The organism is Bradyrhizobium huanghuaihaiense (genome assembly GCF_007830635.1).
Classification (GTDB): Bacteria; Pseudomonadota; Alphaproteobacteria; order Rhizobiales; family Xanthobacteraceae; genus Bradyrhizobium; species Bradyrhizobium huanghuaihaiense.
This window is the reverse complement of record NZ_VLLA01000001.1, coordinates 775,803-831,710: the sequence shown is the minus strand read 5'-3', so window position 1 is coordinate 831,710 and position 55,908 is coordinate 775,803. Positions and strand designations below refer to the sequence as shown.

Here is a 55,908-nt window from a genome sequence, read left to right as displayed (position 1 = left end):
GGCGCCTTCAGTCCTTCCGGAGCCCGCAACGCGGGACATGAGGCGATCGCTGAAGCGTCGGAAGCCCAGGAGGCAAGGATCGCCCGCTTCTCGGCCAGCGTCAGATCCGGATGCGATACCACGTCCTTGGGATGCTCGAAGACGGTGCCGGGGTGCAGCAGCGCCTGGAAGTCGAAAACGTTGTCGTGGGTGGCGGTCGTCGGCCGCATGTGTTCCTCCGTTCTAAGACGAGGGTGAGCGGCAGCCCGACCCAACGCGGCCGGGCCGCCGCACGGTATTCGCTCAAGCCGCCTTGGCTTCGATCTGATGAACGTTGCTGCCGTTGATGGCGATCCGCCGCGGCTTCATGGCCTCGGGGATTTCCCGGACCAGTTCGATCTTAAGCAGACCGTTATCGAACGACGCGTTCTTGACCTGGACGTAATCAGCCAAGTTGAACTGGCGTTTGAAGTGGCGAGTCGAAATACCTCTGTACAGGAATTGACGTTCGGCTTTTTCGGGCTTGTTGCCTTCGATCGTCACGACGTTCTGCTCGGCGGTGATCGAGATTTCGTCGGGCGAGAAGCCGGCCACCGCGAGCGATATCTGATAGCTGTCCTCGCCGAGCCGTTCGATGTTGTAGGGCGGGTAATTGTCCTCGGTCGCCCGCTGTGCGGATTCCGCGAGGTCGAACAGGCGGTCAAAACCGATGGTCGAACGCCAGAGGGGAGAGAAGTCGTAAGTGCGCATGGCCAGATCCTCCAAAGAGCAAAATGGTTACAAGCGGCACCGGACACGACCGGTGCCCGTCTCCGGGCCCTAAGGCGCCCGGGCCACCCTGCGGTGGCGACTAGAAAATTATGAAAACCGAATTTGGTTTCAAGGGTCGGTAAAAATTTTGGCGTTAGGAGAAAAGCCGATTCGGAGGGGCACCCTTTTCGCCAGCACTAACAAAATGGGGGCCGAAACCCCCGGCAGCTTACCGCCGGCGCCCACCGCGATGGTGCCAGCCCCAATGTCGATGACCGAAGCGTGGCACGGGGTAGAAGCCGTAGGAGCGATAGTAGTTCGGCCGCCACCAGCAGCCGCCCCACGGGTTGCAGACCCAGCGGACTTGCTCGACGTTCGAAATCTGGTTGGCATGCGGCAAGCCGTTCGGCATGGCTGATGCCAACTGCGGCGCCAATCCAACAGCGGCGAGCGAGAACAAGCCAACAAGAGCAGATTTTGGTTTCATGTGTCCCTCCTTTTGGGACCCGAGAAACCGAAAAGACGGCGGAAGTTGCGGAATATCAAACATTTAATTTTGATGAACAATCGTTAAAGCTGCCCCTCGCAGCTCCTGCGCTTAGGCCATCGCAACTGCGTTCGAGCCATAACGACGTTACCCGGCTGGACCCAAAGGAATGCAACCGCATTGACGACGGCGGGGTGGCGACAGCAACAATCGGGAACGAATTATTTCGTACGACGTTCGATGAGGCGGAGCCATTGCCCGCCGTTCACAACGGCGCCTGTCGCGGATAGCCAAAGGTCTTTCGACCCGCTGTTATTCTCCACTAGCGCTCGCGCGGATAGCCAAAGGCGATGGCTCCATCCTGCGCGCGTCGAATTTCGAATGTGATGGACGACTTTTACGATCTTGTGCTGGCCATGTTTGGCGTGGCGGTCGCCGCCGTCATGCTGGTAGCGGGCGAGCTCTACCTCGTAACGCGCCCGGATCCCCCGGCAATAAACCCAGAGGCTCCCGCCGTCGTCACCTCGTCGGTTGAACAGCAACCGCGGTAACGCGGCCATTGGAAGTTTCCGATGAACGTTCCTTCAAGTCTCCTGTCGAGATCGTCACGATCAGATAATCGCCAGCCCGAGGCGCCTCGGCGGTCGTGCTGGAGCCCCGAGTTGGATCGAAGAAGCGACCTGATGATCGGCTGTCCCTAATCATCACCGGTGGGTGCCACCGACATCTCGTCCGGCTTTTGAGGCAAATCGGATCGGATGTCATGGGAAGAATATCCGATGCGCTCCTCGCAGGGCTGGCTATACAGTCCATCTCGGCGGCCTTCAGAGCGGATTTCCGCACGACTTTGGGCCTGCTTGAGCGCCTGCTCAGCAACCGGTGCAAATGTCGGGAATGATGGTCTCAACGGTCTTGCCGCGCGCCTTGTTGCGAACGTCTTGAGGCCAAAGCAATCGGTCGGGAGTTGTTACGGACGCCCTGGGCGGATCTTTAGACCGGCCTGTGGGTCGAGCGTCCCCGTCCTGCTTTGCCTGCGCCACGGTAGCCGCCATGGCGAAGATGAGGATTGCTACTAGTTGTCGCATTTTGCAGCTCCGGGCGTTTGTCCTTTCTGCGGGAAGCCGGTAGGGCCGACGTCTTTTCCGCGCGATCGTGATGTTCGAACCGACACCATAACGCTTGTCAAAACTTCTTATCGAGAGCCCAACGCCCCTCGGGGCCTTGGGCTCCAGCATTGGACGTTACCTACCAGTCGGCCACTACATAAGGCGGCGGCATTGGCGGTGCCACCAGGGGCGTCGACACATAGCCTGGGCGACTCACCACGATGGTGCGTTCACGCACGATGGGTGGCGCGACGACGGCGGGTCGTACGACGTATCTGGGCGCCATCACGACCTCGTAGGGCTCGACGATCGGAAAAGGCTCCGCATAAGTTTCGAAATACACGCTCTGCGCGGATGCGCTGTTCATGCCAATGCCCAGCGAGCCGACGAGGGCCAGGCCGAGCCGCGAGAGCATGGACGATTTGGAGTTCATCTCACACCTCCCTGGGTATGTTGGGATGTCCCATAAACCACAAACGGCTTGGCCTAGTTCCTTGGTTCGGATTTTTTTGAGCGATGTTGGCAATGCTCTTCAACTGGAGCGGCCGATGTCTTCGACCTTGACCCGAACGGTGATCGGCCGCTCGTTGCGTTTCACCGAGAGTTCTATCTCCCTTCCAACGCCGACAGCCTCAAGCTGGTCAGTCAGATCGGACAGTCGCCTGGCAGGTTGTCCGTTCGCGCTCACGATGATGTCTCCGAGTGCGCCGGTCTGATCTATGCCGCGCAGCCCGGCTTGGGCGGCTGGCGAACCCGGCACAGCGCGTACCACGACGACCCCTTCGATTCCAAGGCGGGTTGCGACAGCTTCGTTCGCAGCGACAATACCGATCCCCGGGGTCGGAACTCGGCCGTTCTTGATAAGCTCCGGAACGACGCGGTTCACGGTGTCCACCGGGACCGCAAATCCTATGCCGGCGTTGGATCCCGACGGGGATATGATCGCAGTCGTAACACCGATCAGCCGCCCTGCGGAATCCAGCAGCGGTCCTCCGGAATTGCCGGGGTTCACGGCGGCGTCGGTCTGGATGACGTTGCCGATTTCGCGCCCGGCGTTCGTCGGCAGACGCCGCTTCAAGGCGCTGATCACGCCCGTCGTCAGCGACTGGTCAAGGCCGAAGGGGTTGCCGATGGCGAACGCGGCTTGGCCGACCTTCAGGTCGGCCGAACTTCCTACCGCGACGGGGCCGGGCAGATTGCGGGTGTTTCGCAGCCTGACGACGGCGAGATCGTAGTTCGGCGCCGTCCCGACGATCGAGGCGCCGACTACTTCGCCGGTGGCGAAGCGGATCGCAACCTCCCGGGTCCCACTTACCACATGGTTGTTGGTGACCACATGCCCCGCGCCGTCCCAGACAAAACCGGTGCCGCTCTGTTCGCGGCCGCTTTCGCCTTCGACGTCTATCGACCCGAAACTGGCTGCGACACCCACGACCTGAACCACGGAAGGGGACACCCTTTCGAAAAGGCCGATTGTCGCGCGTTCGGCTTCCGCCAAGTCGCTCCGTGCGGCAATCGGCCTTGGAGCGGTAGCGGCAAACAACAGGGTGTCGAGGTAGGGCCGCCCGAGCAGGGCGGCAAGCAGCACGATCAGGATGAGGATAACCGCCCGGTAAAAATGCTGGCGCATAAAGCTACTCCAAGTCCGCAGTGATTGTCGCTAGTTCCGGCATCAAGACCGGCCAACCGGGTTCGTTCCGACGCGCCGATCGGCAAGTGGAAGCCTCTTGAAACAAAATCACGGCTAACTAGTTTTTTTTGCGGCCACCCCAAGTGGCGTCGGAAGCCAAAGCAGGGTCCGGCAAAGGCCATCGGGACATCCCGGTGATGCTCCTATCCATGTTGCTCAAAGGAGGATGTGGTTATGAGAACTTATGATCTGCCAACACTGAGGCGATCGACCGTCGGGTTCGACCGCCTATTGAATCTGGTAAATGACGCGACAGTCGACGACGACAACTACCCGCCGTTCGATGTCGAGCGCACCGGCGAACACCAGTACCGAATCTCGCTGGCACTGGCCGGCTTCGCGCCGCAAGACATCGACATCACCGCGGAGCAATCCGTACTTGTGGTCGAAGGCCGTATGGCCGGGAAAGAAGACGGCGACTACCTGCACCAGGGAATCAGCGTGCTGCCGTTTCGCCGCGTGCTCAACCTGTCGGAACACATGCAGGTGAAGGACGCGACGTTCGACAATGGCCTGCTCACAATCGTGTTGATGCGGGAGGTACCGGAGGCGATGAAGCCGCGGCGGATTACGATCGTCGGCTCCGGCAACGAGAGCCAAAAAACCGAAAATACGCAGGCGGCCTGACTGGCTGGCTGCCCAGCCAACCGCAGCGCGGCTCGGTCCGCGCGGCGGACTGCTGGTCGATTGACGACCAAACCCAAGAAAGGAGGATACAATGGCACTACGCGAACTCATTTCATGGAACAACGGCTCCCGCAATGTACCTGCGCGACGCACCGAGGGTGACAGCCCGTTTCTCTCGCTGCATCGCGAGATGAATCGGCTATTCGACGACGTATTCCGCGGCCTCGATATCGGCCGGTTCGCCCCGCCGGCAACGATGGGGTGGCCCAGCGTCGAGCTCAACGAGACCGACAAGGAAGTGAAGGTTATTGCCGAACTCCCCGGCATCGAGCAGAAAGACGTCGAGGTCGAACTTGCCGACGGCGTGCTGATGATCAGCGGCGAGAAGAAGAGCGAAACGGAAGACAAGGAGCGTCGCTTCAGCGAGCGCCACTACGGACGTTTCGAGCGACGCATTCCCGTCGCCGACGTCGACCAGGATAACGTCGCCGCGTCGTTCAAGGACGGAGTCCTCACCGTCACGCTGCCGAAGTTACCTACGGCGGAGCGAAAGGTGAAAAGGATCGCAATCAACGGAAAGTAAGACGAAGCGGACGGGAGCCTCGCTCCCGCCCGCCTGGTTCGAAGGAGGCGTTCATGAACATCGCGCCTTTATCGGCTCATTCGGACTTTACGGCGCGACGGCCCGTTCCAGAGGCGTCGGTGACGAAGTCGGTATTTCCGGCGGATGCGCAGGCCGTGATCTACAAGCCTGCCCCCTCGCCGATGACTTCGGGACGTGCGCGCGCCCAGCGCTGGACGCTGCGTTTCGAGCGCCGCTCGGCCCCGTACATCGAACCCCTGATGGGTTGGACCGGCGACGACGATACCCTCTCGCAGGTCGAACTTTCGTTCCCGTCCGCCGAAGCCGCGATCGCATATGCGCGTCGCCAAGGTCTGCAATACACGGTACAAGGCTTGACGCAGGGGTCGAAGCCGCGCCTGGTTTCGGACAATCCCGAGGTTGAGGGCCGAGACGCCAGCCGGCAGCGTCGCCGGCGGCTTGAATGGATCGAGCGGACCCTTGGACCGGAGGTGATCCGTCACGGGTTCGGGCCTGGGGCTGAGCCTGCCGAGAGCTACGCAGACCCGAAACACGTGCTGCTGGACAGCAATCTGTCGCCGACCCGAAAGCGTGACATCCTGCGGCGCCGGGCTCTTGATGCCTATCAGATCGAGACGGAGCACTCGAAGGGCAACTTGCTGGCGGGTCCCTCCCGTCTCCAGGAGGTGATCGACGCACTGCTCGATCTCGAGGAGCCGCAGATTACGCCAGCATCCTTCCAGCACGTCGACAGGAAGGCAAGCTGACTTCGGATCGCAGTGCGTCGGCCCGCCCAGGGCAAGGCGCCTCGCCTATCTGTGCGAAACAGAGGTAGCGCGATATCATGGTACGTTGAAGGATAGTCAGAGCTTGATGTTCATTCGCGGTGCGGGGTGCGCCATGGCAAAGGAAACCAAATTCTTGCGAAAGAAGGCCGACAAGGCCGAGCGAAGGGCGAGAGTGACCGCTGATGCAAAAATCTCGGAGAGCCTCTTGAACTTGGCAAAGGCCTATCGCACTCAAGAGGAAAAGAAGCGGCGCTGACCCCTAGCTTTCCGTAACGCCTTTGAACTTCACCTCCGCAGGATAGACAACGATGTCGCGGTTTCTGATTACTCTCGGCGTTGTAAGTTTGGCGGCCGGCCTGCTGTGGCCCTATCTAGGCCGAATTGGTTTGGGTCGCTTGCCCGGCGACTTCGTGATCGAACGGGAAAATATGACGTTCTATTTCCCGTTGATGACGTGTTTGCTTTTGAGCGCAGTGCTCAGCCTGGTCTTTTGGGTCCTGAACCGCTGAAGAGCGCGCCGCGTCTTAGTCATGCCTTCACCTGAAATTGGCAAGCGAATGCTTCGCCGGCGCCACTCTCCAAAGAACTCGATGCAACTTGCGGGCTTGGAATCTCCGCCGGTTTCGACCCGTCGGACGAAATCAGAATGAACAAGAGGCCGGCGACCAACATGAGCCTCGCACACAGCACCGCGACCAGCCATCACCAGGTCGCGAAAGTCGTCCATGTTCGTCGTTCCTGGCGAGGTTTCCACATTGGGCAGACGCCTCAATCCACAGTCAGCCTCGGAGCGAGGGCGATGAGTGGAAGCTCTTCCCGGTTAACTGGTCGAGCCAAATCCGTCCTTTAAGACCGCCCTTGGCACTCGGACGGCCGGAGTGAGAAAAATTTTTCAAAGACCTCTTGAATGGCGGTTTTTCGGATCCTAGGTCGTTTTCGCCCGGGGGCCGTTTGCCGGACCCGGCTTTTGGACATCGCTGAACTGACATGGAGGATGTGCATGCATTTCCGCCCACTGCACGACCGCGTGCTGGTGCGCCGCATCGATGCCGAGGAGAAGACCGCCGGCGGCATTATCATTCCGGACACCGCAAAGGAGAAGCCGCAGGAAGGCGAGATCGTCGCCGCGGGTGCCGGCGGCCGAAGCGAGCAAGGCCAGTTGATCCCGATCGACGTCAAGCCGGGAGACCGGGTTTTGTTCGGCAAATGGTCGGGCACCGAAGTGAAGATCGACGGTCAGGACTACTTGATCATGAAGGAGAGCGATCTTCTGGGCGTGGTCGACAAGACCGGCTCAGTCAAGAAAGCCGCCTGACCACAACTTGCGAAGCCGACAGTCATTGAGGAGAGAGGAGCAACGGACATGGCTGCCAAGGAGGTGAAATTCTCCACCGACGCCCGCGACCGGGTGCTGCGGGGAGTGGATACGCTGGCGAATGCGGTCAAGGTCACGCTCGGCCCCAAGGGGCGGAACGTCGTGATCGAGAAATCCTTCGGTGCGCCGCGCATCACCAAGGATGGCGTCACCGTCGCCAAGGAGATCGAACTGGAGGACAAGTTCGAGAACATGGGCGCGCAGATGGTGCGCGAAGTCGCCTCCAAGACGAGCGACCTCGCGGGCGACGGGACCACCACCGCGACCGTATTGGCCCAGGCCATTGTCAAGGAAGGCGCGAAATCCGTCGCCGCCGGCATGAACCCGATGGATCTCAAGCGCGGCATCGATCTTGCCGTCGAAGCCATCGTCAATGATTTGAAGGCGCACGCCAAGAAGGTCACCACCAACGAGGAGATCGCCCAGGTCGCAACCATCTCGGCCAATGGCGATATCGAGATCGGCCGCTTTCTTGCCGACGCCATGCAGAAGGTCGGTAACGACGGGGTCATCACCGTGGAGGAAGCCAAGAGCCTCGATACCGAGCTCGAGGTGGTCGAAGGCATGCAGTTCGATCGCGGCTACGTGTCGCCCTATTTCGTCACCAATGCCGAGAAGATGCGGGTCGAGTTCGAAGACCCCTACATCCTGATCCATGAGAAGAAACTGTCGACCCTGCAGGCCATGCTGCCGCTGCTAGAAGCCGTCGTGCAGTCCGGCAAGCCGCTGCTCGTCGTTGCCGAGGATGTTGAAGGCGAAGCGCTCGCGACCCTCGTCGTCAACCGGCTGCGCGGCGGGTTGAAGGTCGCGGCCGTGAAGGCGCCGGGCTTCGGCGATCGCCGCAAGGCCATGCTGGAGGACATCGCGGTCCTGACCGGTGGCCAGGCGATCTCGGAGGATCTCGGCATCAAGCTCGAGAACGTCACGCTCAAGATGCTCGGCCGTGCCAAGAAGGTCGTCATCGACAAGGAGAACACGACCATCGTCAACGGTGCGGGGTCCAAGAAGGACATCGAGGCCCGCGTCGCCCAGATCAAGATGCAGATCGAAGAAACCACCTCCGACTACGACCGCGAGAAGCTGCAGGAGCGGCTTGCGAAGCTGGCCGGCGGCGTCGCCGTGATCCGCGTCGGCGGCGCGACCGAAGTCGAGGTCAAGGAGCGCAAGGATCGCGTCGACGACGCGATGCACGCGACCAGGGCGGCGGTCGAGGAAGGTATCTTGCCCGGCGGCGGCGTTGCACTGCTGCGCGCCTTGAAGGCGCTCGATGGCATCAAGACCGCGGATGCCGACCAGAAGGCTGGCGTCGACATCGTGCGCCGCGCCATCCAGGTACCGGCACGGCAGATCGTGCAGAACGCCGGCGAAGACGGCTCGCTGGTGGTCGGTAAGCTGCTTGAGAACTCCAGCTACAACTGGGGCTTCAACGCCGCCACCGGCGAATACCAGGACCTGGCGAAGGCAGGGGTGATCGATCCGGCCAAGGTCGTTCGCACCGCGTTGCAGGATGCGGCTTCCGTGGCGGCGCTGCTGATCACCACCGAAGCGCTGGTCGCCGAGAAGTCGAAGAAGTCCGAGCCGGCGCCCGTCGCTCCGCCGATGGACTTCTGATCGAGTCCGAGCCCGGCCGCCACCGGCCGGGCTCTCTAACCACTAACCAAAGAGAAAGGAACGCAAAGCAAGGAGACGCAGATGAGCACACGCATGCAATCTCGATCGCGCAAGAGCGGGGCGACTGTAATGCATTGGCTCATGTTCGCCCTCAGCCTTCTCACGATCGCATGGATCAGTTTTTCGACGATGGGAGGATGAGATGATCAGGACTCGCACACTCGACTCCGCCCGTGCGGAGACATTTGGCCGCCGAACCCGAAAAATCGTGGCAGGCGCCTTTGCTTTGGCGACAATGCTTCTGCCGTTCGGCGCCTGGGGCATGGACGGTTCGCCGAGGCTGGCCATGGACGGTTCGCCGAAGCTGGCCATGGACACCGCCGGCCATCTGCTGCCGCTTCCGCCCATTCCCTACCTGGATTCGATGCGCTGGATGAACTGGAAGCCGAGCACTCCGATTTTCAAAGTCGACACCCTTCTGTTGCCCGACAGCGCTCGGCCCGGGCTCTTCCGCATGCCAACGGAGTACGACCGGGGCCTCCCGAGGGTGAGTTAAAACGAAGACGCCGATAGCTCGGTCCGCAGCGGCGGCCTGGCCGCAGCGCGAACTCCGCGCCGTTCCGGCGCATTGCGGCGTCGTCGGCAGAGAGGCCCACCAGCGTGGGTGGAGAGCCAAAGTCTGGGAAACGGGGGACGCCAAGGGCTCTTCCCATCGTAGCGGCCTCCCTGCCGACTGCGGGCTAATCGTCCGGACGACCCGGATCCGGCGTCCGCCCCGCGCCGCAGCGGGCTGCAGCGGTGGAAGGCACCGGCCATACATTCGAAATCCCTGCCTTCTGATAGCGGTCCGGAGCAGGCTCCGCGGTCAGGCCGCTGCCTTCGGTCAAAACGTCGCTGCGCTTCCAACAACGCAACCGCTCGCGCAGAGCGACGTTACTCGTAGAGCGAAGCTCCGCCGAGGTTCGAGCGGATCGAATCTTAAAAAGGGAAGCGCCACATGACCCGCCATCTGAGAACGCACCTGTTCGGTACCCTAGTTGCGAGCGCTCTTGCCGCGAGTGCGCTCGCTTCGGCGAAGACACCGGCTTTTGCCCAGCCGGCCGCGGTTCCAATCGACTTTACCGCGGTTGTACGCGAGAAGATGCCCGCCGTCGTCGCGATCCTCACGAAGCAGATGATAGAAGACGAGGCGCGCGGGCTGCCGGACGACCTACCCTTCGGTGACCTGTTTCGGCGTCGCTTCGGCGAACCTCGTACGCAGGCGCGGACGGCGCTCGGCTCGGGCTTCATCGTCAGTCCCGAGGGCCACATCGTGACGAACAACCACGTGGTGGACAAAGCCAGCGAGATCCATGTCCGTTTCACAGACAAGACGGACGTGCCGGCGAAGCTAATCGGTCGAGACCCGTCCACCGACATCGCGGTACTCAAGATCGAACCACGTCCCGGTATGGCTGTCGCAACCTGGGGGGATTCCGACAAGATGGAGCCCGGGGCCTGGACGATCGCGATCGGAAGCCCCTTCGGCCTCGGCGGCACGGTCACTGTCGGGGTGCTATCGGCGCGGGCGCGCGACATCCAAGCCGGCTCATATGACGATTTTCTGCAGACGGATGCCTCGATCAACCAAGGTAATTCGGGAGGCCCGCTGTTCAACGCCGCGGGCGAGGTGATTGGCGTCAACACGGCGATCTTTTCGCCGGTCGGCGTTAACGTCGGCATCGGATTTGCGGTTCCGTCGCGGACCGCGCAGGCGGTCGCGGATCAGCTCATCCGGACGGGTAATGTCGAGCGGGGCTACGTCGGTATGCGCCTGCAGGAATTGACGACCGGGATCGCACAAGCGCTGGGCCGGCCCGACACCAAGGGCGCACTAGTTGCCGCGGTGGAGCCGGGCAGCCCCGCGGACGACGCCGGGATCAAGGTCGGCGACGTGATCACGCACTTTGGAAATAAGATCATTGAGGGACCGCGCACTCTGTCTCGGGCCGTCGGAGAAATGAAGCCGGGGACGCGGACCCCGCTTGCGGTGGTCCGAAACAGTAGGACGCAGGAGATCACCGTCGCCATTGGGCAGCGTCAACAGGATCGCCCGGCCCGGACTGGCGCTTGGGAAAACTCTGACAAGGACGGCAAACGGCTTGGATTGAGTCTCGGACCGATGTCGGATGCTGCGCGGCGGCGCCTAGGCGTCGATTCGGGGTTGGTGGTCGGTGATGTCGAACCCGGCACACCAGCGGCCGAGAGCGGTATCCGACCCGGCGACGTGATCGTGGCGGCCAACAATCGCTCCGTCGCTCAGCCCCCGGACCTGGCCGAAGAATGGGCAAAGGCGCGCCAGGAGAATAGACCCCTTTTGGTGCGCATTAATCGCGATGGCCAGTCGCTCTTTTTCGCGATCTCCTGAACGAAGGAGCTGCCATGAGTGTACCGGACCCGTGCTCTCCTACGGACCACGCACGCGCGGCTCAACGAAATCGACCTATTGGCATGTGGACGCAGTCTGAGCTTCGCCGCAGCCTTTCTGTCCGAGCATGACCTAGAACCAACCGATATACAGGCAAAATCCAACCCATGCGATGACGGCTGCGACGGCTGTAATGTTCAGGTCTCGCTGTGACATTATAGGTTCTCTCTAGCGGCCTTCCCTCCCGCTAAGTAGCGACCGATCTCGGTGTCGCTATTGGCCGAGATGGTGCCGACCGGGGCAATTTCCTCGTTCGAGGTGACCTGCTTGGAGTTCTTGACGAGGTCGGCGACCACGGCTTCCGCCGCCAGATCGATACCACGCTTCAGATCCATCGGGTTCATGCCAGGCGGCAACCTAGCGCCTTCACGGACAGGGCGGTCGCGGTGCCATCACCAAGTCGCTGGTCTTCGCGGCGACCTCGCGCACCATCTGGTACGCGCCCATGCTTGAACTTGTCCTCGACGGTCACCCCATCTCTCGTGATCCGCGGCCCGCCGAAGGGTCGAACGTCACCTTCACGGCTTCGGCGAGCGTGTCGACGCGGTGCAGCATGCGCTCGCGTGCCTCGGTGGAAAACTTCACACCTTGCGCCACGTCTGCGCCACGTTCCAGATGACGCTAGGCGCGCACCTCCTGACGTTGAAAGGCGACATAGGCAACCGTGAACAACAGGATCATGGCGGCAACCAGCGCCGAAAGCTGGGGCCAGACGATCAGCGCGCTTTCCATCGTCGGCAAAGGTGCTCCGTACAGTGAGCCCTGAAGCTGCGACATGAACAATGGTCCAACCGAGCGCGCTGCGGGGTCGAGCAATATGGCCGTGATTTCAGCATAGAGCGTTTGCGGCGAAAGCCGCGCAATCGATTGCTGAGCTTCGAACTGCGCAAGCACCGTAGAAGGATCGAGCGGATCGATTGGTGCGATAAGGCCGGCCAGCAGCGGCGCGATCATTCCCCAAAAGACCGTGAGAATGAGCCACACCGATAATGCGGCAAGCGCCGACGTCGCCGGTGACCGAATGACGGCCGAAAATGCGATGGCGAGCGCAAGCCAAACGCCGGCGCAGGCAAGCGTCGCTGCCAGATAGGCCAGACTGCGAACGACGTCAGCCGCCGTTGGTGGCAATCCGAGAAACAGAATACCGAGCCCGGTCATCAGCAGCCACAGCGTGAGTAGCGCGATGGCAATGACAAGAAGTGCTCCGAGAAACTTTCCGAATAGCACGGCATCGCGATAGATCGGCTGTGCCAGCAGCCGGCTCATGGTGCGGCGGTTGTATTCGCCATTGATCGCATCGAAACCAAGCGCGATGGCTACCAGCGGTAGCAGGAAGCCGAGAAACGCGGCAAATGACGGTAGCGGCTCGCGCGCCACCGTGAAGAGCTTCAGGAACAGATAGGCGTCCTCGGCCGTGGTATCCTTGATGCGGCCGATCGCGCCATAGACCGCACCGATCGCCGTCAGCAGCACCAGACCCATGATCAGGTGCATGCGAGCGCTGGTCAAATGATCGGCCGCCTCCTTGAGCGCAATGACGCCGACTCCGCGGAATGGAGATCCCTCACGCACCATCATTGGTGAACCTCCCGGAAATACCGGCCATAGGCTTCGTCGAGCCTAGCCCGACGCAGGTCGAGGTTGCGCAGCGCGCCACCCGCGGCGACGATCCGCTGCGCGAGCTGCGGCCGAACGTCCCGCACGGCCTCGCATTGCCAATGCCCGTTCACCGCCATGACGTTCTTGACACCATCAACGGTGGCAGCGAGCGCGGACAGATCGATTCCCTCCGCCTCGACGTCGATGACATATGTGCCACCGCCGATCTTGGCCGCCAGTTCTTCGATCGTTCCGAAGAAGCCGATCCTGCCTTTGTTGAAAAGCGCGATCCGGTGGCACACGGTCTGAACGACGTCGAGCATATGCGATGACAGCAGGATCGTCATGCCGCCGCGGCTAAGCTTTTGGATCAGGTCAAGCAGCTCTTGGGTCGACTGCGGATCCAACCCGGACGTCGGCTCGTCCAGGATGGCGATCCGGCATTGGCGCATCAGCAGTTCGGCGATGCCGAGCCTCTGCCGCATGCCGCGCGAGTACGTGGCGACCGGACGGTCGGCCACCTCGAGCAGGTGGACGGAGGCGAGAACGCTGTTGATGCGCTCCCCCACTACCCCGCGCGGGATGGCGGCAAGCCGAGCCATGTAGGTAAGGTTCTCGCGGCCCGTCATAGTCTCGTAGAAGCCGACGGAATCCGGCAGATATCCGACATCGCGCTTCACCTCGAGCGGCCGCCGCAACGGGTCCTTGCCGAGGATCAGAATGCTCCCGCGCGTGGCTTCGGTCAGTCCCAGCAACATCAGAATTGTCGTCGTCTTGCCGGCGCCGTTCGGGCCAAGTAGACCGATCACCTCACCGGCGCGGACCTGCAGGTCGATGCCGTCCACGGCGACATGCGGACCATATTGCTTGGCAAGACCTCTCGCCTCGATAACGAATTCGTCGCTCATCGCCGTCCGTACCGCATCACGGCGCCGCCGAGAACCAGCACGGCAGCGGCTATGACGCCGAGCCCGGCAACGCCCCAAATGGTTGAGGTTCGCACTGTCGTTCGAAACTGCACCGATTCGGACAGCCCGCCGCCGCCGCCGCTGCGCAGCGTGACCATGTAGTCCCCGGCAACCGCCCGTTCGGAAGGCTTGATTTTTACGTTCACTTCTCGGGTCTGGTTCGGCGCGATGCTTCCGATCTGCTTCGGCTCGAAGGTGACGCTCCAGCCTGACGGTGGCGAAGCGGACATCTCGATGTCGGTCGCGGGCGCTGACCCTCCATTGACAAGCGAGAAGGTAAAGTTCGATTCCTCTCCCGCAACGGCGTCGCCGGAGAGACGCTCCTGCGGGCCGACCATTCGCAATTGCGGCTCGCCGGTGACTTCCAAGCTCAACGCGGTTTCGGCGGATTTGTCACCGCCCGACAGACGCACCGCGATAGGATAACGACCGGCAGGCGCGGCGCGTGAAGGCACAATGTCGAGGGTGATGTTTTCGGAGCTCCCTGCGTTAATCGGTAGCCCGGTGATTTCCTCCGAGCCGTAACCTCGCTTGAATTTTGCCTGGAAACCCTCGGGCGTTCGCGCCGACAGGTTAAAAAGCGACTGATCGGAGCCGCCGTTGGTAGCCTTGATCCGGAAGCTGAAGGTCGAACGAGGCGTGCCGCGCAGGGCCGGCAGTTCAGGTTCGAGCGTGAGCTTTCCGGAGGCCGCTTCCGAAAGTCTGACGCTCAGAGGCAATGAAATCGTCTGCCCGTCCTGCCTGGCGTTGACCTTGAGCGCGAAAGTGCCTGCGGAGATGCCGGCGGGTGGCTTCAGTTCGAGCGTAAGGCGTTCAGTCTCGTCGGGGCCTACCATCACCGCCGAGACTTGTCTTCCACCGCCCTTGAATGCCGCTTCCCAGCCTTCCGGGAGACCCTCAAGGCTGAGCCCCAGCCGCTGCGGGGGCTGATGTGCGTTTCGGACAGAGAGCTGGATTGATCCGGCCTCGCCTGGTTTCAGCGAGAATTCGGGATGCGGGGTCGTGATCCAAAGCCCGGTAAGGGGTGGGGAAGTCTCCGCGGCCAGGGAGGCAGCTGGACCGATCAAAGTCGCCAGAACAACGGACAGAAAAAAGCGCGCGCCGCGCTTGAACGATCTCATGGTACCCTCTTTGTGTCCTTCGGCGTCCGACAAACCAGTCCGCCTGATTGTCGGGCACCGTGCGGCTTTCTCCTTTCTTCCGCACCGCAAGGCGCGCTAGTCGCGCTTCATACATGCTCTGTATGCAGCGGGTGAAACGCGTTGCATCCGGCAATCCGAATCGGCGATGTCACTAGCGGCCCGGACTTGAAGCCGCCGGACGAAAAACGACTTAGAGCGCACGTTGTTTTCGTCAAGCCGCGCCGCGCGAGCTTTTTGTCGCATCTCAAGCAGATGCGTCGCCATCCCGGTCTCGGGTCAAAGCGAGCACGGCAGGAGCTTTGCCTCGCCGGGACCACGTCATCCCAGACCGGCATTCACTTGGCACTCGCCCAGGGACCCCTCGCGGCTATTCTTAACCCCACGTCTTCCAGGGGCTCGCTCCCGAACCCCGCCCTGGCCACTGATGACAAAGCCCCTTGCCTTGAAGGAACCATTCTCGCCCCCGTCTTTTGAATCGCTTTTGGTTGCGTGGAGTGGGGTAATGCGTGAGTCACCATCGATTGTCCCCGTCATGGACCAGGACGTCTATCTCGTCCTCGATGACTTCGGTGCAATGGGATGTGCTTGGCGAGAGACAAACGTCGAAGACACCGGTCTTGAAGCGGTCATCGAGGATTTGTTGGAGGGCCAGTACAGCAATCCGGTACGCATCATTCGCTTTAATCTCGCGGAGGGTTGGGTTCGTGACGTTTCCGAAGAAATAGCACAAAAACTGAGCCAGCGCTGCGCCGATCGCGGCGGCGAACTGCCCTATTCGCTGCATCAGTTGGTCGAGCAAGCAGCACGGCGGTGAGTAACTTAGTGCGACTCGTGAACAGTATTGGAAAAGGCAAGAAGACGTGGGGTGTGCCGTTGTCGTTCGAGCCATCGGCGGCACGAACTCGCAATCGCTTTCGATTTCAGGCAGGTTGAAATTCGCGAGCGCTCGACAACGACACGTTCGCGACATTACGCGGATTTTCTTTCAAACGGAGCGCCTCGGCCTGGGAAACTTGAGCCGTTACTGAAGAGGGAAGTGACAGCGGCGCCCAACCCAAGCACGACGGCTACCCTGCCCACATCGCGGCGGCCGGCCGCGCCATGCGGACCCGGGCCGGCAGGAAAAGCGGGACCGGCTAGTTGCACGCTCTCGTCGCTCAGGTCTTGAAACCTAATCGCACGCTCCTAATTCATCTGCTGTCACGCGGTGGCCTGGATCCCGCGAATGGATCGGGCCGACCGTGGCGCTGCAGCACGCTGAGATTGTCAAGCGAGATGTGAATATGAGAGTTCTGGATCCGTTCGGAGTTCGATCGCATCGAGAGCGGTTCGCGGCATGAAGAATAACACGCGCTTCAACGTCGGCTATGCGATCGCCGCAGTCGCCGCGATCCTTCTGATTCAGTACATCGTCTCGGCAGCCAGCCAGGTCGCCGTCATCCCTTACAGCGAATATCAGCAATTGCTGAAGCAGGGAAAGGTTGCGACGGTGGGGATCTCCGATCGCATTTTGCAGGGCACGTTGAAAGAGCCTTTGCCCAGCGGACAAAAGCAGTTCGTTACCACGCGCGTTGACCCTGGGATCGCACAGGAGCTCGAGAAAGCCGGCGTCCTCTTCACTGGTCAGGTCGAGAGCACCCTTGTGCGCGACCTGCTGTCATGGGTTATGCCGGTGCTGCTGTTCTTCGGCCTGTGGTGGTACATCGGCAAGCGCGCCGCAGAGGGCGGAGGCTTTGGCGGAGGGCTGATGGCCATCGGCAAGAGCAAGGCGAAGATCTACGTCGAATCCAATACCGGCGTGACGTTCGCCGACGTTGCCGGCGTTGACGAGGCTAAGGACGAACTGCGCGAAATCGTCGATTTCCTCAAGAGTCCGGCGGGGTATGGCCGGCTCGGCGGCCGGATGCCCAAGGGTGTGCTGCTGGTCGGACCGCCCGGCACCGGCAAGACGTTGTTGGCGAAGGCCATTGCCGGGGAGGCGAAGGTCCCGTTCTTCTCGATCTCCGGCTCGGAATTCGTCGAGATGTTCATCGGCGTCGGTGCGGCCCGGGTCCGCGATCTCTTTCAGCAGGCGCACCAGAAGGCCCCCGCTATTATCTTCATCGATGAGCTGGATGCGCTCGGCCGCGCCCGCGGCATAGGGGCGTTCTCCGGCGGCCACGACGAAAAAGAGCAGACCCTCAACCAGCTCCTGGTCGAGCTCGACGGCTTCGACTCACGCTCGGGCCTCGTCATACTCGCCGCCACCAACCGCCCTGAGATCCTCGATCCCGCACTGCTGCGCGCAGGCCGCTTCGACCGCCAGGTGCTGGTCGACCGTCCGGACCGGAAGGGCCGCACCGAGATTCTCATGGTGCACATGAAAAAGGTGCAGCTCGCGCCCGGCTTCGACGCTGAGGCCGTAGCGGCGATGACGCCTGGTTTCACTGGCGCCGACCTCGCCAACCTTGTCAATGAAGCCGCGCTGCTGGCAACTCGCCGCGGGGCCGATGCGGTCGCGATGACCGATTTTAATAATGCCATCGAGCGCATGGTCGCGGGGCTGGAAAAACGCAACCGGTTGCTCAATTCCAAGGAACGGGAGATCGTCGCCTATCACGAAATGGGCCACGCCTTGATCGCGCTTTCATTGCCGGGCGTCGACCCGGTTCACAAGGTATCGATCATTCCAAGGGGAGTCGGGGCGCTCGGCTATACCATCCAGCGACCGATCGAGGATCGCTTCCTGATGACCAAGGAAGAGTTGGAGAACAAGATGGCGGTGCTGCTGGGTGGCCGCGCGGCGGAATTGATCGTCTTCGAGCATCTGTCGACGGGCGCGGCCGACGACCTTCGCCGCGTCACCGACATCGCCCGCAGTATGGTCACGCGCTACGGCATGTCCGAAAAGCTCGGCAGCATCGCCTACGACCGCGAGCCAGGCAATTTCCTCGCCGGGCCTGACCGGCCATATCCTGCGCGCGAGCGCGAATATGCCGAAGAGACCGCCGCCGCAGTAGACCATGAGGTTCGCGCCATCGTTGATCGGGTATTTCAGCGTGCGCAGAGCCTCTTGATGGCCCGCCGCGCGATATTGAACCGGGCGGCACGGACCCTGTTGGAAAAGGAAACGCTCGAGCAAAGCGACCTCGATGCGCTGATGCAGGAAACGCCCAAGGAGGGGCTAAGGGCTGTCTAGGCGGTGCGCGTGCCGCAATGCCGCTGCGGGCGATATCTTGATGTTTCTATCCGAAGGCGCAAGACTAGTGCGGGTCGGTGACTTCGCAAACAAGTGACATTCGACCGCAGCTCAGCGTGCCCAGTCACTTGCGGCTGCCATTCGCCCAGCGTCCCGCTGGATCAAACAGCCTCGTCAGACCGGTCCCGGAAGCCAAACCACGCGAACGGGAGAGCGACGCCGCAGAGAAGGGCCATTGGAAAGAAGGCCGCGGCTCCCAACCTGGCAAAGAGAATTCCTGACAACAAAGTTAGTACGGCAGTCGCCAACCCTGAGCCAAAGGCATAAAGGGCTTGAGCCGTTCCGGCTGTCCTAGCTGGAACGAGTGTCGCCATCATACGCATGCACGCAAGATGAAGCAGGGCGAAAGTCAACCCATGTAGCGGCTGTAGAATTGAGAGCACTAAAACGGAGGTGCTCACGCCCTCGATGGACCACCGTATGATCCCAGCTGCGGCTGCCAGAGCAGCCGCTCCACGCGCGCCGAGCCGGTCGAGTAACGATGGACCAATTAAGAAAAACACGATGACTTCTGCCGCTACGGCTTCGGACCATAGGACGCTTATGATCGGCGTATCGATGCCTGCAGCGCTCCACCTGATCACAGCAAATGCGTCGTGCATCGCGTGACTCCCGTAGACCAGAGCTGAAACTAAAATCAGGATGCGAAACTGCGAGATCTTAAGAAGCCCATGCAGGGCAGCGAGAGCGGTCAGGCCGCCTTCATAAGGTTTGGGCTGAATATTAACACGGGGCAGCAGGGCTGTTACCCCAGCTGCGACCGCCAGTAGGGCCACATTCATCCAGATGATCGGGGTGAGATCGTCTTGGCCGATTATTTGCCCGATAGTCAGCGTTCCCAATACGAATGCCGCCGATCCAGAGCCGCGTATCCAGCCATATTCAAAAGGCTTTCCTGCGATCTCAGGCTTTGCTGCGTTAACTGACAACGCGTCGGCAATCGACGTCGTGGGGGCAAGTGCTGCAGCTTGAACTAAAGCTATAAGGAACAATAGCGAAAACGTATTTGCCAACAAGAATGCGGCGGCCGTAGCGGCTGCCAGGGCAGCACAGGTCGCGAGCAGAAGGCGTAATGACCCCAAAAGATCGGCCAGCATTCCTACCACTGGGCCGACGGCAAGGCGCACTAACATTGCAGCTGCTAGTATCAGACCGATTTGCTGGGGAGTCAGAGCTCTCGTTTCGAAAAATTTTGGCCAAAAGGGCGACGACACGCCAAACGCAGCGTACAGCGCAACGTAAAGAACAATGTAGGCGATCGGTCTACTGATGCGCACTGGGGCTACCCCAAAAGGGCTCGTTCTATCGACACGAGGATTGCATACTAATACATCAGGTCTGCACAATTTGCGCGGACGCAGCTCTGCGGGAGTCCACCGGCAGCTCTCCTCATCTCTGGGACATGCGCTCCATTGAGCGCACGAAAAGCACGCTCGCGAGGCTCCGGAACTGTGCGATAGCCAAAAGTGGAAGTTGCTCCGCACTGATCCCAAGAGCTTACGTGCGGTTTCCTCTGAGGATTGAAGAGTCGCTCGCTCTTCCTAATTTAACCGTATACGCAGAACGCCTTTTGGGATGCTCGTAGTGCGGCCGATCACCTCCAACCACGATCTCCAATCATCTAGCGACGAAGAATTGGAATCGCTGATCCGTCAGGATTACGAGCGATGCCATCCCGGCGACACTCTGGATGATCTTAAGCGGCGGGCCGCGTTCTCAAAGGAGGACAGGGGACTGCTGCGAGATTGGATGGCTGTAGCAGCTGCCTGTCGGAAAACGTTTCGCGGCTGAATTCAGCCGCGGGCGACGAAGCTAAGCGTCGATGCTTTCAGCGCCGCCGGCGCGATAGCTCTTTGTGGATCGATCAGATTTTCTGAGGCCGGCGCCAACCAGAAGTGACTTTGGCAGCGGGCCAAAAATCCATTGATGTCCGCGCGCGCCCCAGCGTCTTTCCGCTGCCTCTGTCGGGCAAGGTAAGCGCGGCCAGCAAGGTGCCGCTTGTTGGCGCGGCAACGCTCTAACCTCTCATCTGGCGCAGATCGGTTCACCCCTGTGGCTAAACTGCTAAGAGATCGTCATTGGAACCCGCAGCGGGCGGTAAGCATTTATCCGATTTACGATGGGAGACTGCGAAAGTGCCCCATTCGGAAGCGAACAAGCTCCGGAGACAAGTCTCCACATTGTCCGAATTCGGCAAGCGAGCTTTGCGGAGCGACGACATAGATGGTCTTCTACAAGAGGCAACTAGGCTTGTTTCTGATGCCATCGATGTTGAGCTAGTGAAAGTGCTGGAGCTCGTCCCAGGCGGGGAGAATTTGCTCGTCCGCGCCGGGGTGAACTGGAACCCCGGCGTGGTAGGGCATGCTGAAATACCCGCGCATGAGGGCTCGCCGGCTGGCTATGCCTTGTACACGAACCAGCCGGTGATTACCGAAGATACCCAGAGGGAGGTTCGGTTCGAAATTCCCAAGCTCTTGATCGAGCATAGCGTCAGGAGCACCGTCAATGTTGTTATTCGCGGTGAGGACGGCCCATTCGGTGTGCTGGAGGTGGACTCGCGGCAGCTCCGGAAATTCGAGCAGGACGATATCGATTTTCTTCAGAACTACGCCAACCTGTTGGCATCTGCTATCGACCGAGTGAGAATCCAGCGAGAATTGGCGGAGCGGGCGCTCAGACAGGAAATGCTCGGTCACGAGCTTCAGCATCGCATCAATAACATACTGGCGACTATCCAAGCCATCGCGCGGAGGACGCGCGCCAAGAGCCAGAACCTTGACGAGTTTGCAAAAGCTTTTGAGGACCGATTGGCTGCGATTGCGCGCACTCATGCTTTGTTAAGCCGGAGCCATACGAGCACGATCGATATCCGCGAGGTACTCTCTCAGGAGCTCTCAGTGCACGGCGCTGTCGAGGGCGAGAACCTCAAGCAGCGCGGCCCCGCGATCTCGATTCCGGCAAAACAGGCCGAGGTGTTGTCGATGGCAATACACGAGCTCGCCACAAACGCCGTTAAACACGGCGCCCTCTCCATGGAGAATGGTCATATTGACATATCGTGGGACGCTCATGATAGAGGCAATGAAAATGAGTTCCAACTCCGCTGGCGCGAGCGGACGAGCCCCATCGCGCCCCAGCCGGCCCGGCGGGGCTTCGGTTCAGAGTTTCTCGAGAAATCGATACCACATATGTTGCACGGGCGATTCGAGCGAACGTTTGGCTCCGATGGAATAGAATGCACCGTCTCATTTTTGTTGGACCAGAATGATAAATGAGCAGGGCCGCATTCATCCGGACGACGAGGGTCGCCTGCTCTGTGGCGACGAGACGGCCGGCGGCCAGTCTCCGCGATCAAAGGCATCGACAATACCTGTCCTCTTGGTCGCTGATCCGAGGCGCCCCACGCCCGCAACGGGATAGGCGGGGTCTTCTCAAGCGCCTGCTACAAGCCGAGCACCTCTGATACCGTCAAATATGAATTGGACAGCAAGGGTGGCCAGAATAACGCCGGCAAGCCTCGCCAACACATTGGATCCGGTAGCCTTCAGCACCCGGTGCAAGACGTCGGTGAAGATCATCCCGAAGTACGTTAGCAAAAGGCAAAGTAGCATAGCTGCCAATACTATCATTGAGCCGACCGGGTCACCGGCTTGCCCCATCAGTAGAACGACCGCCGTGAGGCCGGCAGGTCCGGCGATGACCGGAAACGCCAAGGGAAAAATCGCGATGTCGCCTGGCTCCAATGCCTCGCGCCGTTCAAGTGCGGTGAGCGAGGATAGGCCCGAGGGATGAGCGAAGATCATCTGGATGGCCTGCAACAAGAGCAAGATGCCACCCGCAACTCGGAAGGCGTCCAGCGAAACCCGTAGTGCGCCTAGCAGTCGGTTGCCGAAGAGTGCAAAACCCAACAGAACAATTCCGGCAATCAGCACGGCCTGCCACGCCAACCGAAACCGCTCAGGCCGGTGAACACCCGCTGTCAGGCCACCGAACACGATTGCCGTATCGATCGGTCCGATCGCTACGAATAGAGTTGCAAAGGCGGTGATCGTAAAATCAGAAAGCATGATGGGCGTATCTCGCGATCTTTGCGAAGAAGAGAGCGCAGCCTTCGTGCGGCAAAGGACAAGGGAGGCCGTGCAGGCCTCCCTTGCCAAGTATCAGGCTGTCACACGGGGATAGCTCTGGTGCATATACCAGAGTCGCAAAGCCGCAACAGCCGCCACCAGAATTCCGGCGATGACGTGGAGCGGTGTGATGGTTGCGTTAGACGAGAAATGCAGCACCCACGGCGACACCGCGACCCAAACGCCGGCCGCGAGAGTCAGCCACTCCGGCCACTCGGCAAACAGCGCCAGCGCTGCTACAGCAAGCGCAGCGATCATGATGCCACTTAGCCAGGCATTCCAGTTCATCGGGCTTTCAGTGGAGAATCCCACGGCCCAAGGCGAAAAGAACAGGCCCAGGCCGATCACAAGACCTACCACATCAGCGATCATATCTTTTTTCCAGACGGTGTTCATGGCTGCAACTCCTTACATAGCTCCTTTCAGTCTCATTCTGAGATCAGCCGCGGTACGACTGAACTGGTGGATGACAAACCGCCGGTGCGGACGAGGCCGCAAGCGCCCGCCCGCGCCGCGGTTACTTGCCGTTGATGGCAATCCGTTTCACCTTCTGCCGTTCGCTCGGTAACTTCGCCAGCGTCACGGTGAGAACGCCATCCTTGAACGACGCCACGACCTTGTCCTGGTCGACGTCATCGATCGGGATGGAACGCTCGAAGCGCCCGTAGTAGCGCTCGGTAAAGCGTCGCTCCTTGTCCTCGGTCTCGTTCTTCTTCTCGCCGCTAATGGTCAACAGGCCGTCCCAGAGTTCGACATTGACGTCCTTCTCCTGGAGGCCGGGAAGTTCGGCGACGACCTTAACCTCCGTGTCAGTCTCGTTGACCTCGACGCTCGGCCATCCCATTGCCTGAGAGCTGAACGGGGCGATATCGAACGAGCGAAACGTATCGTCGAACAGCCGATTCATCTCGCGGTGAAGCACGAGAAACGGATTGGGCTCATTGCGATTCAGGCTCAGATCACGAGAGCCGTTGTTCCACGGTATCAGATCGCGTAGTGCCATAATTGTCCTCCTTTGTTCCACAGTTTTGCCGGTCAGAACTCACCTGCACGCGGCGGCGCCGCGCACAGGCAGTTCGACACTTTGAACGGAACTCCGTCAGGCCGCCTGCTTCTGCTCGATTTGCTGGTTTTCGTTGCCTGCGACTTCGATCATTATGCGACGCGGCTTCATCGCCTCCGGCACTTCCCGAACCAGTGCAATCTTCAGCATACCGCTTTCGAAGGCGGCGTCTTTCACCTGGACAAAGTCCGCCAGGTTGAAGACGCGGCGGAACGGCCGCATTGAGATTCCCTGATACAGATAGTCGTGATCACCCTTGTTCGCCTTGTGGCCCTCGACGGTGAGCGTCGATCGCTCCGCGGTGATGGTGATCTCTTCCGGGCTGAAGCCGGCCAGCGCCAGTGAAATCTGGTACTGGTCCTCGTCGATACGCTCGATGTCATACAGCGGATAATCATCGCTGTCGTTCATCGTGTCGTTGACGAGATCAAACAGGCGATCGAACCCGACGCTCGAACGCCAAAACGGAGACAGATCGTAGGTTCTCATAACCACATCCTCCTTTGAGCAACATGGAAAGAGCAACGCCGGCGCATTCTCCGGCGGCCTTGGCCGGACCCTGACGGCATCCGGCGTCACGCTAGTGACACTAAAAGAACTAGAAGCGTTCGGCTTGGTTTCAAGATCCCGGCCGGCGCGCGTCTTACAATTTTCAACACGGGAGTGGCTTCGGTAAAGCCATCAAGCGTGCGGCCTGACCCGTTTCGCACCCGGACTTATCGAGTGACCGACATTTGACGCAGTCGAAACCCATGACTCGAGCAAGCGCGGCCCTCTAGTCCCGGGCATTCGCACCTCTTGACCGCCCGCGCCGCTTTCCTAAATCCACCGCCGCTAAGGCCTTTGTAGGACTGGCGCCAGATCCCGCAGGGAGATGGCTGTTAGGCGGTCCACGTTGCTTTCAGGAGGATGTGGAGGAGGAACGATGCACGGTGTACTCGCAGCTTTTATCGCGTTCGCCACGCTCTTCAGCGCAAGCGAAGCGGCCGCTGCGCAGCGAACGAAGCTGAAGCAGCATAGCGGTTCGAACGCCGTCGTTCAGACGGAGGCACCGCAGCAGATACCGTCCGGTCGAAGCACAAGGTCCAACCGTGCCGGCGACAGGAACCCGGTTTTCCGCGCCGAAGACATTGTCCCGGACATCTGCAAGGGGTGCTCTTCCTGACCTGACGGACTGGTCGCAAGAGCATGGGTGAACCATGCTGCTCGGCCTTAGCTCCCAAGAGGCGCACTGCCGCGAACGACAATGATCGAAAGACCATCGCTGAACCCGCCGGCATTCGCACGGGATGCGGTAGCTCGCGGCCGGCGCGGCGGCGCCATGATCACGAGAACAGCCCGCAGCAAGGGGTTTACGTCTTTATCGTCGAGCGGCGCGGCTTCCCGTCTTTCGAGCCGCTGATGGAATGGATCGGTGATGACGACCCACTCGTGACAGTTGAGCTCAGTTTTCCGACGCTCGGGGCCGCGATCCTTTGCGCCAACCGTCAGCGGCTTTCCGTCCGTCGTGCAGACCACCCCAGAGCGGGCACCGCAAAAATGAAGCAGGCCTTCTGGGACGAAACCTTCGGGTGGCTCGGACTAGGTGCCCTTCAGGACAGCTACGGCAAGGCCGTTCCGGTGCGGTTCGTCCGGACCGATCGCCGCGGCGAGAAAGGTTGGACTTCGCCCATGGCGGCGGTGCGGATGGGAGCATGGATGGCGAAACCTGATGGCCTGGACGTGGATCGAATATTGATCGACCAGGCAATCACCGAAGGCATGCCTGGGAGGCCTTCGCTCCAGCACGAGGTCCAGCCTGAGCTGCTGGCGCTCAGGGCGCGAACGTTCCGGCGGTTAACGCCATGCCAGCGCCAGCACACGCCGCATAACCGGTCCCGCCGCAATTCGCTACGTCATTCAAATCTCGAAGGAACATTTCGGGCGCCACGACATTTTGTGGTCGCCGGCTGCATGAGGCACTTAGGGCGCCGTCAGGGCCCAAGCCCATGCCCGTAGCTCGAACCCCACTTTGCTCTAAGGAGGAATTGGAAATGAGCACCCTTTCAATCGTGTCGAATCTGCCTCCGCTTCACTCGGACGGCGGGCTCCCCCGCTACCTCGCCGCCATTCGCAAATTTCCGCTGCTGGATCCGGCCGACGAGGCGATGTACGCACGCCGTTGGCGAGAGGACGGCGATCGCGAAGCGGCCTATCGCCTGGTGACCAGTCACCTTCGGTTGGCCGCGAAGCTCGCCCTTCGATATCGCGGCTACGGCCTTCCCGTCGCCGACCTGATCTCGGAAGCGAATGTCGGCCTGATGCTGGCGGTCAAGCGGTTCAAGCCCGAAAAAGGCGTCCGGCTTGCCACCTATGCGATGTGGTGGATCAAGGCGACCCTTCATGAGTACGTTCTGAAGTCCTGGTCCTTAGTGAAAATCGGCACCACGGCGGCCCAGAAGAAGTTGTTTTTCAAGCTCCGGAAACTCAAGAGCCAGATTTCGGCAGGCGAGGAAGCCGACCTGTCGCCGGACCAGGTTGGTTACATCGCCGAACAGCTGCAGGTCCTTCCCCGGGAGGTCGTCGAGATGAATGGCAGGATCCGCGGCGACATTTCGCTCAACTTGACGCTGACCCAGCAGGACGGCTCGGAGCAAATGCAAGATTGCCTGGTTGATCCGTCGCCAGACCCCGAAAGCCTGTTGTCCGAAAGGGTCGATCGCGAACGGGTCCGTTCCGCACTCGAAGACGCACTGGCTGCCCTGACTTCCCGGGAGCGTCACATCATCGAAGCGCGCTTCTTGGCGGAACGGCCGAAGACATTGGACGAACTTGGCCCGACCTTCGGCGTGTCGCGCGAACGGATTCGCCAGATCGAAGTTCGTGCGCTGCAAAAGATTAGGAGCGCACTGAGCGCCCGGCTCGATGGAACGCTCCTGCCGATCGGTGAACGGCGGGGGCGATGACGGAGAGACGCAAATGAGAATTGCGCAGATCGCTCCGCTATTCGAGAGCGTTCCGCCTCGGCTCTACGGCGGAACGGAGCGGGTCGTTTCATACCTGACCGAGGAACTCGTCCGGCAAGGACATCGGGTGACTCTGTTCGCGAGCGGAGATTCCATCACCTCCGCCGAACTGGTGCCTTGCATCCCGCGCGCGTTGCGCCTCGATCCGGGCGTCCGCGATCCCCTGCCCCACCATATGGTTATGCTCGACAAGGTAGCCGAGCGCGCCAGCGAGTTTGATGTCCTCCATTTCCACATCGATTACCTGCATTTCCCGCTTTTCCGTTTCGAGCGCGGCAGGGCGTTGACCACCCTGCACGGCAGGCAGGACCTCGCCGACCACATGCCGTTCTACCGCCGGTTCTCCGACATGCCGCTGGTTTCGATTTCGAACGCGCAGCGGACGCCGCTGTCGGGCGCGAACTTCGTCGCAACCGTCCATCATGGACTGCCGCTCGATCTGCTGACGCCGAACTTCCAGCCGAGAGGCGGTTATCTTGCTTTCTTGGGGCGCATCTCGCCTGAGAAACGGCCCGACCGCGCGATCGCGATTGCGCGGCAGGCCGGTCTTCCGCTCAAGATCGCGGCAAAGGTCGACAAGGCGGACGATGCCTACTTCCGGGACGTGGTCGCCCCGATGCTGGAGGGGCCGGGAATCGAGTTCGTCGGCGAGATCTGCGAGAATGCCAAGAGCGAGTTTCTCGGCCAGGCGGCCGGGTTGCTGTTTCCGATCGACTGGCCCGAGCCGTTCGGCCTGGTCATGATCGAAGCGATGGCATGCGGCACGCCGGTGCTCGCATTTCGCTGCGGGTCGGTGCCGGAGATCGTCGAAGATGGGGTGACGGGATGCATCGTATCCGACGTCGACCAGGCCGTGCGGGCCATTCCCCATTTGCTGGCGCTCGACCGCAGGATCATCCGTTCCAGATTCGAGGACCGGTTCTCTTCTGCCCGCATGGCGACCGATTATGTCCGGGTCTACCAGAAGATACTACGCAGACGCCCGGCGCCGGACCGCCAGCTTTCGGCGCGCGCTGCACGTTCGGCGGCGCCAATCGACACGGCGTGGGAGCCGGCTCCCGGGGCAGCGTTTAGGGGCAACTGAAAACGGTAGCAGGACGACTATCGGCAGCGCTTCAGAGAGCCCCCGGGGGACAGTTGATCCGGCCGATAAGCGGATGGCCGTAGATCAGGCTCGCAAGCGGAACCCAAAAATAAATGGCCGCAGCCAATCGGCCTGCGGCCCACCGGAATATCGATTGCTGATTGAAATGTCGTCTGCCCGGTGCCCTGACACTACAACACAGTCGCCGCGAGATTTGGATTCCGTAAAATTACGGATTGGAGCTGGAGCTTTCTAATACGCGCCCCCCCATCAACTGGCTGATGAACGGCTTCGTCGCGCATGGCTCCCGCCGGCATGCCTGGACCGGGGCGGTCGATAGGCCGAAGCCACCAGCATCAGAAAGAGCGCGCGATGACCTTGGTACCTGGCGGCGGTCCGGCTGCCTTCCGAGCCCTGCAAGACGGCGCGACCATCGGTCGTGCAGACTTGCCACCGAAAAGCCCGGCCGCGTTTTCTCAGGCGAATTTCAAAAAGGGCAAGTTGATCCGGCATTGCTATCGTCTGTCTTTGCTTCGTGGCGCAGGTTCAACTGTTACTGAAAAACGATTTTGAAACCCAAACGATCCGCATCGCTACGTTGAAAATTAATGTCGGGCATCAGACATTCGTGCTACAATTGGCTCCATTGATGGCATGCCTCGGGCATGTCCGATGAATGAGAGCGCGTCTGCTTCCGCCCGGATATTGGGTGAGCAGTGTGAGCGGCGACTGACAAGCCGCCCCACCGCGACTTCGGATCGCTTCAGTACCCATAACCGGAGCCCGTACGGCCGCGACGCCGCACCGGACGAATTCGAGCGCGCAAAATGTCGTCCTCACCAGCCAAGATTGCGCTCTTCATCGATGGCCCCAACCTTTACGGCACCGCCAAGTCGCTCGGATTCGACATCGACTACAAGCGCCTCCTGAGCGAATTCCAGGGCCGCGGCACGCTGCTCCGCGCGTTCTACTACACGGCCATCATAGAGGATCAGGAGTACTCCTCGATCCGGCCGCTGGTCGACTGGCTCGACTACAACGGCTACACCGTCGTGACCAAGGCAACCAAGGAATACGTCGACGCCTCCGGGCGCCGCAAGGTCAAGGGCGACATGCGCATCGAGCTCACGGTCCATGCCATGGAACTCGCCCCACATGTCGACGAGATGATCCTGCTTTCCGGCGATGGCGATTTCCGCTCGCTGGTCGAGGCGGTGCAGCGCCGCGGCGTCCGCGTCACGGTGGTCTCCAGCGTCGCCAGCCAGCCGCCGATGATCGCGGACGAACTCCGCCGCCAGGCGGACATCTTCACCGACCTGGTCGAGCTACGGGCCAAGGTGGGCCGGGATCCCTCCGAGCGCCCGCCGCCGCGCGAGCGCAGCGAGATACGCGCACCGCAGTTCGTGCAGCGTGTCACGGGCATAGCTCCGCGCGGAGACGGCGACGAGTTCAATCGCTGATGCACTGCAAGCGCCGGGGCCGACTGCAAACGCTACCGATTAATTTAGTCACTGATCAGCGCCGCAAAACTCGAACGCGACCACGTCTGTCTAGGAGGCGTTGGCCGTCTGCCGTGGTCTGGTCTGTCGCCGGCGACGTCGCTTCAAGCAATTGATCGCCACCGTCCCTCTCATCGAAGACAGCACCATGCTCGCTTATTTGGCTTGACCGGTAATGTCGAAGGCGCCGGCAATGGTTGCAAAGCGTTTGGTCCAGCGGGTGAAGATCTTCTTTTTACCGCTATTGATATGCAGCTGGACGCGGTAGCCGTCGTATTTGATTTCGTGAATCCACTGGTCCCCTTCGGAGTCTTCGGCTTCAGGGTGGCAAGCTGGGGTTTAATGAACCCCGGCATCTCTAAACGCTTAATCACAACGCAACTCACAAAAAGCCCGCCGAAGCTGAGCAACGGCGGGCAGTGTACTCGTACTTTTCCCACGAATCCCTAACGCTCAGGGTACGTCGCCGTTCCTTCGACTCCTCCCGATACTCTGCGGTCTATCGGCAGCCCATTCCCCATCGGTGAGTTCGTAGCGCATGATTCGAGCCACAGTTCGGGAGTTTGAATCACGGCGGTCTGTCCAGACGCAACGCTTCAGGGCAGCCCCTTGGGCACTTACCGAGTAGAAGGAGACCGACAATTTCCGCTGAAACCGTCCCAATGGACACCTTCTTGCCTTTGCTTTCGGTGCTATGATTGGCACACCAATGGCAGTGCAGCATCTGGGTTTGGGGGTCTTATTGGCGATCAAAGGAGAAGCGGGACTTCAACGGGAATCTCCGGTCAACGAGCCGGCCTCGGAACGTGCCGAGCGCTTGGCCAATCTGCTGGCCTCAATAGTTGAAAATAGCGACGACGTGATCGTTAGCAAAAATTTGGACGGCATTATTACAAGCTGGAACAGGGGGGCTGAGCGCATCTTCGGCTATTCAGCCGCCGAGGCGATCGGCCAGCCTATAACGCTTGTGATCCCGCCGGACCGACAAAACGAAGAACGCGAGATTTTAACTCGCATTCGGCGAGGTGAGCGCGTTGACCATTTTGAGACTGTTCGGCGACGTAGGGATGGTAGCTCAATCGTCGTTTCGCTGACCGTTTCACCTGTCAAGGATGCCCATGGCAACATCATTGGTGCATCTAAGATTGCTAGAGATATTACCGAGCACAAGCGAGCTCAGGAGCAAATTCGCATTCTGGCTCGCGAGGCGGAGCACCGAAGCAAGAACATCCTCGCGAACGTACAGGCAATCATTAATCTTTCTCAGTCGGACACTTCCGAGGGCCTCAAGGAAGTGATCAGCGGGCGCATCCAAGCGATGGCAAATGTTCACTCGCTGTTTGTTGAAACGCGGTGGATAGGAGCCGAGGTCTCGGCGATCGCCAAGCAGGAGTTCGCCCCTTATCTCCAAGAAGGCCACGACAAGCGGATTGTAATGGAGGGTCTGCAAATCGTATTAGAACCCACCACTGCGCAGGCGATTGCTGTGGTTTTGCATGAATTAGCGACCAACGCTGCTAAGTATGGAGCGCTATCTAACGCGAAAGGCTGGATTGGATTGGCGTGGTCGCGCACCGAGGATGGACAGCTAATGCTCCGCTGGACCGAATTGGGCGGTCCGAGGATAAATGCGCCCGAACGCAAGGGCTTTGGTAGCCGCCTCATCGAAGGAACGATCAGCCCACTTGGCGGCAAGGTGCATTTTGATTGGCGCGCGGAAGGGCTAGTTTGCGAAATCGCCGTTCCGACGTAAAACCCAATCGAGCTTGGCTTCGCTGCTCTCACCCACGAACTTGGTCGCTATAGGACAAAGCGGTCGTAGTCACCGGTCACATGACGTCGCCGGGTTTATAGGTACACGGCCTAATCAATTTTGAGCAACCCAGCCGCCTTACTGTTTGCGCGTGAACGTCGCTATTTTCAAGCTGCCATAGCTCTACGTCGTGCCGGTCCACTTAACTGCTTGGCGCGCTGCTCGTGAGTGCTGCCGACCAAGATCGGTTAGCTACCCCCGCGCGCGCCGGAGCGCAGCTTCCAATCGCTCCTTCTCCTTGTCCCAGCGGGCTTCTTCGGTTTGCGATTTCTTCTCGAGAGTCTCGACCTCGGCCTGGATGGCGGCAGCCCGCTTCGCATGTTCCTGCTCGGCCTTGTCCAACGCGGCCTGCGCCTCGTCGACCATCTGCTGACCGCGTTTACGCGCTTTTTGCCTGGCGGCCTCTTCCTTCGCTCGTTCAAGCTCGCGGCGCCTCTGCTCCCGTTCGTAGGCGAGAGCGGCTTTTCGCTCCGCCGCCTTGTCGACGGGGCGAGAGGAACGCTTTTCGTCCTTAAGCTCTTTCGGGTGGCCTTCGCTTGTCCGTCGTCCGCCAAGATCGGTGGGCAGCTCGGCATGTTCGCTGAAGGGTCGGTCGGTTCCAACCGGGCGCCTCAGAACGACGCCGGGCTTTGCCATGGTCGCTGCGACGACCTCCGGATCGTGGCTCTCCTTTGCCGCGCCCTGGTGGAAGAGGTTACTATCGGCGCCCCACGCCTCCAGAGCCGCCTTCATGGATGGCGCGGCGATCGCCTGATCGAAAAAGCCCAGCGAGGTCTGGTAGGTCTTCAATTTTCTGGCCATCGGTCTGATCCGCCCTTACCGAAATCGTCCAGCTCGCGTGCCCCGACGCCTGTGGAACACGACGCGGCCTCAAAGCGTTCCCTCATCCTTGAAGGACGTCCGTGCATTTCGCAACGTGCTCTTAAGGATTGGCCTCGAATGAGCCGGACGTCGACCCTGCCCAAGCGCTTGCAGCCGATGCTCGCCACGCTCACCGACGCGCCGTTCGATGATCCCGGCTGGGTTTTCGAGGACAAGTACGATGGCTTCCGGATGATCGCGGAAATCCGGCGGGGCAAGGTTGCCCTTTACAGCCGCAATGGCAAGATCATCAGCCGCAGCTATATGGAGGTCGCCAAAGCGCTGGAGGGCGTGCAGGGCGACACTGTGATCGACGGCGAACTCGTGGCGATCGGAAAGGACGGCGTCTCGCATTTCCAGCTGCTGCAGAACGCGCTGCGCCATGAGGCGAAGCTCCTGTATTGCGCCTTCGATCTCATGTTTGAAAACGAAGTCGACTTGCGCAAGCAGCCTCTCCTCGAGCGCAAGAAGCGGCTAAAGGCGATTCTACCGCGCGACAAGCTGATCGCCTTCAGCCATCACCGCAAAGGGAACGGAACAAAATTCTTCGCCGAGGCAGAGCGGAAGGGTCTGGAAGGCGTCATGGCGAAGCGCGCCGACAGCGCGTATGCGTCCGGAAACAGGACCTCGGATTGGCTGAAGATCAAGACAACAAAGCGACAGGAAGTGGTGATCGCCGGCTTCACAGCGCCCAGGCGCACCAGGCCGTTCTTCGGCGCCCTGGTCCTCGCCGTACGGGAAGACGACGCATGGCGCTACATCGGACATGTCGGCACTGGCTTCAGCCACAAGGTCCTGGAAGACCTCCATGCCAAGCTCGTGAAGCTGACGGTCCCTAAATCACCCTTCCCTTCCAAAGTGAAGGACGAGGCCGCCACGACATGGGTAAAGCCCTCGTTGGTTGCTGAGGTGAAATTCGCGGAGTGGACGAGCAAGGGCGACCTGCGCCAACCCGTCTACCTCGGGCTCAGGTCCGACAAGCGGGCGAAGGATGTCGTGCGCGAACGAGAACGTCCGCGCAAATAGCGCTTCCCTTCGGGTGTAACCGGCAAACGGAACGAATTAACGCCTTCACCTCCTCCGCTGTGAATTCCCCTCCCCGGTCGTGTGTTCAGTCGCCTCCGAGGTCGTGGATTTCCGGTCGCATGCCCTCAGGCGTGACTTCGAGCATCGCAAGCGTAATCGGCAGCTTGAAGCGTCGCCGTCCCGCGCTGCCGGGATTCAGATAGAGAACGCCGCCGACCGTGTCGATCTTCGCTACGTGGGAATGTCCGGAAATGATCACGTCGATATCGGCGCCGGGGTCGACCTGCAGCGTCTTCAGGTCGTGCAGAATGTAGATCGACGTTCCCGCCAGGCGCACCAGTTTCGTATCGGGGTATTCGTGGGCCCACTCGCCGCTGTCCACGTTTCCACGGATGGCGGTGACGGGCGCGATCCTGCGAAGCGCGTCGACGATCTCGGGGCGCCCGATGTCCCCGGCGTGAACGATGTGGTCGACGCCCGCCAGGCGTTGTTCTGCCGCGGGCCTCAACAGGCCATGCGTGTCCGAAATGATTCCAATCTTGAACGTCATTTCCCTGCGCTCTCACCCGTCATCGCCAAAAGACGATCGAGAAGCTCCACTTGCCCGGAGAGTATCTTTGTTCGTGCGAACTCGATATCGAACCATTCCGCGCGGTCGACTTCGGGAAAGTTCTGTCGCCGACCGCTTCGGGGCGGCCATTCGATATCGAACGTGTTGCTCGCCAGGGCCGTGGGGTCAAAATGGCCCTCGCCGGTGAATGCGATCACGCGTTTCCCTCCTCGCTGGCGAACCTCCCCTAAGGCCTGCAGCCGACCAATCGAGGCGCTGCTGCCGAGTTCTTCGGCAAATTCACGTCGCGCGGCCTGCTCTGGGTCTTCCGCGGCATCGATTTCACCCTTCGGAATAGACCAGGCGCCACCATCTTTCTTGCGCCAGAACGGACCACCGGGGTGAACGAGCAGGACCTCGAGCCCCCGAGCGCCTTGCCGGTAGGCCAGAATGCCGGCGCTCAACGTCGATCGCTTGGAAGTCTTTGTCAGCGCTGCCATATCACTCCTATTTTGCGGGGAAACTCAAGAGCTGAGCAACGGCGCAGGATCTGAGGCGCGACGTCTGGCTACTTGCGCAGCAACGAATGTTCGAAAAGGGCTAGTAGCGCAGCAGGCCCCGGATACACCTCGACGCATCCGGCTTGCCTCAGCGAACTCTCAGCGAACCCGCCGCAAAGCACGCCGATGGTCGTTATGCCAGCCTTCCCCGCTGCCTCGGCGTCGTAGGGCGAGTCACCGATCGCGACGGCGTCGGCGCCTTCGAGCTTGAGCTTCTTGAGGACGAACTCGAAGATATCAGGCGCTGGTTTCGATTCTTCTACGTCGTCGGAAGAGGTTTTCAAATGCACCAGGTCGGCGATGCCTGCGATGTCGAGGTACATCTCGACCTCATCTTTCTTGGCTGAGGATGCAACTGCGATCTGAAGTCCAGCGTCGCGCACGCGCCGGAGCAGGTCCGGAACCGCCGAGAAGGGACGCACAAGCGGCAGATACTCGGTCTTGAAACGATTGCCGCGCCACTCTTCCAGGTCCTTGCCGTGGTCCAGTTGTTCATCGTCGGACAGGAAGACGGGAATAAGCTTGTCTCCGCCCTTGCCGATCTGGCCTCTCACCTGTTCGAAACTCACATCGTGGCCAAACTTGAGCATAGCTTCCTGCCATGCCAGCGCGTGGAGATCGACCGAGTCCAGTAGCGTGCCGTCCAAATCGAAAATAGCGGCTTTTGGCAATTCACATTCCTCCCTGGTCGGAGCGAGCTAGTTTCGCATACCACTCGGCATAACGTGTATTCTTCGCCACGTGCCGGTTGAGATTTGGCGACTCGTCGCCCCACCACACGGGACCGCGCTCGCCGAGCGGCTGCTTGACCTCGTCCACCGCCCGATGCGCCGTTGCTTCGGCGTCCGGATGGGTCGCTTTCCTGGCGCCGCGTACCGCCCGCCGGGTTCCATCAGCCGACCGACGAACTCGGCTCGCTCGGCTTCGTCGGACCGGGATTCGCCATCCGCCAGGGACTGCCGCGGACCACGAAGTAGCGCCGTCCGGCGTCACCGGGTGTTTCACGACAGCTAGGCCGACTTCCGCTGCGGCTTGGAGGCCGGCTTCTTCGCTGCGACCTCCTTCGCTGGTTTCTTGCCGGCGATCGGCATCAGCATCTCTTTCTGACCACTGGCGACCTTGCGTGCCCTCTTGGCCGGCTTGGAGTCCTCTACCGCCTTTGCGCCGCCAATGCTCTTGCGCAGCGCGTCCATCAAATCGACGACGTTCTCGCCACGCGGTCGCTCTTTCGCGGTGATAGGTTTGCCGGCGCGCTTCTTGTTGATGAGGTCGATCAGGGCGGTTTCGTACTGGTCTTCGAACTTGTCCGGCTCGAAGTGACCCGCCTTCTGGTTGACGATGTGCTTGGCGAGATCAAGCATGTCCTTGGTGACTTTGACGTCCTGAATATCGTCGAAATACTCCTTCTCGGAGCGAACTTCGTAGGGATAGCGCAGCAACGTTCCCATCAGCCCCTTGTCGAGCGGATCGAGGGCAATGATGTGCTCACGGTTGGTCAGCACCACCCGTCCGATCGCAACCTTGTTCATCTCACGGATGGTTTCGCGGATGACGGCGAAGGCGTCATGGCCGACCTTGCCGTCCGGCACGAGATAGTAGGGGCGGATCAGATATCGCGGGTCGATCTCGCTGCGGTCGACGAACTCGTCGATTTCGATAGTTCGCGTCGATTCCAGCGCGACGTTTTCGAGCTCCTCCTTGGTCACCTCGATAAAGGTGTCGGTGTCGACCTTGTAGCCCTTTACGATGTCCTCGTTGGCGACTTCCTCGCCGGTGTCGGCATCGATCTTTGCGTACTTGATGCGATGGCCGGTCTTCCGATTGAGCTGATTGAAGGAGACTTTTTCGGATTCCGACGTGGCCGGATAGAGCGCTACCGGACAGGTGACGAGGGAAAGACGCAGGAAGCCTTTCCAGTTAGCGCGGGGGGCCATGAAGCGGGAACTCCAGTACTGATTGCTGGATTCAAGACGAATGGCCCGGCTTGGTTCCGACATCGTGACCCTTCCAAGAGGAGGATTTTTTCATGGAGCGGGCACGATCGGACTCGACTTTTGTTCTCTTTATGTTCTAATTCGTCATGACCGATCGACCCGCGAGCTGGCGCATGCCGACCCCAAAGCAGATGGAAAAGCTGGCCGCTGAAGCCATCCGCAGGCGGGCCCCCTCCGCTGCGGCTCCGGATGCTCCCCTCCCGGCGGAATATTGGGAATCGGTCCTCAAAGACCCTCGCGCCGATGCGACCGGAGCCCAGCTGCGGCAGCGGCGTCTTTCCGAGATTCAGCGCCACGTGCTGCGCATCTCCTGCCGTCGCTGCGAGCGGACCGTGGAAATCCAGACCGCCGATGCAGTCCGATTGTATGGCGGCAACGCGGTCTGGAAGGACGTCGCGCAGCGGCTGCTCGACAACACCTGCCAGCAGCGCACCGGAAGACACGAAGAAGACGGGTGCTGGCCGGGATTTGACATGACCTAGCCTGCACCCCGAGTTTGGTCTGCGCTTGGATGTCCGGATGGCGCCAAAACACCACCCCACGCCGCTGTCAGGCGGAGACCGAAAGGCTCTGACGAAGGAATTGGGGAAAGCACGTGCGATGACCGGCATTCTGGCTGCGCAGTCGTCGGAGATGCGTGCCAAGGGTGCAGCGCTTATCCAGCAGGCGGACAAACTGCTCTGTGAAAGCTGGAACGAGCGGATGTGGAGCGATTGCGAGCCGATCGACCCCTCGCCCACAATTGACCAGGCCATTAACGGCGGCTTTCCCTGGCTGGAAATCCAGTGTTCACGCTGCAAGACCCCGAACGATGTCGATTTGGCAGCCCTCAAGCATCCACCGACCACTTTCGTGCACGATCTTGCGAGCCGTCTGCGCTGCCGCAAGTGCGCCAAGGCCGGGCGGCGCCCCTCCGCGACCTTGCTCCAACTTGGTTGGCAGCCGCGTCACCCTCGACGAGGGGAGGTCTAGGTTGCGATCACGGCAGGAATCATTGACCGTCGTTCTTCCAACCATGAACGGACGCCCAAGGTGCAGACGGCAACCGCCTACCTCGAAACCCTCAATCCCGAGCAGCGGCGTGCGGTTGAGCACGGCTCCGCGGGAGGATTGGCGGCGCCGCCGCTGCTGGTGATCGCAGGAGCAGGGTCCGGGAAGACCAACACCCTCGCCCATCGGGTCGCCCATCTGATCGTTCAGGGCGCCGACCCGCGCCGGATCCTGCTGATGACGTTTTCCCGTCGGGCCGCCTCCGAGATGACTAAGCGAGTCGAACGCATCGCGCGCAAGGTGTTGGGCGACAACGCCGGCATCATGACGGACGCACTGACCTGGGCCGGCACCTACCACGGCATCGGCGCCCGGCTGCTGCGCGAATATGCCGAACAGATCGGCCTGGACCCTGCCTTTACGATTCATGACCGCGAAGACTCAGCCGACCTCATGAATCTGGTCAGGCATGAAAAGGGATTTTCCAAGACCGAAAGTCGCTTCCCAACCAAGGGCACCTGCCTTTCCATCTATTCGCGCTGCGTCAATGGCGAGATGCCGATCGAGCAGGTCATCGGCACTTCGTATCCATGGTGCGCCGGATGGGCGGCCGAGCTGAAGGAACTGTTCGCGGCCTACGTCGAAGCCAAGCAGAAGCAGAACGTTCTCGATTACGACGACCTCCTGCTCTATTGGGCTCAGATGGTCGGCGACGCCGGCCTGGCCGATGACATCGGCGGCCGCTTCGATCACGTCCTGGTCGACGAGTATCAGGACACGAACCGCCTGCAGTCCTCGATCCTGCTGGCGCTCAAGCCCGGAGGCCTAGGCCTAACGGTTGTCGGCGACGACGCCCAATCGATCTACGCGTTCCGCGCCGCGACCGTGCGCAACATCCTGGACTTTCCTGACCAGTTTTCGCCGCCCGCGAACATCATCACGCTAGACCGCAACTATCGCTCGACGCAAACGATCCTCGCCGCCGCCAACGGCGTTATCGGTCTTGCCAAGGAACGCTTCACCAAGAACCTCTGGACCGAGCGCACCTCCGCAGCCAAGCCGCAACTCGTTACGGTGCGCGACGAGGCCGACCAGGCCCGCTTTATCGTCGAGCGCATCCTGGCGAACCGCGAGTCCGGTACGCTCCTGAAGGAGCAGGCCGTGCTGTTCCGGACATCCAGCCACAGCGGTCCGCTTGAAATCGAGCTGACGCGCCGGAACATTCCGTTCGTAAAATTTGGCGGACTGAAGTTTCTCGACGCCGCCCACATCAAGGATATGCTGGCGTTGCTGCGGTTCGCCGAAAATCCGCGAGATCGTGTCGCCGGCTTCCGACTGTTGCATCTCCTCCCCGGCATCGGGTCCGCCACCGCGCAGCGCGTGCTCGACCGCATGGCGGAGGCCGCCGACCCGATCGTCGCGCTCGCAGGCATACCGACGCCGCCGCGCGCGGGCGACGATTGGAAGGGCTTCGTCCAGACCTTGGGCAATCTCCGATATTCGGAATGGCCAGCCGATCTGGAGCGGGCTCGCTTGTGGTATGAACCACATCTCGATCGCATCCGTGAAGACGCTGAAACGCGACGGGCTGACTTGCTGCAGCTCGAGCAGATCGCCTCCGGATATCCTTCGCGCGAACGCTTCCTGACCGAACTCACCCTGGATCCGCCCGACGCGACCAGCGACCAGGCCGGCGTGCCGCTACTGGATGAGGACTATCTGGTCCTGTCGACGATCCACTCCGCCAAGGGCCAGGAGTGGAAGTCGGTCTATCTGCTCAACGTCGTCGACGGCTGCATGCCTTTCGATCTCGGTACCGGTACCTCGGCCGAGATCGAGGAGGAACGTCGACTGCTCTATGTCGCGATGACCCGAGCAAAGGACGACCTCCATCTGGTCGTGCCGCAGCGTTTCTTCGTCCACGGCCAGCACGCGCAGGGTGATCGCCACCTCTATGCCTCCAGGACGCGCTTCATTCCCGAGAGGCTGCTCGGACTGTTCGAGCGCACGGCCTGGCCCGTCATGCCGGCCGGTTCCACAGCACGCACCGCCGGCCAGGGGCCCAAGGTGGATATCGGCGCCCGGATGCGCGGAATGTGGCGATAGACGGAGATACTGAGGAACGATCGTGTGCAATCTCTATTCGATAACCACCAACTAGGCCGCCATCATCGCGCTGTTTCGCGTGATCAATCGCTATGTCGGCAATCTCGCACCGATGCCGGGGGTGTTTCCAGACTACAAGGCGCCGATCGTGCGCAATGGGCTCGAGGGCCGCGAACTCGCCACGGCGCGGTGGGGAATGCCATCGTCGTCAAAAACGCTCATGGATGCCACCAAAAAACGGGCCGAAAAGCTGCAGGCCAAGGGCAAGACCGTCGATTTCACGGAACTGCTTCGCATGGAGCCGGACGGCGGCACGACCAACATCCGCAACGTGAAGAGCAAACACTGGACGCGATGGCTGGGGGTGGAAAACCGCTGCGTGGTGCCCTTCAACTCCTTCAGCGAGTTCAACAAGGCCGAAGGCGGCGACATCTGGTTCGCGCTCGACGAGACCCGGCCCCTTGCCTGCTTCGCCGGCATCTGGACCAACTGGACGTCCGTCCGGAAGGTGAAGGAAGGTGAGACGACCAACGACCTCTACGCGTTCCTCACGACCGAGCCGAACGCCGAGGTCGGCGCCATCCACCCGAAGGCAATGCCGGTGATCCTGACGACGCCGGACGAAGTCGAAGCCTGGATGACGGCCCCTCTGGACGAGGCCCTGAAGTCTCAGCGGCCGCTTCCGGACGACACGCTCCGGATCGTCGCCCGCGGCGTCAAGGAAGATACGGCCGGGTTAGCGACGTGACCATGGAGCACGATGACGACCAGGCAGCTTCCCCGGCCCGTCAACGCAAGATCATCCATATCGACATGGACGCCTTTTATGCATCCGTCGAGCAGCGGGACAATCCAGATCTCCGCGGCAAGCCGGTCGCCGTCGGCGGATCCCGGGAGCGCGGCGTCGTGGCGGCAGCCAGCTATGAAGCCAGGAAGTTCGGGGTGCGCTCGGCCATGCCGTCCGTCACGGCAAAACGCCAATGCCCCGATCTGATCTTCGTGAAGCCGCGTTTCGAGGTCTACAAGGCGGTCTCGCAGCAGATCCGCGAGATCTTCGCGGAGCAAACGCTGATGATCGAACCGTTGTCGTTGGATGAGGCCTACCTCGACGTCACGGAAAACCTGCAGGGGATTTCGCTGGCACGGGACGTCGCGTTGGCGATCCGTGCCAAGATCAAGGAGGTGACCGGCCTCAACGCATCCGCCGGGATCTCCTACAACAAGTTTCTGGCCAAGCTTGCCTCCGACCACCGCAAGCCGAACGGCCAGTATGTCATCACTCCGGAGATGGGGCCGGCGTTCGTCGAGGCGCTGCCGGTCGGCAAGTTTCATGGTATCGGGCCTGCGACCAGCGCCAAGATGAAGTCCCTAGGCCTCTACACCGGCTTGGACATGCGTAACCAGTCCCTCGAATTCATGCAGGCCCACTTCGGCAAGACAGGCGCGTACTACTACTGGATATCAAGAGGCGTCGACAATCGCGAGGTCCGCCCGAATCGAATACGGAAATCGGTCGGAGCGGAAAACACCTTCTCGACCGATCTCACCGCATTCGAACCGATGCTCGCCGAACTGCAGCCACTGATCGACAAGGTCTGGCGGCATTGCGAGGACGAAGGCACGCGCGGCCGGACAGTTACGCTCAAGGTGAAGTTTGCAGACTTCGAAGTCATCTCGCGGAGCCGGACGCAGACCGACGCAATTAACGGTCGCGAGGAGCTGAAATCCGTCTCGGCCGAACTGCTTAGGGCGCTCTTCCCGATGGATAGGGCAGTCAGGTTGCTGGGCGTGTCGATCTCAGGATTCGTGATGGGGCGCACCGAGGACCCAGAGCAGACGTCACTCGGATTCTAAGGGTCAAGTCCGGAGCATTCGCATCTCCTGCAACTTGCGCAACATTTTGTTATGGGGTCGACAAAATCGGGATGGGTTACCTCGACGATAGCCAGCATGTCCGGTTGCCGAAGGCGGGCGAGCACGTCCCGCGAAGGTTCGAATGCCTTTCCGAGCAAGATGGCGGCCGCCGCCTCGTCGGGGTGGAGGATCTGGGGCGAGCCCTCCGCGCTCTTTTCGTTATTCTCATCTTCCAGTTCGAGAGAAAATTGGTGAGGCTCGGGGTCAAAATCCTCCTCGTCGTGCACGACAGCCCTCAGGCGAGACCACCGGCCGCTGGCGCGCAGGGAGTCGATCAAGACATCGGCGAGAGGCCGTGCCGAGGCAGCGAGCATACGGAGCTTTATCATGAGGGAGATCCGACATGGATGTCGGCCTTGTTGCCAATATGCTCACCTGACAGAATCGTGGGCGCCATGGCAGGCCCTTTGCAGTCAAGGCCGACGAGCGGCGTTGCATCGCGGCAGGCGGCCATGCGACGGGGAGGATTTGTCATCGTCATCGGTGTCATTCGTCGACCGGGATAGTCAGGAGCGGATCGAAGCCCGTGCGCTCGTCGGCGTAGCCGATCGGGTTCGAGACGATGCGCGTCTTGCCTCGCCGAAAGTCCGTGCGATGGTGCGTGTGCCCGAAAACCCAGAGATCGGGTTGATGGCGATCGATCAACGGCAGCATTTCAGAAAAATACGCCGCTGACGTGATGCTCTTCTGCCTGTTGGGTTGAACGCATTCGATCGAGACGCCCGTGTGCGTGATCACCAGCGTAGGGCCATCATGTGGTCTCGAAAGCTCTTCTTCGATGAACATGCGCGAGCGCATGTGGAGCATGCGCGCTTCCTCCGGCCGGAACCTCCGCCACGGATCGCTGCTCCATTTGATGCGCTTGTGATCCCGCATGTCTTCGCGCGCGCTCCGCATCGCTGCGGGCCTCAAGGATTCGCCATAGGCGTCGTAGCTCGTCCAAAGCGTGCATCCCAGCACGCGCAGGCGTCCGAGCGTGACCGCCTGGTCCTCCATGAAGCGGATGTCCAGCCTCTCGGCAACGCGACGCCCTTCATCGACCTCGCGCGACCACACCGATCCCCAGAATTCGTGGTTGCCGGCGACGACCAGGATCTCGACGGGATGCGGATAGGCGGCGCGCAGTTCGGTCAGTGCGGCAGCGAGTCCTTGGCGCGTATCGCCCGCGACCACTACGGCGTCCGCGCCCTCCATCAACCGCGGGAAACCGCCGAAGCCGGGGCAATCCGAGTGAGCGTCCGAAAACGGCTGCAAGATCACCACTTACGCCCTCCGCGCAGTTGGCGTGCCGGTAGCGAACCGGATGCGGAGGAACCGCAAGCGCCACGAGGTCACGAGCCGATTGCGGAGCGATCGGTCCAACGGCATCGACCTCAGCTTGTGGGAGAGCACGAGCGCCGCCGCCGCATTGTCGAGCGCCCGGCACAGCAGCACGGTCATCGCGAGATCGACCTTTAGCGTGATGCGCTCCGGTGGCTTCTGAGGCAGCACCAGTCGTATCGCCGCCGCCGCGTCGCCGCGGACCGCCTCGCGCCAATCCTTCATCGTCGAAGAGATCGAGCAAACGCAGGTCTCGACCTCCTCGATCTCGACCGGGCCGAATTCTTGCGCCGACATGGTGCGCCAGTACTCGAGGGAGCGCTCCCACTCCGTCGTTTCGGCGGTTTCGCCGTCGTCGTCTCGCTGCATGGGCGCAATTCCCTTCACGTGGCGTCGGGGTCACCGTCCTCGGGGAGCAAGGCTGACGCCGTTGATAATGTGATTTATCACATAGCACGGATTCCGCAATATTGGTAGCTCACAGCTACTAAAAAGATCGACGACCGAAAATTTGGTTAACGACACATTAGGCGTTACGGTGCAAAGTCGGGCTAAGCGCGATCGGAAACGCGCTCGAACCAATCGTTGCGATGGCCGAGATCCTAACCCCTACCCTCATCCGCGCCGTAAGAGCCCTCCTCCATATGGATCAGGCGGGACTCGCCGAGTCGTCGGGGATATCCCGGAAGACCATCTCGCTGATCGAGGCCAATGAGAATCCTCCGGAGGATCCGCGACGCATCAAGGTGCTGAACGATCTGCAACTGCACCTCGAGCAGGAGTGGGGGGTCGAATTTACGTTTGGAACGAAGCGAGTCGGAGAAGGGGTTCGGTTGAAGCGACCTTACGAACCCAAACAATCCAAGCCTAAGCCGGAATCCTGACACCTTGCATCTCCGTCAGGATCGATCCGACCTCGGACCGATCACGACAACGGTCACGTTGTCCTTTCGGCCGGCCTCCACCAGGGGGAAGCCGGCTCAGGCTGCCAAGGCGGTCGACGGCTCGAAGTCTGAGGATGCGCGCAGGATCCAACGCGCGTGCTGGCGGCCCTTGGCCTCGAAGTCGTCCGCGTGCTTGCTCAAGACAGTCCTGAGGATGGCGAGCTCGTCGTCGCCGTAGATCCTCCTGCTGCGGGGCTCCTCGTGGAACCGCCCAATGATTTCGTCAGGCTGCATCGGCTTTCGGGACTCTTCCAGCACCTCCCGTGCCATGGCCACGATCTCGGCCGTCCTGGTAAAATATCGCACCGACTGCCTCGCCCAACGGGACCGCAACATGAAGCCATTCTTCCGGATGCGCACGAACGTTTCCGGCCGGCGGTCGAGGGCATTGTGCACGGCGGTGACGGTGCGCTGGATACCCTCCTCGGCCAACTTGGAGACGATGCCGCTGGCCGTTAAAGGGACCGCGGATCGGGACAGGATGCGCGCCAAGTCAGGCTCGAGCCGCCGCAACACCTGTTTTCGCGGGGGTTTTCGACCGGAGCCTCGCTTGCGGGGGAGCGCCATCACGAGTTTTTGGGCCGCCCGCGCCACCGTAATAGTATCCTGGGTAAGGATATCCTTACCAGACTTACCCTTACAGTGTTGGGCACGATAGGAGAGGGAGCCCGTCACCAGCGTCGCCAGCTTGCCGAACACCTCAACCTCGAAGGTTTTCTTGCCGTTTTCCACGAGAGGGTGCACGTAGACGTGCTTGACGAGAGCTTCAAGGTGCTCGCTGAGCTCGACGTCGCCTGGGTCCTTCGAATTGGTCGATACGTTAGCCATCATCCTCTCGGCCATGTCCGCGTATTCCGCCAACGACGGGGGCTTGAGCTCGAACGTCACCGACGAGTTCTCGATGTCCTCCAGCCGAGCAATCAACTCGCGCGTTTCCGTCTCGCGCAACTTGATGCCGTCACCCAAGGCAGTCGCGCTGAGGCCCTTGGCGATGTGGTCGGTCAGTCGCTTGATCTCGGTGTCGAGGGTCTTGATCCGCTTCTCCGTCTTGCGGCGAGACGTCCCGATCTCCTCCAGCCGGCGCTTAGACGCCGTGTTCTGCGCCTCGATGAACATCGTTAACGCCTCGGGCGACCTGAGATGGTCGATGAGACCCTGAAGGACCGCCTGGAGGATGTGGTCGCGATAGAAGGTGCGATTGTTGTCGCACTTGCCTGCATTCGCGTTGATGCAGCGCATCCTAAGCCTGCGGCCGTCGCCGCCCACCACGGACATCGAGCCGCCGTGAACATGACCATGCTCGTCGGGCCGGCCGCATTTCGGGCATTTGATCAGGCTCGAAAGGAAGACGGCGGGGCCCCTCTTCTTGTTCGTCGTGCCGCTCTTGTTGCCAGCCAGGATGGCCTGGACGCTGTCGAAATCGGCTTCCGTGGCGAGCGGCTCGTGCGACCCAAGAGAGCGGATCCATTCGGCCTCGGGACGATCCTCACGCTGGAAAGCTTCGCTGATCGCATGGAAGTAGGTCTTGGTTCTGCCCCAGAGGATGGTGCTGCGGTAGACGGGGTTGCTGAGGATGTAGCGGACCGCCTCTGACGACCAGCGAGAGCCTCTCGGAGACTTCACGCCGTCCTCGAAATTCAGGGCTCTCGCCTGGCCGCGCAACGACCAGCCCGCCAAAGCCCGTGCGAAGATCCGCTTCACGATCTTGGCGTCTTCGTCGACGACCTTCAGGTGGCCCTTCTCGCCGGCGACTTCGACGCATTCGTAGCCGAGCGGCGGCCGGCCGAGGTGAAGCCCCTTTCGGGCCTTCACAGCGAGCGAGGTACGGACCTGCTCGGCCCCGATGCTCGGCATCAACTTGGCGACCAATCCGAGCGCCCAGCAGTACAGCTCGTTGACCACGCCAACCTGCGTATCGAAGATGACCACGCCGTTCTGGTGGCAGAAGCGCCATGTCTGATCCAGATTGCTCAAGTCTCTGGAGAGCCGGCTGAGATCGCGCGTGAGCAGATAGTCGATCTCGCGCTTCTCGATGAGCTGATAGAGCTGTTGATAGCCCCGGCGCTGCTTCGACCGGCGGCCAGTGCCGACGTCGCTGAGCTCCGCGACAATCACACCGTTTTTCGCGAGCACCCGGGTCCGGAGGTCGCTCATCTGAGCCTCCAGAGCATCTTTCTGCTCGGGCGTAGAAACACGGCCATAAAGCCCGAAACGGGCCTGTTCCCAGGGTTTGTTGTGGGCGACCTCTAACTTACTCACGGGGCTCTCCTGCCAGTTGACTTCCGAGGAGGGCCACGCTACAACGTCTCCGTTACCAAGTTACAGGTAGCCGATACCATAATTTTAACGAGTTAGCAGGTTTTTGTGCCGAAACGTCTGCAAAATTTGGGAATCCCGGAAACCGGGCAGCTTTTGCGCTTGGCGCGCATGTCAGCGGGGTTCTCATCCGCCAAGGCCGCCGCAATCCACTACGGCTGGTCAGAACCCTCGATGAGGGCGCACGAGAGCGGGACGCGGAAGATCGGTTCCGAAGACGCAACACGATACGCCGCAGCCTTCGGACTTTCTGCGGAAGCATTCAGGGGGGGCAACGCCGCGAAGGCCGAGATCGACAGGCTGCGAGAAGCGCCAGCCCTTGTCGAAGACCGTGTGGCGACGGAGAGAAGGCCGGCGGCGGTCGGGGCACGCCTCAAACTTGCCCGCAAGGTGCGCGGCTTCGTCAGCGCGTATGATTTCAGTGTCGCATCCGGGATCGTTCAGTCGACCGTCGGCAGCCACGAAGCCGGCAACAGTCCGGTCAATGACAGAATGGCTGAGGCCTACGCCGAGGCTCTGGGCATATCGGTTTCGTGGCTCGCGCGCGGCGCGCTCCCTTCGGGTCTGGGGGAAGATGCGGATAAAATCATCGCCGCGGCCCCGTCCTTGTCCGCATTGGACGCGGCCTACCTGGCACGTATCGCGGAACCGGGTCCAGCTTTCGACCGCGATAAGGTGAAGCTGCTCGTGGCAGCCGCCAAGGCCCATCGCGCGCCAGCGACTTCGGAGGAGGACGAGATCCATGAAGTGGAAGCGTCGAGCATTGTCCAGTCGATGGCGTCAGCCCGCCGGCTGAGGACTTGGAAGATACCCAAGGGTCTCCTGCAAACTCTGTTTGATGCGCCGCCGTCCGATACCGTCATTTTGGCGCTCGACCGACCTATCCAAGGTATGATGCAAGGCGATCGCCTGTTCGTGGATACTTCCCGTCGCGATTGGATGGCCGGCGGTGAATTCGCCTTCTGCGGCGCCGACGGTAGAATATTTCTGGCCAAACATTCCGGCGGCCCGGCTACCTCTGAGGGCAGTCTAATTGGACGCGTGGTTGGGCGACTCTTGCGAGAGCAGGCCTGAGCGGTCACGTCGATCAAACGCAGCGGATTGGAGACGAAATGGCGAAGAAGATGGAGCCGGCGAAGCTCAAGAGCAGAAGCGGGCCCCGCGCGCATCCGCTGACGGTCATCATTACGGAAGCGGTGATCGAAGAGGCCAAGATGGAGGCGATTCATTTGACTTCCAGTGCTTGTATTAATGCCGCCACATCCCAGCGCCCTGGCCCGGCGGCCTCGCCTGAATGAAGCAGGGGAAGACAGTCCCTTCCGCGCGTGCCGCAACGATGGCGACAATATTGTCGGCCGAGATAGAGCTGTCCCATTTACCTTCGTTCAGGGCGAAGCCGGCGAGGTCAAGGTCTCCCGCTGCACGCAGGTCTCCTTCACCCAGTTGTTGTCGCGGCCGGCTAGACGCTGTCCCGGACCTCGGACAGAACGCCCTCCCAGCCGATCTTGCACGCGTGTGCGAACTCTCGCGCCTCTTCGCTTTTGCGCTGGAACAGCGGCTCCTTTCGCAGGTCTCGCCCGTTCAGGTACAGCAGGTCGAAGGCGACCAGGACGGTGTTGGTCGAGTTGCCCTTGAGCTCGTTCGGCAGAACAAGAAGTCGGTCGAACCGTCGGCCGTGGGCACCACGACCTCGCCATCGACGATCGCGGAGAAGCGAGCGATAAGTCCAATCGTGGAGGCGGCGGGTGAAGATCCTGACCGTCTCATTGGACAGATAGGATCTTTGATCTGATCATGAGGAAATCGAGACGATCGGCAAGGTCAGATCATCTGCAACTCCGATCTCGATCACCTTGACCTCGACGCTGCTCAACAGGCCCGCGAACAACTCCTCTTGCGAAAAGTAGATCGACGACGCGGTCGAGAACTTCTTCGGCCGTCCCGCCGGCAACGTGGAGATCAGGGCGGTTCTCCCGGCGAGACGGCCCTTTCGTCCGCGGCAAGGCCCACGTTATCGGCCGTTTGGACGGGGTGGCGTCGGCCGAGTTTCGTAGAGCGCGCTTTATGTCCATGGTCGCGCCGACGGGCATGACCTCGACCGTCACCGCACCTCCTATTTAATAGCGCGTTAACCGTCCCAGCTATTTCGGTTATTTTATGCTACCGATATTCGACACCTCATGCTATGTGATTTATCACATCGAAATGGAGAACGAGGATGAAGACCACCGTGAAGCAAGGCCCCAAGCCGCAAGCAAAAAGCAACTCGATCGCAACGGCCTCGTCGCCGATCAGGTGGTGGCGCTCCATCGCGGCACCCAACTTCCACGCCGCGGCGCTGGGCGCGATGCGCTTTGCTGTAGAAAAGATCGAGATGGTCGGCGAGCCTCGCTGGCACGCCGCCGTCGCTGGCGACGCCGCCGCGGCGATCGGGATGGCGCTTGCGCTGAGCCGCGACGACTCGTTTCGCCACAAGTTCGATCTAGTGATGACCGCTCTGGTCCTGTGCGCCTGCGAAGGCGACGCTACGGCCTGCCTCGTGCTCTCCACCGTGATCCGGCGTCTGCCGGGCGCCGGCGCCCGCGAGGCGCGTGTGGCGACATCTTGGCTGGTGAAATCTTTCCGTCCGCTCGTGGCGAAGAAGTTTTCGGAAGAGACCTGATGAGCAACCTCGGTCATCCAGGTACCAAGAGGTCTCTGCCGCCGGCTGCCGGCACCGACGCACTCGTCATGGGCCGCGGCAAGCGCCGGTGGCTTGCTTCGATGGTCGAGACGCTCCTGCGGCGTCAATATCATGAGCCGTAGGTCAGCAAGTTGGCCAAGTAGGCGGGAGAAACGGTGGTTCGATCCGGCCTTGCTCGGTGAGCATCCTGTTTGCTGATCCGTCGCTCTCTAGACGTTCCGGAATCGATTCATCCTCACCCCTAAACATTCTATGAAAAACGAACCCACTCAGCCCGCTGCGATGATCGAGACACCGACAGGCGAACCGTCACCTTCGATCGAAAGTTCGTCGCCCGTAGCCGCGCCTGCTGCGACGCCGACCGACAGTCCGTCAAAGGGCGAAGGCCCATTTCGCATTTCTTCCGGCTTCGCCCGCCTGCTTGCCGCGCGCGACCGAGCACGGATGGCCGAGGACGATGGCGACCCTGACTTCGATCTATCTTCCGAGGCTGCCGACGACGGCCCCGGGGTTACGGCGGACGACGGCGGTGCGCCTCGGGACCCGCGCAAAGCGCTCGTGGCCGCAGCGATCACCGCGGCCGTAACGCCGGTCGTCGACGAGGCGCTCTGGGGGAAGTCGACCCAAGCCGTAGTGGTGTCGGTCCCGGCGGTCGATTGGATCGTCCCGGTCAAGGAATTCTTCGAGCAACGTCCCTTCGGAAAAAAGTGGCTCTGCTTCGCGCGAGACGGTTCCGAGCGCCTTCGCCATAAACCGTCAATCGGCAACGCCGAGGTGGCTTCCGCCTTGGCCAAGGGGCGATCCGTCATCGGCATCGCCGTGGACCCCGAGCAGGTACTCCCGTCGACGCTCGTCGCGGGCGCAGACCAGCGTGTCAAGCTCAAGCTCGACGAGTCGGTGCTCGGTGGTGCGCTCAGCGACTTTTACGGCGAGGCGCCTCCACGGATCGACGAGGTCCATTTGGCTCGCCTCGGGCTCAACGACATTGTGGCCGCCATGCGTCCGGGAGTTGACGCGCGTGAAGTCGCTTCTCGGATCGTGGCGACCGCTACCGCGATGGGCGGCGCCGGAAAGGCTGAAGACGTTCCAGATCTTGCCACCGCGGTTGAGTACGGCGCCGCGCGCGCTTGGGGACTGGCCTTGGCACGCGACATGCGGGACTATCGTGCCGGCATCATTCCCTGGAGTGCGGTGGACCGCGGAGCCGTCTTCTTTTCCGGTCCCGGAATGGGAAAGAGCGTTCTCGCGAGGAGTATCGCTCATGCCTGCAAGGCCTCGCTGGTGGTCGGCAGCGTGGGCGAGCTTTTCGCGGCCAGCTCCGGACATCTGGACGGAGTGATCAAGAGCATGCGCGAACTGTTCGCGCGCGCCATGGCGTCCGCGCCTGCGATCCTCTTCCTCGACGAAATCGACGGACTGCCTTCCCGCGAATCCCTCGACTCCAGGAATCGGGATTGGTGGATGCCCGTGATCGAAGACTTCATGCTGCAGTTGGACGATGCGACCAGTGGCAGGAGAGAGGGCATCGTGGTGATCGGCGCGACCAACCGGATCGACGCCATCGACCCGGCCATTCTCCGGCCCGGACGGCTTGAGCGCGCGATCGAGATCACCGCGCCGGATGCCGCTGGAATCCTCAACATCCTCCGCTTTCACGTCCAGGGAGCCATATCCGACGATGAGTTGCGCACCGTGATCGGACCGCTCGAAGGGTCGACGCCCGCGGAGATCATGCAGACCGTGCGCAGCGCTCGTCGGAAAGCGCGGCGGGCCGGGCGCCACCTTTCGATCGAGGACGTGAGGAGCGCGGCGCTTCCGGAGTCGGAACTGCCTGTCGAAATGATCTACAGGATCGCGGTGCACGAGGCCGGCCACGTCCTGGCTGCCTATTGCAGCGGATTCCGAGTGGAATCCGTCCGGATTGTCGGACGGGGCGGTACCGGCGGTGTCACGCGCATCGACCAGCAGGCCCCCGTGGCGGTGACGAGGCCTTGGATCGAACGGCACGTCGTCGGACTTCTTGCGGGTCGTGCGGCCGAGATCGTTTTGCTGGGTTCCCCGTCCGCTGGTGCCGGGGGGAGCGAGCGTTCCGATCTATCGGTCGCGACGCGCTTGCTCGCTGCGATGAACCGATCGTACGGATTGGGAGACGATGAACTGATCTATCTCGCCGACGCCGACGAGGCTCATCGTGAGCTCGACCGCAATCACGTCGCGCGCCGAAAGATCAACGAGATACTCAAACGGTTGCAGGCACGCGCCGTAGAAGTCGTGGAGAACCACCGTAGGCAGGTGGCCGACGTGGCGGACGCCCTGTTCCTTCGTCGCTTTCTATCGGCGGACGATATCGACACCATCGTCGAACAATTCCCGCCGTCGCCGACGCGCTCGAAGGGACCGTAAATTTGCGGCAGCACATTTAGAGAGCTTCGTCGAGAATCTTCAATACTTCCTCCGGTGTCATCCGCCGCCGGTGAATACGTCGCGATCTCGAAGCGCGTCACCCGCCGTTAACTGTCTTTCGAGGATCGGTAGCTTTAAGCTACCAATATCGATTTGCGTGTGTTATGTGATTTATCACATCTACGGCGTCTCATGGCTGCCGAGGACTGGAGCCAGATCGATGACTGAAACGGACCTCATCCACACGCGCTCACCGATCGCGCGAGAGCAGGAGTACGAGCGGATCGCGCTTTCACTGGAGAGCTGCCGAAATTACCGGCTGCTCCGCCGCCTCAAGCCGCGCGTTTTCAAGTCTTCACGCGGAGCGTCGTCGACCAAGCGAGCCGTCTTTCTCGATGTCGAGACCACCGGTCTTGACCGGCAGACGGACACGGTGATCGAGCTCGCCATGCTGCCGTTCGATTACGAGCCTGACGGCAGAATCGTCGGCATCGACAAGCCGTTCGTCGCCAGGCGTGATCCGGGTCGCCCCATTCCGCCTGGCATCGTGACGTTGACCGGGATCACAAACGAGATGATCTCCGGCGCCGTGGTGGACGACGAGATCGTTCGCGACATGCTGCGCGACGTGTCGCTGGTCGTAGCCCACAATGCCGCATTCGATCGTCCGTTCTGCGAGCCCTTGTGGCCGGAATTCGCTTCCAAGGCGTGGGCATGTTCGCTGAAGGAGGTGGACTGGGCCGGAGAGGGTTTCGAGGGCGGTCGTTTGTGCCATATCGCGGCGGCATACGGCTTCTTCTTCGACGCGCACCGGGCCGAGGAGGACTGCTACGCAGGAGTCGAAATTCTCACCCGTGACCTCCCGCGAAGCGGACGTCCGGTCTTCGCCGCGCTCCTGGAATCGGCTCGAACGCCCAGACTGCGCGTGCGAGCCGAAGGAGCGCCGTATGGCTCCCGTTTGCTTCTGAAATCGCGCGGATATCGGTGGGATGCGAGCGGGAAGGATGGTCCGAGCGCCTGGTGCGCGGAGGTCGCCGAGGACGCTTTGGATGGTGAAGTCGAATTTCTACGCCGGGAGGTCTATCGGCGAAACGACACCGCTATTCCCCATCGCCGCGTCACCGCCTTCGACCGCTATTCCGACAGATGAGGACGCGCAAGGGATCGCCGCAGAACTGCCTATGGCGTCGACCACGAACAGCAACGCAGGAGAGCACAATGGATAATTATGAAGCCGGGGACCGAAAGGTAGCGGAAAACCGAGAAGGCACCGATGCACACCGACTCGAGCGGAAGAAGATCGAAACACCGCACCCCCTTTCGCCCGAGCGAGAGCAACTGCTGCGGAGCGTCTTGGCTGTCATGGCGCTTGCGGCGGTCGACGGAGAGGTCCGGCGGCGGACTCAAAAGCTTCGTTCGGATCGAGCGTTGCCCGGACCGACGGCGATATCTCGTGCGGAATCGATCAAATCATAGCCCTTCACGGAAGGCTAACCACGTCCGGGCAACCGAAACTTAAGCAGTCCGGCGAACTCGTAGGGACGGTAGGCGAGAATTAAAGTTTGGCCGGAAGGTTAGGCACCCGAAAGCTCGATACTGGAAGCGCCGTCGAACAAGCGAAAGTTCTGAGAAGGATTGCAGTGATGACCAAACCTGAAACGGCGAATTCGGCAAATAATGGCAAGGGTGAACTGTTGACCGAACGGAGCCCGCAGTACGCGAGGGCCGTACGTGTCATTTTCTATGCCAGCACCTCGAACAAACCGTACGATATCTCGATCGAGGATCAGATGATCATTATGGCCGAGTACAGCTCGAACCAAAAGGGCTGGGTCGCGGCGGGCAAGGTCATCGACTCCCAGGGCGGCAGGACGCTGCGCAAGCGGCCGGCGCTCCGGCAGATCGAACAAGCCATGCGCGACGGTCAGGTCGACGTCGTGCTGGCGACGGAGCCGAGTCGTTTGAGCCGGAGGCACTCCGACCTCGCCGAGTTGATCGGCTTGGCCGAGCGTTACGGCGTCGAGGTTTGGACGACCACTATCGGCCGGATTACGAATATGATGGCCGTCGCGCTGCAGATGGTCGCCGGTTTGGGGCTTGACGACCGGCGTAGCCGAACCGTGCGCAGGCACGAAGCCATGAACAAGGACGGTCGCCATATCGGCCGTCCGCCATACGGATACGACGTGGATCGGGCCGCCGGGCAAAACGGTATTCTGAAAATCTGTCTTGAAGAGGCGCGCATCGTCAGCAGGATCTACCACTCCTACCTCGCCGGACCGTCCCTGTCGGCGATCGTGAAAGAGCTGAACGAGATTTGCGTCCCATCGCCTCGCGGAGGAAAATGGAACGTGACGATGCTGTCGGAGGACGGCATTTGCGGCGTGCTGCACGACATGACCTACACGGGCCTTGTCATCTGCGGCATGTACGAAACGTTCGAAGACGCAACTACCGGAGCATGTATGCGGGTCCTTAAGCCCCGCGCGGAATGGAAAATCGCCAAAGGGCGACACGAGCCGATCGTGGCGGCCGAAGTATTCGACGCTGTTCAGAAGTGTCATGCCGGCGAACGGACCGCTGCCTGATATCCAGGACGGGGACGGCTTTCCCGCCGGGACGGTCTACGGCCAGTGGATCGGCGGCGTCCAAGACACTCCAACCGGGGTCAATTACTGAATTTGATCGATGTTTGGTGGCAGCCCCGCCCGAAGCCACTGTCGTCGAGCGATTAAATCCAGAACAAACCCCTCATTTGCTTCCTTCGGCCTTACTCATTTCACTTCTGCGAAGTTGGTGGGTCTCCAGTTTCCGTCGAAGGCGGCCGCTCGTCTAATCGCGGCATGACGGTGGCGATCTCGGAGCGCGTCCCGGCATCGTAGACAGTGACCGACCAGGACAGCTTGACCGGGACAGCGTCAGCCCGTAGGGACTCGCCTCCCTCCAGTTACAAACCGGTCGCATCGCGCGTGCGAGTCGGTACAGCCAGCCTGCGCCCACCGACCGCTCGAAGAGCGCGGGCGATTCCACCTGCGCCTGGCGAGATCACTTGCCGCGCATCGAGGTCCTTGGAGGTCGATTCATCGAACGACCGTTCTCGGGTCGCAGTGACGCGCATTCCCACCTGTGGTCGGGCCATGCCACGCGGGCAAGCCGACGGCCGGCGAAAGACACCTCCTCCTTGGTGAACCACGCTTCGATCTCGAAGAGGAAAATGTTTGTCATCTCATGCGATGCGTCTATCATCGTGGTTAACACTAACGACCGATCGATCGCGCGCGTGGCCCAAGAGAAAGAGCAGAAGCCCTTCAAAGACAGATTCCCGGCGCGGAAATCGGTGGCTATACGCACGCTCGCTGCCAATCTTAAGCGTCTGCGCAAGCTGCGCGGCTGGAGTCAGGACACCCTGGCGCGCGAAGCCAGGGTAGACCAGAACGCCATCAGTCTTATCGAAAATCGGCGCTCCAATCCCACGATCGTGGCGATCGAGAGCCTCGCCAAGGCGCTCGGGGTTGCTGTTGCCGAATTGCTGGTGCCGCCGCTGAAAGGGCGGAATGCCTCGGCGACGGCGAAGGACGTCTGATCGAACGCCGCTCACGAGCAATCATGGCTCCAAACGATTGATTGGGATGCATTGGGGAAAATCGGGATCGGCCAACGCCGTCGGTGAATCGGATTCGCGAAAAATCGCTGGCCGTACCTAGTAGACATGGTTCACCGGCAGGACCCCATGACGTATAGTTGGACTGGAGCAGGACCTTCGCTCCCGCGGGCTTCAATGGTCAAAACCAAACCCGCGTTTGTGCGAGATGACGATCACCGCTTCCTCGACGAAGGTCGAAACGGCATTTTCGTCAATCCGATGCCCGGCGATCATTTCGTCACTGAGGGGCCGGTGAGCGCGGTCACCTCGGCTGGTATCGGCACGGACGGTTCGCGAACGAAGAGTAAGCGTCCCTGACCCCGACGATGCGACCGTCGGCCATATAGTCGAATTTCACCATGCCGAGCTCGATGATCTCGTCGATTTGTGCGTCCAGACCCGTGGTCTCCGTGTCGAGCAGGACGGCCGTCTTCGTGCCTTGATCGCCGGCCGGCATGGAGAGCGCTCGGGGAATCAAACGGCGCAACACGCGGTAGTCCGCGGACCTGCCCAAGGCTTCGGCCATCGCGGCCAGATTCATACCGTCTTCAAACATCGGTAGCCTGGAAAAGCGATTTTTTGCGACATGCCCGCCAAAGAGGCAATCGGCACGGTGGCGAGTTGGAACGATCGGGACAGTCAGCTACCGCTCTCCATCGACGTGAGTTCGGAAGCGACACGGCGCGGGTCCTTGATCCAGACGGCCACATCGGCAAGTTCCGCATCTAGGAGCCTGACCGCCGCCAGCAATCTCATCTCGTCCAACAGATAGAACAACAACGCCCTGCGTACCCTGACGATCTTTGCGCCGCCGACCATGCTGAATTCCCGGGCGATCGTATGACGCTGGGCCGGAGAAAGCCTCGGATGGGGGACGAACTCGACGTCGATCATCGCATGCCAATCGTCGTCCAATGTGGACGGAACCGGCGCGTCGCCGACGAGCGGCACCGAAGTAAGGACGCGCGAAAGGGAGAAGTCGATGAACCGCTTCCGCGAGAAGTCGAACGCCCTGACGTGATAGCGACCCGACGCCTTGACCAGCACGTGAGGGCAGACGGTTCGATCGCTGGTCTCCGCGCTGGTCATCGACTGATAGCCGAGCTGGCAACTCTCGCGGAGTTCGGTGGCGGCGAGGAGCGATCTGACGCCATCCGGATGGATGCTGCGCGCCGGCATGACCAGACGCTCGACGGTCAAGGATTCGTCCGGACGTGCGTCCTCCAGCCTCGTCAGCCAGAGGTCGTCTAGCGAGCGCACTCCCTCGAAGAGCGGGACGAAATCGTCGGGACGCCCGTACGTACCCACAGGTGACGCACCCGCTGCGGCCGGTCCGGGCTTGCGCTCGGGTGGCGGAGTGGACGATAGGTTGCGGTAAGTCTTTATATCTATTTTGCCTTGCACGTCCGATATGCCAAATTTTGCGGCATAGTCGACGAGTCGCAAAAAGCCAAACCAGACCAGCCGGTCATCGATGTACTTCAAGCGAGCCCTGAGCGCTGCCCCGCCCCGCTTCATATCTAGTTCGGATAGTGACTTTACAGACATCGTATATTAAGTTTTAATGATCGCATGGTGACTACGCAAGCAGATTCGG

60 protein-coding genes and 2 pseudogenes (2 of these 62 running past the window's edge) are annotated in these 55,908 nt (G+C 61.1%); 34 read left to right on the top strand and 28 right to left on the bottom strand.

Features of this window, described 5'->3' with window-relative positions:
- The 5 genes from IQ16_RS03950 to IQ16_RS03930 all read right to left on the bottom strand — a co-directional run.
- Positions 1-209: the 5' portion of a hypothetical protein gene (locus tag IQ16_RS03950; protein ID WP_145831247.1), read on the bottom strand. It extends 115 nt beyond the left edge of the window; the window shows 209 of its 324 coding nt (coding positions 1-209); the start codon lies at positions 207-209; its stop codon lies off the left edge, out of view.
- 73 nt (positions 210-282) lie between these two features.
- Positions 283-729, bottom strand: a complete 447-nt coding sequence (hspD, locus tag IQ16_RS03945; protein ID WP_145831274.1) for a small heat shock protein HspD — start codon at positions 727-729, stop codon at positions 283-285.
- A 229-nt stretch (positions 730-958) separates the two neighbouring features.
- Positions 959-1,216, bottom strand: a complete 258-nt coding sequence (locus IQ16_RS03940; protein WP_145831246.1) for a hypothetical protein — start codon at positions 1,214-1,216, stop codon at positions 959-961.
- 1,245 nt (positions 1,217-2,461) lie between these two features.
- Entirely contained in the window at positions 2,462-2,755 is a 294-nt protein-coding gene (locus IQ16_RS03935) for a hypothetical protein (RefSeq protein ID WP_145831245.1), read from the bottom strand.
- Positions 2,756-2,854: 99 nt separating this feature from the next.
- Positions 2,855-3,952, bottom strand: a complete 1,098-nt coding sequence (locus IQ16_RS03930) for a S1C family serine protease (protein ID WP_145831244.1) — start codon at positions 3,950-3,952, stop codon at positions 2,855-2,857.
- A gap of 234 nt (positions 3,953-4,186) precedes the next feature.
- On the opposite strand from IQ16_RS03930, the gene IQ16_RS03925 reads away from it, so the two are divergent.
- The 9 genes from IQ16_RS03925 (at position 4,187) to IQ16_RS03880 (ending at position 11,403) form a co-directional block, all read left to right on the top strand.
- Entirely contained in the window at positions 4,187-4,639 is a 453-nt protein-coding gene (locus IQ16_RS03925; RefSeq protein WP_145831243.1) for an Hsp20 family protein, read from the top strand.
- A 91-nt stretch (positions 4,640-4,730) separates the two neighbouring features.
- On the top strand, positions 4,731-5,222 hold the full coding sequence (locus IQ16_RS03920) for an Hsp20/alpha crystallin family protein (protein WP_145831242.1): 492 nt from the start codon (positions 4,731-4,733) through the stop codon (positions 5,220-5,222).
- A 53-nt stretch (positions 5,223-5,275) separates the two neighbouring features.
- Positions 5,276-5,989 (top strand): ETC complex I subunit, encoded by a 714-nt coding sequence (locus IQ16_RS03915; protein WP_145831241.1) that lies wholly within the window; start codon positions 5,276-5,278, stop codon positions 5,987-5,989.
- 103 nt (positions 5,990-6,092) lie between these two features.
- Positions 6,093-6,266, top strand: a complete 174-nt coding sequence (locus IQ16_RS45015; RefSeq protein ID WP_158646911.1) for a hypothetical protein — start codon at positions 6,093-6,095, stop codon at positions 6,264-6,266.
- 52 nt (positions 6,267-6,318) lie between these two features.
- Positions 6,319-6,519, top strand: coding sequence for a DUF2905 domain-containing protein (locus IQ16_RS03910; RefSeq protein WP_145831240.1), 201 nt, complete (start codon positions 6,319-6,321; stop codon positions 6,517-6,519).
- 491 nt (positions 6,520-7,010) lie between these two features.
- Positions 7,011-7,325, top strand: coding sequence for a co-chaperone GroES (groES, locus tag IQ16_RS03895; RefSeq protein WP_145831239.1), 315 nt, complete (start codon positions 7,011-7,013; stop codon positions 7,323-7,325).
- A gap of 48 nt (positions 7,326-7,373) precedes the next feature.
- Positions 7,374-8,996: a chaperonin GroEL gene (gene groL, locus IQ16_RS03890; RefSeq protein WP_145831238.1), complete on the top strand. Its 1,623-nt coding sequence runs from the start codon at positions 7,374-7,376 to the stop codon at positions 8,994-8,996.
- 202 nt (positions 8,997-9,198) lie between these two features.
- Positions 9,199-9,552, top strand: coding sequence for a hypothetical protein (locus IQ16_RS03885; RefSeq protein ID WP_145831237.1), 354 nt, complete (start codon positions 9,199-9,201; stop codon positions 9,550-9,552).
- Between the two features lie 441 nt (positions 9,553-9,993).
- On the top strand, positions 9,994-11,403 hold the full coding sequence (locus tag IQ16_RS03880) for a Do family serine endopeptidase (RefSeq protein ID WP_145831236.1): 1,410 nt from the start codon (positions 9,994-9,996) through the stop codon (positions 11,401-11,403).
- A gap of 245 nt (positions 11,404-11,648) precedes the next feature.
- Here IQ16_RS03880 and groEL read toward each other — a convergent pair.
- The 4 genes and pseudogenes from groEL to IQ16_RS03860 all read right to left on the bottom strand — a co-directional run.
- Positions 11,649-12,018: pseudogene (gene groEL, locus IQ16_RS03875) on the bottom strand (chaperonin GroEL); the annotation flags it as partial.
- Between the two features lie 66 nt (positions 12,019-12,084).
- Positions 12,085-13,038 (bottom strand): ABC transporter permease, encoded by a 954-nt coding sequence (locus IQ16_RS03870; RefSeq protein ID WP_145831273.1) that lies wholly within the window; start codon positions 13,036-13,038, stop codon positions 12,085-12,087.
- Positions 13,038-13,970, bottom strand: coding sequence for an ABC transporter ATP-binding protein (locus IQ16_RS03865; RefSeq protein ID WP_145831235.1), 933 nt, complete (start codon positions 13,968-13,970; stop codon positions 13,038-13,040). The genes IQ16_RS03870 and IQ16_RS03865 overlap by 1 nt, the downstream gene beginning before the upstream one ends.
- Positions 13,967-15,151: an NEW3 domain-containing protein gene (locus IQ16_RS03860; RefSeq protein WP_145831234.1), complete on the bottom strand. Its 1,185-nt coding sequence runs from the start codon at positions 15,149-15,151 to the stop codon at positions 13,967-13,969. Before IQ16_RS03860 ends, IQ16_RS03865 begins: the two co-directional genes overlap by 4 nt.
- A gap of 553 nt (positions 15,152-15,704) precedes the next feature.
- Here IQ16_RS03860 and IQ16_RS03855 point away from each other — a divergent pair.
- A complete protein-coding gene (locus tag IQ16_RS03855; RefSeq protein ID WP_244635506.1) occupies positions 15,705-15,986 on the top strand; it encodes a hypothetical protein in 282 nt (93 codons plus the stop codon).
- 522 nt (positions 15,987-16,508) lie between these two features.
- Complete coding sequence (ftsH, locus tag IQ16_RS03850; RefSeq protein WP_145831232.1) at positions 16,509-18,350, top strand: ATP-dependent zinc metalloprotease FtsH; 1,842 nt, start codon at positions 16,509-16,511, stop codon at positions 18,348-18,350.
- A 161-nt stretch (positions 18,351-18,511) separates the two neighbouring features.
- Here ftsH and IQ16_RS03845 read toward each other — a convergent pair whose 3' ends face one another.
- Positions 18,512-19,687, bottom strand: a complete 1,176-nt coding sequence (locus tag IQ16_RS03845; protein ID WP_145831231.1) for an MFS transporter — start codon at positions 19,685-19,687, stop codon at positions 18,512-18,514.
- A 903-nt stretch (positions 19,688-20,590) separates the two neighbouring features.
- Between IQ16_RS03845 and IQ16_RS03835 the strand changes: the two genes are divergently transcribed.
- On the top strand, positions 20,591-21,685 hold the full coding sequence (locus IQ16_RS03835; protein ID WP_158646909.1) for a sensor histidine kinase: 1,095 nt from the start codon (positions 20,591-20,593) through the stop codon (positions 21,683-21,685).
- Between the two features lie 156 nt (positions 21,686-21,841).
- On the opposite strand, the gene IQ16_RS03830 is transcribed toward IQ16_RS03835, so the two are convergent.
- The 4 genes from IQ16_RS03830 to IQ16_RS03815 all read right to left on the bottom strand — a co-directional run bounded on the left by IQ16_RS03830 (position 21,842) and on the right by IQ16_RS03815 (position 24,089).
- Positions 21,842-22,477 (bottom strand): MarC family protein, encoded by a 636-nt coding sequence (locus tag IQ16_RS03830; protein WP_014492164.1) that lies wholly within the window; start codon positions 22,475-22,477, stop codon positions 21,842-21,844.
- Between the two features lie 93 nt (positions 22,478-22,570).
- The gene (locus IQ16_RS03825) at positions 22,571-22,933 is read right to left on the bottom strand and encodes an SPW repeat protein (protein WP_014492163.1); all 363 of its coding nucleotides are present in this window, start codon (positions 22,931-22,933) and stop codon (positions 22,571-22,573) included.
- A gap of 121 nt (positions 22,934-23,054) precedes the next feature.
- Entirely contained in the window at positions 23,055-23,540 is a 486-nt protein-coding gene (locus IQ16_RS03820) for an Hsp20/alpha crystallin family protein (RefSeq protein ID WP_014492162.1), read from the bottom strand.
- Positions 23,541-23,636: 96 nt separating this feature from the next.
- Positions 23,637-24,089 (bottom strand): Hsp20 family protein, encoded by a 453-nt coding sequence (locus tag IQ16_RS03815; RefSeq protein ID WP_145831228.1) that lies wholly within the window; start codon positions 24,087-24,089, stop codon positions 23,637-23,639.
- A gap of 699 nt (positions 24,090-24,788) precedes the next feature.
- Between IQ16_RS03815 and IQ16_RS03810 the strand changes: the two genes are divergently transcribed.
- The 5 genes from IQ16_RS03810 to IQ16_RS03790 all read left to right on the top strand — a co-directional run bounded on the left by IQ16_RS03810 (position 24,789) and on the right by IQ16_RS03790 (position 29,149).
- The gene (locus tag IQ16_RS03810; RefSeq protein WP_145831227.1) at positions 24,789-25,598 is read left to right on the top strand and encodes an ETC complex I subunit; all 810 of its coding nucleotides are present in this window, start codon (positions 24,789-24,791) and stop codon (positions 25,596-25,598) included.
- Positions 25,599-25,633: 35 nt separating this feature from the next.
- Entirely contained in the window at positions 25,634-26,545 is a 912-nt protein-coding gene (gene rpoH, locus IQ16_RS03805; protein ID WP_145831226.1) for an RNA polymerase sigma factor RpoH, read from the top strand.
- A gap of 13 nt (positions 26,546-26,558) precedes the next feature.
- Positions 26,559-27,689 carry a glycosyltransferase family 4 protein gene (locus tag IQ16_RS03800; RefSeq protein WP_145831271.1) on the top strand — a complete coding sequence of 377 codons (1,131 nt, stop codon included), beginning with the start codon at positions 26,559-26,561 and terminating at the stop codon, positions 27,687-27,689.
- A 372-nt stretch (positions 27,690-28,061) separates the two neighbouring features.
- On the top strand, positions 28,062-28,262 hold the full coding sequence (locus IQ16_RS03795; RefSeq protein ID WP_145831225.1) for a hypothetical protein: 201 nt from the start codon (positions 28,062-28,064) through the stop codon (positions 28,260-28,262).
- Positions 28,263-28,516: 254 nt separating this feature from the next.
- Entirely contained in the window at positions 28,517-29,149 is a 633-nt protein-coding gene (locus IQ16_RS03790; RefSeq protein WP_145831224.1) for a LabA-like NYN domain-containing protein, read from the top strand.
- A gap of 195 nt (positions 29,150-29,344) precedes the next feature.
- Here IQ16_RS03790 and IQ16_RS46435 read toward each other — a convergent pair whose 3' ends face one another.
- Positions 29,345-29,470, bottom strand: coding sequence for a hypothetical protein (locus tag IQ16_RS46435; RefSeq protein WP_244635509.1), 126 nt, complete (start codon positions 29,468-29,470; stop codon positions 29,345-29,347).
- 427 nt (positions 29,471-29,897) lie between these two features.
- On the opposite strand from IQ16_RS46435, the gene IQ16_RS03780 reads away from it, so the two are divergent.
- Positions 29,898-30,941, top strand: coding sequence for a PAS domain S-box protein (locus tag IQ16_RS03780; RefSeq protein WP_244635505.1), 1,044 nt, complete (start codon positions 29,898-29,900; stop codon positions 30,939-30,941).
- A gap of 252 nt (positions 30,942-31,193) precedes the next feature.
- Here the strand turns inward: IQ16_RS03780 and IQ16_RS03775 are convergent, their stop codons facing one another.
- A complete protein-coding gene (locus tag IQ16_RS03775; protein ID WP_145831223.1) occupies positions 31,194-31,802 on the bottom strand; it encodes a cell envelope biogenesis protein TolA in 609 nt (202 codons plus the stop codon).
- Positions 31,803-31,940: 138 nt separating this feature from the next.
- Here IQ16_RS03775 and ligD point away from each other — a divergent pair, with 138 nt between their 5' ends.
- Positions 31,941-32,888, top strand: coding sequence for a non-homologous end-joining DNA ligase (gene ligD / locus IQ16_RS03770; protein ID WP_145831222.1), 948 nt, complete (start codon positions 31,941-31,943; stop codon positions 32,886-32,888).
- Between the two features lie 85 nt (positions 32,889-32,973).
- Here ligD and IQ16_RS03765 read toward each other — a convergent pair whose 3' ends face one another.
- The 4 genes from IQ16_RS03765 to ku all read right to left on the bottom strand — a co-directional run bounded on the left by IQ16_RS03765 (position 32,974) and on the right by ku (position 35,932).
- Positions 32,974-33,438 (bottom strand): metallophosphoesterase family protein, encoded by a 465-nt coding sequence (locus tag IQ16_RS03765; protein ID WP_145831221.1) that lies wholly within the window; start codon positions 33,436-33,438, stop codon positions 32,974-32,976.
- The gene (locus IQ16_RS03760) at positions 33,435-33,938 is read right to left on the bottom strand and encodes an NUDIX hydrolase (RefSeq protein ID WP_145831220.1); all 504 of its coding nucleotides are present in this window, start codon (positions 33,936-33,938) and stop codon (positions 33,435-33,437) included. Before IQ16_RS03760 ends, IQ16_RS03765 begins: the two co-directional genes overlap by 4 nt.
- Positions 33,939-34,006: 68 nt before the next feature.
- Positions 34,007-34,669, bottom strand: coding sequence for an HAD family hydrolase (locus tag IQ16_RS03755; protein ID WP_145831219.1), 663 nt, complete (start codon positions 34,667-34,669; stop codon positions 34,007-34,009).
- A 339-nt stretch (positions 34,670-35,008) separates the two neighbouring features.
- Positions 35,009-35,932, bottom strand: coding sequence for a non-homologous end joining protein Ku (gene ku, locus IQ16_RS03745; RefSeq protein WP_145831218.1), 924 nt, complete (start codon positions 35,930-35,932; stop codon positions 35,009-35,011).
- 146 nt (positions 35,933-36,078) lie between these two features.
- Here ku and IQ16_RS03740 point away from each other — a divergent pair, with 146 nt between their 5' ends.
- From IQ16_RS03740 to dinB, 5 genes are all read left to right on the top strand, one after another.
- Complete coding sequence (locus tag IQ16_RS03740; protein ID WP_208751621.1) at positions 36,079-36,474, top strand: hypothetical protein; 396 nt, start codon at positions 36,079-36,081, stop codon at positions 36,472-36,474.
- Positions 36,475-36,511: 37 nt separating this feature from the next.
- Positions 36,512-36,964 (top strand): hypothetical protein, encoded by a 453-nt coding sequence (locus tag IQ16_RS03735; protein ID WP_145831216.1) that lies wholly within the window; start codon positions 36,512-36,514, stop codon positions 36,962-36,964.
- A gap of 60 nt (positions 36,965-37,024) precedes the next feature.
- On the top strand, positions 37,025-39,088 hold the full coding sequence (locus IQ16_RS03730; RefSeq protein WP_145831215.1) for an ATP-dependent helicase: 2,064 nt from the start codon (positions 37,025-37,027) through the stop codon (positions 39,086-39,088).
- 61 nt (positions 39,089-39,149) lie between these two features.
- Complete coding sequence (locus IQ16_RS03725; RefSeq protein WP_244635508.1) at positions 39,150-39,836, top strand: SOS response-associated peptidase family protein; 687 nt, start codon at positions 39,150-39,152, stop codon at positions 39,834-39,836.
- Positions 39,837-39,838: 2 nt separating this feature from the next.
- Entirely contained in the window at positions 39,839-40,942 is a 1,104-nt protein-coding gene (gene dinB / locus IQ16_RS03720; RefSeq protein ID WP_145831214.1) for a DNA polymerase IV, read from the top strand.
- On the opposite strand, the gene IQ16_RS03715 is transcribed toward dinB, so the two are convergent.
- The 3 genes from IQ16_RS03715 to IQ16_RS03705 all read right to left on the bottom strand — a co-directional run bounded on the left by IQ16_RS03715 (position 40,939) and on the right by IQ16_RS03705 (position 42,709).
- Positions 40,939-41,331: a hypothetical protein gene (locus tag IQ16_RS03715; protein WP_145831213.1), complete on the bottom strand. Its 393-nt coding sequence runs from the start codon at positions 41,329-41,331 to the stop codon at positions 40,939-40,941. The genes dinB and IQ16_RS03715 overlap by 4 nt on opposite strands.
- 157 nt (positions 41,332-41,488) lie before the next feature.
- Entirely contained in the window at positions 41,489-42,265 is a 777-nt protein-coding gene (locus IQ16_RS03710) for a metallophosphoesterase (protein WP_145831212.1), read from the bottom strand.
- Positions 42,266-42,709: a hypothetical protein gene (locus IQ16_RS03705; RefSeq protein ID WP_145831211.1), complete on the bottom strand. Its 444-nt coding sequence runs from the start codon at positions 42,707-42,709 to the stop codon at positions 42,266-42,268.
- Between the two features lie 203 nt (positions 42,710-42,912).
- Between IQ16_RS03705 and IQ16_RS03700 the strand changes: the two genes are divergently transcribed.
- On the top strand, positions 42,913-43,206 hold the full coding sequence (locus tag IQ16_RS03700) for a helix-turn-helix transcriptional regulator (RefSeq protein WP_145831210.1): 294 nt from the start codon (positions 42,913-42,915) through the stop codon (positions 43,204-43,206).
- 96 nt (positions 43,207-43,302) lie between these two features.
- Here the strand turns inward: IQ16_RS03700 and IQ16_RS03695 are convergent, their stop codons facing one another.
- Positions 43,303-45,525, bottom strand: coding sequence for a recombinase family protein (locus IQ16_RS03695; protein WP_145831209.1), 2,223 nt, complete (start codon positions 45,523-45,525; stop codon positions 43,303-43,305).
- A 105-nt stretch (positions 45,526-45,630) separates the two neighbouring features.
- On the opposite strand from IQ16_RS03695, the gene IQ16_RS03690 reads away from it, so the two are divergent.
- Together IQ16_RS03690 and IQ16_RS03685 are read left to right on the top strand one after the other, a co-directional pair.
- Positions 45,631-46,656 carry a helix-turn-helix transcriptional regulator gene (locus tag IQ16_RS03690; protein ID WP_145831208.1) on the top strand — a complete coding sequence of 342 codons (1,026 nt, stop codon included), beginning with the start codon at positions 45,631-45,633 and terminating at the stop codon, positions 46,654-46,656.
- Positions 46,657-46,694: 38 nt separating this feature from the next.
- Complete coding sequence (locus IQ16_RS03685) at positions 46,695-46,880, top strand: hypothetical protein (protein ID WP_145831207.1); 186 nt, start codon at positions 46,695-46,697, stop codon at positions 46,878-46,880.
- A gap of 50 nt (positions 46,881-46,930) precedes the next feature.
- On the opposite strand, the pseudogene IQ16_RS46430 reads toward IQ16_RS03685, so the two are convergent.
- Positions 46,931-47,359: pseudogene (locus IQ16_RS46430) on the bottom strand (ATP-dependent DNA ligase); the annotation flags it as partial.
- Between the two features lie 15 nt (positions 47,360-47,374).
- A complete protein-coding gene (locus tag IQ16_RS45010; protein WP_158646907.1) occupies positions 47,375-47,533 on the bottom strand; it encodes a hypothetical protein in 159 nt (52 codons plus the stop codon).
- 267 nt (positions 47,534-47,800) lie between these two features.
- On the opposite strand from IQ16_RS45010, the gene IQ16_RS03675 reads away from it, so the two are divergent.
- The 6 genes from IQ16_RS03675 (at position 47,801) to IQ16_RS03655 (ending at position 54,251) form a co-directional block, all read left to right on the top strand.
- Complete coding sequence (locus IQ16_RS03675) at positions 47,801-48,244, top strand: hypothetical protein (RefSeq protein ID WP_145831206.1); 444 nt, start codon at positions 47,801-47,803, stop codon at positions 48,242-48,244.
- On the top strand, positions 48,244-48,387 hold the full coding sequence (locus IQ16_RS45005) for a hypothetical protein (protein ID WP_158646906.1): 144 nt from the start codon (positions 48,244-48,246) through the stop codon (positions 48,385-48,387). Before IQ16_RS03675 ends, IQ16_RS45005 begins: the two co-directional genes overlap by 1 nt.
- Before the next feature lie 130 nt (positions 48,388-48,517).
- On the top strand, positions 48,518-50,668 hold the full coding sequence (locus tag IQ16_RS03670) for an AAA family ATPase (RefSeq protein ID WP_145831205.1): 2,151 nt from the start codon (positions 48,518-48,520) through the stop codon (positions 50,666-50,668).
- A 220-nt stretch (positions 50,669-50,888) separates the two neighbouring features.
- Positions 50,889-51,818, top strand: a complete 930-nt coding sequence (locus IQ16_RS03665; RefSeq protein WP_145831204.1) for a 3'-5' exonuclease — start codon at positions 50,889-50,891, stop codon at positions 51,816-51,818.
- 493 nt (positions 51,819-52,311) lie between these two features.
- Positions 52,312-53,256 carry a recombinase family protein gene (locus IQ16_RS03660; protein WP_145831203.1) on the top strand — a complete coding sequence of 315 codons (945 nt, stop codon included), beginning with the start codon at positions 52,312-52,314 and terminating at the stop codon, positions 53,254-53,256.
- Between the two features lie 626 nt (positions 53,257-53,882).
- Entirely contained in the window at positions 53,883-54,251 is a 369-nt protein-coding gene (locus tag IQ16_RS03655; RefSeq protein WP_208751620.1) for a helix-turn-helix domain-containing protein, read from the top strand.
- 322 nt (positions 54,252-54,573) lie between these two features.
- Here IQ16_RS03655 and IQ16_RS03650 read toward each other — a convergent pair whose 3' ends face one another.
- Together IQ16_RS03650 and IQ16_RS03645 are read right to left on the bottom strand one after the other, a co-directional pair.
- Positions 54,574-54,867 carry a hypothetical protein gene (locus IQ16_RS03650; protein WP_347340194.1) on the bottom strand — a complete coding sequence of 98 codons (294 nt, stop codon included), beginning with the start codon at positions 54,865-54,867 and terminating at the stop codon, positions 54,574-54,576.
- A gap of 83 nt (positions 54,868-54,950) precedes the next feature.
- Positions 54,951-55,796, bottom strand: coding sequence for a BrxR family transcriptional regulator (locus IQ16_RS03645; RefSeq protein WP_145831202.1), 846 nt, complete (start codon positions 55,794-55,796; stop codon positions 54,951-54,953).
- An 87-nt stretch (positions 55,797-55,883) separates the two neighbouring features.
- Here IQ16_RS03645 and IQ16_RS03640 point away from each other — a divergent pair, with 87 nt between their 5' ends.
- Positions 55,884-55,908, top strand: the 5' portion of a protein-coding gene (locus IQ16_RS03640) for a restriction endonuclease-related protein (protein ID WP_145831201.1). It continues 1,088 nt past the right edge of the window; only the first 25 of its 1,113 coding nucleotides appear in the window; the start codon lies at positions 55,884-55,886; its stop codon lies beyond the right edge, outside the window.

Bases quoted from the DNA above. Each gene is read 5' to 3' on its own strand.
- IQ16_RS03870 (WP_145831273.1), bottom strand. From the start codon at position 13,038: ATGGTGCGTGAGGGATCTCCATTCCGCGGAGTCGGCGTCATTGCGCTC.
- groES (WP_145831239.1), top strand. From the start codon at position 7,011: ATGCATTTCCGCCCACTGCACGACCGCGTGCTGGTGCGCCGCATCGAT.
- IQ16_RS03780 (WP_244635505.1), top strand. From the start codon at position 29,898: ATGGCAGTGCAGCATCTGGGTTTGGGGGTCTTATTGGCGATCAAAGGA.
- IQ16_RS03925 (WP_145831243.1), top strand. From the start codon at position 4,187: ATGAGAACTTATGATCTGCCAACACTGAGGCGATCGACCGTCGGGTTC.
- IQ16_RS03935 (WP_145831245.1), bottom strand. From the start codon at position 2,755: ATGAACTCCAAATCGTCCATGCTCTCGCGGCTCGGCCTGGCCCTCGTC.
- IQ16_RS03800 (WP_145831271.1), top strand. From the start codon at position 26,559: ATGAGAATTGCGCAGATCGCTCCGCTATTCGAGAGCGTTCCGCCTCGG.
- IQ16_RS03885 (WP_145831237.1), top strand. From the start codon at position 9,199: ATGATCAGGACTCGCACACTCGACTCCGCCCGTGCGGAGACATTTGGC.
- IQ16_RS03715 (WP_145831213.1), bottom strand. From the start codon at position 41,331: ATGATAAAGCTCCGTATGCTCGCTGCCTCGGCACGGCCTCTCGCCGAT.
- IQ16_RS03765 (WP_145831221.1), bottom strand. From the start codon at position 33,438: ATGACGTTCAAGATTGGAATCATTTCGGACACGCATGGCCTGTTGAGG.
- IQ16_RS03760 (WP_145831220.1), bottom strand. From the start codon at position 33,938: ATGGCAGCGCTGACAAAGACTTCCAAGCGATCGACGTTGAGCGCCGGC.
- IQ16_RS03915 (WP_145831241.1), top strand. From the start codon at position 5,276: ATGAACATCGCGCCTTTATCGGCTCATTCGGACTTTACGGCGCGACGG.
- IQ16_RS03910 (WP_145831240.1), top strand. From the start codon at position 6,319: ATGTCGCGGTTTCTGATTACTCTCGGCGTTGTAAGTTTGGCGGCCGGC.
- IQ16_RS03930 (WP_145831244.1), bottom strand. From the start codon at position 3,952: ATGCGCCAGCATTTTTACCGGGCGGTTATCCTCATCCTGATCGTGCTG.
- IQ16_RS03670 (WP_145831205.1), top strand. From the start codon at position 48,518: ATGAAAAACGAACCCACTCAGCCCGCTGCGATGATCGAGACACCGACA.
- IQ16_RS45005 (WP_158646906.1), top strand. From the start codon at position 48,244: ATGAGCAACCTCGGTCATCCAGGTACCAAGAGGTCTCTGCCGCCGGCT.
- IQ16_RS03860 (WP_145831234.1), bottom strand. From the start codon at position 15,151: ATGAGATCGTTCAAGCGCGGCGCGCGCTTTTTTCTGTCCGTTGTTCTG.
- IQ16_RS03825 (WP_014492163.1), bottom strand. From the start codon at position 22,933: ATGAACACCGTCTGGAAAAAAGATATGATCGCTGATGTGGTAGGTCTT.
- IQ16_RS03660 (WP_145831203.1), top strand. From the start codon at position 52,312: ATGACCAAACCTGAAACGGCGAATTCGGCAAATAATGGCAAGGGTGAA.
- IQ16_RS03735 (WP_145831216.1), top strand. From the start codon at position 36,512: ATGGCGCCAAAACACCACCCCACGCCGCTGTCAGGCGGAGACCGAAAG.
- IQ16_RS03740 (WP_208751621.1), top strand. From the start codon at position 36,079: ATGACCGATCGACCCGCGAGCTGGCGCATGCCGACCCCAAAGCAGATG.
- ligD (WP_145831222.1), top strand. From the start codon at position 31,941: ATGAGCCGGACGTCGACCCTGCCCAAGCGCTTGCAGCCGATGCTCGCC.
- IQ16_RS03795 (WP_145831225.1), top strand. From the start codon at position 28,062: ATGACCTTGGTACCTGGCGGCGGTCCGGCTGCCTTCCGAGCCCTGCAA.
- IQ16_RS03815 (WP_145831228.1), bottom strand. From the start codon at position 24,089: ATGAGAACCTACGATCTGTCTCCGTTTTGGCGTTCGAGCGTCGGGTTC.
- ftsH (WP_145831232.1), top strand. From the start codon at position 16,509: ATGAAGAATAACACGCGCTTCAACGTCGGCTATGCGATCGCCGCAGTC.
- IQ16_RS03920 (WP_145831242.1), top strand. From the start codon at position 4,731: ATGGCACTACGCGAACTCATTTCATGGAACAACGGCTCCCGCAATGTA.
- hspD (WP_145831274.1), bottom strand. From the start codon at position 729: ATGCGCACTTACGACTTCTCTCCCCTCTGGCGTTCGACCATCGGTTTT.
- IQ16_RS03650 (WP_347340194.1), bottom strand. From the start codon at position 54,867: ATGTTTGAAGACGGTATGAATCTGGCCGCGATGGCCGAAGCCTTGGGC.
- IQ16_RS03820 (WP_014492162.1), bottom strand. From the start codon at position 23,540: ATGGCACTACGCGATCTGATACCGTGGAACAACGGCTCTCGTGATCTG.
- rpoH (WP_145831226.1), top strand. From the start codon at position 25,634: ATGAGCACCCTTTCAATCGTGTCGAATCTGCCTCCGCTTCACTCGGAC.
- IQ16_RS03855 (WP_244635506.1), top strand. From the start codon at position 15,705: ATGGACCAGGACGTCTATCTCGTCCTCGATGACTTCGGTGCAATGGGA.
- ku (WP_145831218.1), bottom strand. From the start codon at position 35,932: ATGGCCCCCCGCGCTAACTGGAAAGGCTTCCTGCGTCTTTCCCTCGTC.
- IQ16_RS03775 (WP_145831223.1), bottom strand. From the start codon at position 31,802: ATGGCCAGAAAATTGAAGACCTACCAGACCTCGCTGGGCTTTTTCGAT.
- IQ16_RS03665 (WP_145831204.1), top strand. From the start codon at position 50,889: ATGACTGAAACGGACCTCATCCACACGCGCTCACCGATCGCGCGAGAG.
- IQ16_RS03655 (WP_208751620.1), top strand. From the start codon at position 53,883: ATGTTTGTCATCTCATGCGATGCGTCTATCATCGTGGTTAACACTAAC.
- IQ16_RS03940 (WP_145831246.1), bottom strand. From the start codon at position 1,216: ATGAAACCAAAATCTGCTCTTGTTGGCTTGTTCTCGCTCGCCGCTGTT.
- IQ16_RS03865 (WP_145831235.1), bottom strand. From the start codon at position 13,970: ATGAGCGACGAATTCGTTATCGAGGCGAGAGGTCTTGCCAAGCAATAT.
- IQ16_RS03810 (WP_145831227.1), top strand. From the start codon at position 24,789: ATGGGTGAACCATGCTGCTCGGCCTTAGCTCCCAAGAGGCGCACTGCC.
- groL (WP_145831238.1), top strand. From the start codon at position 7,374: ATGGCTGCCAAGGAGGTGAAATTCTCCACCGACGCCCGCGACCGGGTG.
- dinB (WP_145831214.1), top strand. From the start codon at position 39,839: ATGGAGCACGATGACGACCAGGCAGCTTCCCCGGCCCGTCAACGCAAG.
- IQ16_RS03830 (WP_014492164.1), bottom strand. From the start codon at position 22,477: ATGCTTTCTGATTTTACGATCACCGCCTTTGCAACTCTATTCGTAGCG.
- IQ16_RS03675 (WP_145831206.1), top strand. From the start codon at position 47,801: ATGAAGACCACCGTGAAGCAAGGCCCCAAGCCGCAAGCAAAAAGCAAC.
- IQ16_RS03700 (WP_145831210.1), top strand. From the start codon at position 42,913: ATGGCCGAGATCCTAACCCCTACCCTCATCCGCGCCGTAAGAGCCCTC.
- IQ16_RS03880 (WP_145831236.1), top strand. From the start codon at position 9,994: ATGACCCGCCATCTGAGAACGCACCTGTTCGGTACCCTAGTTGCGAGC.
- IQ16_RS03790 (WP_145831224.1), top strand. From the start codon at position 28,517: ATGTCGTCCTCACCAGCCAAGATTGCGCTCTTCATCGATGGCCCCAAC.
- IQ16_RS03685 (WP_145831207.1), top strand. From the start codon at position 46,695: ATGGCGAAGAAGATGGAGCCGGCGAAGCTCAAGAGCAGAAGCGGGCCC.